The sequence below is a fragment of the Actinoplanes sp. NPDC051405 genome, from assembly GCF_055586185.1.
On the sequence record NZ_JBVJIR010000014.1, the window covers coordinates 1 to 56628 of the forward strand.

A 56628-nucleotide genomic window follows, 5' to 3' on the forward strand; every position below is an offset into this window, starting at 1 on the left:
CCCCCCCCCCCCCCCCCCCCCCCCCCCCCCCCCCCCCCCCCCCCCCCCCCCCCCCCCCCCCCCCCCCCCCCCCCCCCCCCCCCCCCCCCCCCCGCGCCGGCTCAGAGGCCGAGCTGGGCGAAGAAGCTCTGGTTGTCCCAGAAGAGGAACTCCTCGTCCATCACGCGCTTGCGGCGGTTCCAGATGCCGATGGTGGCCATCGAGATCGCATACGACCTGCCGGTGGGTGCGATGAAGCCGCCCCGCCCGTCCGGCATGGGCCGGGTGAAGGTGCCCCGCATGACCCCGGTGACCGCGGTGAACTCGTTCATGGCGATGCGGATCGGGTGCTCGAGGATGCGGGTGTCCGGTGCCCAGACGAACATCGCCTGCAGGTCGGCCGTGTGCCGGTCGAGGCCGTCGGTGTAGTGCCCGTCGGGCCAGTGCACGCGGATGTTCGGCGCGTGGCTCTCGCCGAGCCGGGCCCAGTCGGCGTGGCCGAAGACCTCGAAGTCGAGCTCGTCGAAGGTCTCCAGATGGTCCCGCTCCGCGCGGCTCAGGCCGGACGGCATCGGCGGGTTGGGCACCGGGGTGGTGGCCGGGTCGGGCAGCAGGCCGGTCCGGACGGCGTCGTGGGCGAGGGCGGGGGTGCCCGCGGCGACGGCGCCGAGGGCGGCGGCTCCCAGGGCGGCGGCGCTGGTGTTCCTCAGCAGGCTACGGCGGTCGATCATGGCGCTCTCCTGTCGTTGGTTGAGCTCTCAACGACTGTTGCGGTATCCTTTAGAAACCGCAACCCCCTGGAAAGCGATGTGCGTTGGATAACATGATGGGATGGCCGACCTGTACGACGTGTTCGCGCGTACCTGCCCGTCGCGGACGACCCTCGAGCACGTGACCGGCCGCTGGGGCAGCCTGGTGCTGGGCGCGCTCGCGTCCGGTCCGCTGCGCTTCAACGAGCTGCGCCGCCGCGTCGACGGCATCAGTCAGAAGATCCTGGCCCAGACACTGCAGGCCCTGGAACGCGACGGCTTCGTCGAGCGCGAGCTCATCAGCACGTTCCCGATGCACGTGGAGTATTCGCTGAGCCCGTCCGGGCAGGGCATCGCGCAGCAGCTGCTCGCGTTGTTCACCCACCTGCAGGCGCAGATGCCGGCCGTGCTCGCCGCGCAGCAGAAATTCGACGAGCGCGGCTCGTCCTAGCTCTGCGCCGGCCCGACCGGCAGGGCGAGAGCCGCTTCCAGGGCGGTCGCGTGCGGATGGGTGATGTCCGGCAGCACGCCGCTGCCCTCCCAGTTGCCGCCGGTCACCGCATCGCGGACCTCGGCCTCGGGCAGGAAGCCCAGCACCTGCGGAGTCAGCCGGACCGGCGTGACATGGTCGGCGGCGCCGCGGGTCGGCTCACCCACCACGGTCGCGCGGCCGCGTGCTTGCAGGTGATACGCCAGCGCCTCCGCCGAGGAATACGTCCGAGGGCTGGTCAGGACCAACAGTGGCTGGGTCAGCGCGCTGCCGGCCGGGGAATCGGTGGTCCACCACTGCCGGCGCCGGTCCCGGTAGAGCACGTCGGACAGGTGCTGGGCGTCGTCGCCGAGCAGTGGGCCCGCGACCGCCGCCAGGGTGGCCGGGTCGCCGCCCCCGTTGCCACGCAGGTCCAGCACCAGCCGGGTGGAGTCGTGGGCGAGGGTCAGGGCGGCGTCGAGGTACGGCCGGGCGATCGCGTACGGCTCGAGCGCGTCCAGGGTCAGCACGCAGGTGCCGTCGTCCAGTCGCCGGACGGAGGTGACGCCCGCGGCTTTGCGCCGTACGAGTGCGGGGTCCGGCGGCGGCCAGCCGTTGGCCTCGTCGTCGGCCTGCTCCGCACCCGCGGGGTCGAAGTGCAGCTCCAGGTGCCGGGAGTGGACGTTCGCGCATTTCTGCAGCGCCTGGCAGCCCGCCGCGTCGACCGGCTCGTGGCGGGCGGCGAAGGCGGCCGCGAGGTCGGTGGTGAGCCCGTCGAGCCGGGGCCCCGGTGGCATGAGCCGGCGCAGCCAGCCGGCCAGCACTTCGCTGAGCTCGGCGACGGTCCGGACCTGATCAGTGGACATGATCCGACCGTAGGGCAGAAATCGGCGCCCGGTGGGCTGTCGCGCTCTGCCTTCGGCAGAGAAGCCGGGGGCCGGACTTTGTGCATAAGCGCGGCAGGGCCGGGAAAGGCCTCCGCGCGTGCCGGGACGCCGTTGCGAGGGGTGTCGTCATCGCATTCGCGACGGCGTCACCGGCGGGTGCGGAATCAGCGCTTGCTGTGGAACGCCTCGACGATCGAGGTGGGGATGCGGCCGCGTTCGGAGACCTCGTAACCGTTCTTGTTGGCCCATTCCCGGATGGCCTGGTTCTGGTCGCGGTTGGCCCGGCTGGGGGCCGGCGCGGTGCTGCGCGCGGCGATCCGCGCGGTGCTGCTGCGGCCGATCCGGGAGGCGGCGGCCAGGTAAGGGTCGAGCGCCTTGCGCAGCTTGCCGGCGTTCTTCTCGGAAAGGTCGATGGTGTAGCTGACGCCGTCGATGCTGAATTCGACGGTGCGGTCCGCTTTGCTGCCGTCAATGTCGTCGGTCAGCAGGGTGACGATCTGCTTGGCCATGTGGTCGCTCCCGGAACAAGCCTTTGGTGCGGCACCTGGTGACCGCCTCTATTGGCGATACCATAGCCGATATCGCCATGCCGTCGTCCGGCGCAGTGCGATAAACGATTCCGCGTTCTTCCGTGTCGCGTATCCGTTACCGCGGCGTCGCACAAGGTGGCGCGGTCGCCGCCGCGCCGCCGGTCCCGCGCGGGCGGTTATATGTGCCCTCGGCGACCCGGTCCTTTGCTTTGTGGTCGGTCCATAACGGACAACGACAGCGGCGAATGAGAGGTGCTGTGTTTCGGCTTGGTGTCGGTTGCTTGACAGGCATGTTGTGACCGTTAACACTTTCGGCAATCTTCCGGCTCCCACCCCTGGATAGAGGCCTTCATGGTCGCCGAGCCCCGTCGTCGCGGCACCCGACACCTGTCCCGTATCGCTGCCTGTCTGCTGGCCGCCGGCGCCCTCGTGGCACCGGCCGCACCCGCCGCCGCAGCCGATGTCACCGGCGGCCTGGTGCTGCGGTACGACCTCACCCAGACCTCGGGCACCGCGGTGCCGGACAGCTCGGGCCACGGCCGGGACGGCGTCCTGCGAGGTGACGCGTCCTTCGCCCCCGACGGCGGCGGACTCGTCCTCGGCGGCACCGACGGGCACGTGCGGCTGCCGGACAATGTGCTGGCCGGGCTCGGTGCGGTCACCGTGGCGGCCGACGTCTACATCGACACCGCCCAGGCCACGCCGTACATGATCTGGGCGCTGGGCAACACCGACGCGGGCGGCGTCGGCAACGGCTATCTGATGGCCACCGGGGACCCCTACCGGACGGCGATCGCCAGCGGGAACTGGAGCACCGAGCAGACCGTCAAGGCCGGATCGGGCCTGCCCCGCGGGGTCTGGGCGAGCATCGGCTACACCCTCGGCGCCGACGGCGTGGCGACCGAATACCTCAACGGGCAGCCGGTGGCGACCACCTCCGGCGTCACCATCACCCCCGGCAGCATCGGCTCGGGCGTCACCAAGGCCAACTACCTGGGCCGGTCCGTCTACACCGCGGATGCCTACCTGCACGGCCGGATCCGCGACTTCCGGATCTACGACCGGGCGCTGAGCGCTGCCGAGGCGGCCGGGATCGCCATACCCGACGCCACCCGGGTCGCGGGGGACCAGGCGGCGCTGACCCTGGGGGACACCTCGGCGGTCACCGGTGACCTGAGCCTGCCGGCCGCCGGACCCGCGTACGGCAGCAAGGTCTCCTGGTCCTCCTCGGACCCGGCGGTGATCACGCCCGCCGGTGCGGTGACCAGGCCGCCCGCCGACGCCACCGTGACGCTGACCGCGACCGTCACCAGCGGCTCCAGCAGTGCCACCCGCGCCTTCCCGGTCACCGTCAAGGCCGCCCTCAGCGCCGCGCAGAAGGTCGAGCAGGCCCGCGACGCGCTGACCGTCACCAACCTCGACGACGCCCGCGGCAACCTGACCCTGCCGGTCACCGGCCTGCACGGCACCACCGTCGCGTGGTCCAGTGCGGACCCCGCGACCGTCAGCGCCACCGGTGTCGTGCACCGGCCCGCCGCCGGCAGCCCGGCCCGGCGGGTCGCCCTCACCGCCACCGTCAGCCTGGGCCCGGTCAGCGCCGAGAAGTCGCTGACCGCCACCGTGCCCGCGCTGCCCGTGGCCGCGCCGCTGAAGGGTTACGCCTTCGCCTACTTCACCGGCAACAGCATCGCCGGCGAGAAGATCTCCTTCGCCGCCAGCCAGGGCAACAACGCCCTGCGCTGGACCGAGCTCAACGGCGGCCGGCCGGTGCTCACCTCCACGCTGGGCACCAAGGGCCTGCGCGACCCGTTCCTGATCCGCTCGCCCGAGGGTGACAAGTTCTTCCTGATCGCCACCGACCTGTCCATCGGCAGCGGCACCTCCTGGGACGACTCGCAGCGCCGCGGCAGCCGCTACCTCGAGGTGTGGGAGTCCACCGACCTGGTGCACTGGGGGCAGCAGCGGCACGTGCTGGTCTCACCGCCGACGGCCGGCAACACCTGGGCCCCCGAGGCGTTCTGGGACGAGACCCTGGGCCAGTACGTCGTCTTCTGGGCGTCCAAGCTGTACGCCGAGACCGACCCCGGGCACACCGGCGACGCCTACAACCGGATGCTCTACGCCACCACCCGCGACTTCGTCACGTTCAGCACGCCGAAGATCTGGCAGGACCGCGGCTCGTCCCGGATCGACAGCACCGTGATCAAGGACGGCGGCAAGTACCACCGATTCACCAAGGACGAGGGCGCGGTCACCGGCTGCAGCGACATCATCCAGGAGCAGGCCGACTCGCTGACCGCGGTCGACGACGTGGCCGACCCCGCGTACGACCCGAAGAACCCGGCGTGGCGGATCGTGGCCTCCTGCATCGGCAAGGCCGCCGGCACCTCCGCCGTGGAGGGCCCGACCGCCTTCGAAGCCAACCCCGGTGACGATTCCGGCTCGGACTACTACCTCTTCGTCGACGAGTACGGCGGCCGCGGCTACATCCCGCTCGGCACCGACGACCTCGACGCCCCGGCCTGGAAGGTGCCGGCGAGTTACGCCCTGCCGAAGAGCCCGCGCCACGGCACGGTCCTGCCGATCACCCAGGCCGAACTCGACCGGCTCTCCGGCACGCCCGATCCGCTGCCCGCCACCGCCGACGGGCTGGTCGCCCACTACACCCTGGATCAGAGCACCGGCACCACGGTCATCGACTCCTCCGGCAACGGCAACAACGCCACGGTCGCCGGCGGCACGAGCTGGAGCGACGGCAGCCTGACCTTCGGCGGCACCGACGGCTACGTGAAACTGCCGGACAACGCCATGGCCGGGATGCGCGCCATGACCGTCTCCACCGACGTCTGGATCGACCCGGCCCAGCCCAAGCCGTACTTCCTGTGGGGGATGGGCAACACCGACAGCGGCGGCACCGGCAACGGGTACGTGTTCAGCACCGGCGACAACTACCGCGCGGCCATCGCCTCCGGCAACTGGACCACCGAACAGGGCACGGCGACCGGCAGTGCCCTGAGCCGCGGCTCGTGGCGGACGCTGACCTACACCGTCGGCGACGGCACCGCGACGCTCTACCTCGACGGCCGGCAGGTGGCCCGCAACACCGCGGTCACCGTGACCCCCGGCTCGATCGGCAACGGCGTCACCAAGGCCAACTACCTCGGCCGCTCGGTGTACGCCGCCGACAAGTACTTCAAGGGCCGGATGCGCGACGTCAGCATCTACAACCGGGCCCTCACCGCCGCCGAGGTCGCCCAGCTGGGCGGCAACGCCACCACGGTCTCCGCGGTGACACTGGACAGCCTCAAGGCCCCGGCCCTGATCGACAGCGAGGCCGGCACCGTCGTGCTGCCGGTCCGCCCCGGCACCGACCGCCGTAACCTCAACCCGGTCTTCACCGTGGCGAGCACCTCCACGGTCACCGGCGCGGGAGCCGGCGACTGGTCCACCGCGCGGCGCATCACCGTCACCAGCGCCACCGGCGCGACCCGCACCTACACGGTCACCACCCGGGTGCTGCGCTCGCCGGTGCTGCCCGGCCTCAACGCCGATCCGAACATCGTCCGCTTCGGCGACACCTACTACCTCTACGCGACCACCGACGGCATCGCGGGCTGGGGGAGCACCACCTTCAAGGCGTGGTCCTCGACCGACCTGGCCACCTGGACCGAGCACGGCACGATCCTCGACCTGGCCGACGTGTCCTGGGCGCACACCAACGCCTGGGCCCCGGCGATCGCCTCGGCCGACGGCAAGTACTACTTCTACTACTGCGCCGCGGGCAACATCGGGGTGGCCACCGCCGACTCGCCCCTCGGGCCGTTCACCGACTCCGGCGCGCCACTGATCGACCGCGACGACTACGCCGGAGCCCAGCAGATCGACCCGGCCGTGTTCACCGACACCACCGGGCAGAGCTACCTGTACTGGGGCAACGGCAAGGCCTACGTCGCGCCGCTGAACGCGGACATGACCTCGATCGACGTCGCCGAGCGGCAGACCATCGGCGGGCTCACCGACTTCCGCGAGGGCCTGTTCATGAACGAACGGAACGGGACCTACTACCTGAGCTACTCCGTCGACGACACCGGCAGCGAGAACTACCGGGTCGCCTACGCGACCGGCAGCTCGCCGTACGGGCCGTTCACCGCCCGCGGCGTGATCCTGGCCAAGGACCCGGCACAGGGCATCCTCGGCCCCGGGCACAGCTCGATCATCCAGGTGCCGGGGACCGACGACTGGTACATCGCGTACCACCGCTTCGCGCTCACCGGCGGCGACGGCTTCCATCGCGAGACCACCATCGACCGCCTCTACTTCGACACCACCGGAGCCATCACCCCGGTCATCCCGACCCTGGAGAGCATCGACCCGCTCACCTACACCGGCGTGCCCCCGCAGGCGGCGATCTCCCGGGCCGGGACCGACGGCTGGTACGGCGCCGGGGCGACCCTCACCCTCAGCGGCGGCGCGGGCAACAGCACGATCGAGTACGCGCTGAGCGACGGCGCCTGGTCCGCGTACACCGAACCGGTGCCGCTGCCGGCCGGCTCGTACACCGTGCGCCACCGGGCCCGGGGCGCGAACCTGATCCTCGGCCCGGTCGCCGAGCTGCCCGTCCGGGTCGACCCGGAACCGCCGATGTCCGCCGTCGCGGTGCGGACCGCGGGGAACGCCTCGACGGTCACGCTCAGCGCCCAGGACACCGCCTCGGGCGTGGTTTCGATCAGCTACCGCGTCGACGACGGCGCGTGGCAGCCGTACGCGAAGCCGTCCACCCTCACCGGCGTGCACCGCCTCGCGTTCCAGGCCACCGACCGGGCCGGCAACCAGGAGACCCCGCAGCAAGTCACCGTGCCGCTGCAGCCGGACGTGACCGCCCCCGCGGTCACCGGGCTGACCGACCCGCGGCAGCCGACCGGCCGGCACGGCTGGTTCACCGGCCCGGTGGCCCTGGTCGTCACCGCCACCGACCCGTCCGGCATCGCGTCCCGCGAATACCGGACCGCCGGCGGCAAGTGGCAGACCTACACCGGCCCGGTGCCGCTGCCGGCCGGCGTGACCACCGTGACCTACCGGGCGACCGACCACTTCGGCAACGTGTCGGCGCCGGGCACGCTCACCGTGCGGCGCGACCCCCAGCCGCCGGCGGTCAGCGCGTCGGTGCGGGTCGGCCGGTCACCGGTCACGGTCACGCTGAGCGCCAAGGACGGCGGCTCCGGGGTGGAGCGGATCTCGTACCGGGTGGACCGCGGGTCCTGGCAGACCTACAAGGCCCCGGTCAAGGTCCGGGGCGGCACGCATCGGGTGTCATACCGGGCCACCGACCGGGCCGGCAACACCAGCCCGGTGCGGGCCGTGCAGGTGCGGATCCGCTGACCTCACGGCGTCGCCGCGGCCACCAGCTCCTGGTACGCGGCGACGCCGTCCGGGTCGGCGTAACCACCGGCGGGCACGACCGACGTGCCCAGATACCAGTTGTCATGCTGCCAGTAACAGACGACCTGGAACCCGTGCGACGCCAGCCACGTGCGGGAGGCGCGGATCGCCGGTCCCCGCGACGCGCGGACGCCCTGGTCGTCGTCGATGCCCCACTCGGTGAGCGTCAGGGGACGGCCGAGGGTGCCGAATGCGCCGTACCAGCGCAGCATCCGCGGGTCGCTGCCGACGCTGACCGGGTCGTCCGGCTCGCTGCCGCGGGTGCTGGCCTGCCAGTACAGATCGATCCCGTACGCGTCGGCATAAGCGACCGGCACGACCCAGTCCCGCACCTCCCGGTCCCCGCCGGTGCCGTTGTTCGTCACGTACACCGAGCCCGACCGCCACTGATACGCCATGTGCACCGGCACCACGTTCACAGTGGCGTTGACCGCCTTGCTCTGCTGGTACACCCGGGTGAACGCGGCCACGAACTGCACGCCGGTCATGTCGTCCTCCGGCTCGTGGTAGTACGTCAGGTAGCTCCCCGCCGGCATCGCCGCGGCGATCGCCTGGATCTCCCCGTCACAGGTGCCGGCGGCGACGGCGACCGGCGTGCAGGTCGTCTTGAACGAGTACCAGAGCGTCGCGCCGTATGTCTGCTGACAGCTGAGCGCGTCCGCGGGCGGCAGGGCGGCGGCCGAGGTGAAGACCCGGCGGACGGTGAGCTGCGGCCCGAGATGCGCACGCTCGTCGAGGAAACCGGCGCAGGTGTTGCCACTGCCGACGGTGTCGGCACTGGAGGTGGTGGCGCCGACGGCCAGTGTCGGCAGGACGAGCGCGGCTGCCGGGGCCGGGGTCACCGGTCCGGCCAGCAGCAACGCAACAATCAGGGGAACGTGCATGGCGTCCTCCATGGTCACAGGATGGTATCGAGAGGCTACGATGCGTAGCCATTGATCACCATCGCCGTGCGCCCGGATCGCCGCCCGCCGCAACTCAGACCGTGAAGCCGCCGTCCACGTTGATGGTCGCGCCCGTGACATAGCGTCCGTCCGGGCCCGCCAGGAACGCCACGGCCGCGGCCACGTCAGCCGGTTCCGCGTAGTGGCCCAGCGCCGTCAGGGCGTTGATGGCGCCCGCGTTCGGGCCGTCGGCCGGGTTCAGGTCCGTGTCCGTCGGACCCGGGTTGACCAGGTTCACGGTGATCGCCCGCGGGCCCAGTTCCCGGGCCAGGGCCTTGGTCAGGCCGGTCAGCGCGGTCTTGCTCAGCGCGTACAGGGTGAAGCCGGGAAAGACGGCCCGCTCGGCCACGTTGCTGCCGATGGAGATGATCCGTCCGCCGCCGGTCAGGTGCCGCAGCGCCGCCTGCGCGGCGACGAACGGCGCCCGGACGTTGACCGCGATGGTCTGGTCGAACTCGGCCAGGCCGAGCTCCTCCACCGGCCCGAGCAGGAAGGCGCCGGCATTGTTGACCAGGATGTCGAGCCGGCCGAGCTCGGCGGCGGCCCGGTCGACGGCGGCCACCACGGCCGCGGGGTCGGCGCTGTCGCCCGGTACGGCGATCGCCCGCCGCCCCAGCATCGTGATCTCGTGCGCCACTTCCTCGGCCCGCTGTTTGTCCCGCAGATACGTCAGGGCGACATCGGCGCCGTCGCGAGCCAGCCGCACCGCCGTCGCGGCACCGATGCCCCGCCCGCCGCCGGTCACCAGCGCCACCTTGCCGTCAAGTCGGTTCGTCATGCCCTCAACCCTGCGCGGGCATCCCGCCCGGGTCTGGCGGCAATAGGACGTGGCGTTCGTACAATGCCGGCGATGCCTGCCGCCGCCGACCGCCCGATCATCTTCCTCGATGTCGACGGGCCGTTGATCCCGTTCGGTGGCTCGGGCCGCCGCTACCCGGCCGCGGATCCGGAGCCCGGCGCCCACCCGCTGTTGCGCCGCCTCGACCCGGCGGACGGGCCGAAGCTGCTCGCGTTGCCCGGTGAACTGGTCTGGGCCACGACGTGGGGCGAGCACGCCAACGAGGTGATCTCGCCGCGGCTCGGCCTGCCTGGCCTGCCCGTCGTCACCTGGCCCGACAGCGAGGACGATCCGGTGGGCGGCCGGCACTGGAAGACCGCCGGGCTGGTCCGGTGGGCGTCCGGGCGGCCGTTCGTCTGGGTCGACGACGAGGTCACCGACCGGGACCGCCGCTGGGTGGCGGCCTGCCATCCCGGGCGGGCGCTGCTGCACCGGGCCGATCCGCGCACCGGCCTGACGGATGCCGACTTCGCCGCGCTGGCCGGCTGGCTGAATGTGGCTGCCCGGCGGTCAGCGGGGCACGCGTAGCTCGGACAGCGGTGGGTCGCCGAGCGGTGAGGTCTCCCAGCGGGCCTCGAACGTCCCGGCCGCGGGGTCGAGCCGCAGGTGCAGGCGGTGCGGCGTCTCGACGAAGATCACGTCGACGTGCAGCTGCCCGTCGGCCCAGGCGGATGCGGTGGCCAGCGGGCCCGTCGTGGTCCATGCGCCCGGTGCGCCCAGGGCAGCGGCCAGTTCGGAGTCGCCTTCCAGCAGCCGGATCTCGTCGGGTCCGGTGACCAGCCGGACCGTGTGCAGGCCGGGAAGCTGATTGCCGGTTCCCGGTCGCAAGGTCAGCGGCGTGCGGTCAGGCTGCGGCCCGTCGGCCGCCGGACCGGGCAGGGGTACGGCCCCAGGCGTCCAGACGTGGCCGGGCGGCGCGTCCGCAGTCAGCGCGGGCAGCAGGTGCGTCCACACGGCCTCCAGTACGCCCGGGGCGTCCAGGCTCTGCGACGTGATCGCCACGACCGCGTCCGCCTCCGGCAGGACCAGCATGAACTGGCCGTACGCGCCGTCGCCGCGGTAGCCGTGCCGGCTGCGCCAGAACTGGAAGCCGTACCCCTGGTCCCAGTCCGTCTCGGGGATGCCGGTCGTGATGTGCGCGCGGGTCGCTTCCTCGACCCACTGCGGGCTCAGCAGTTGCCGGCCCGCCCAGGCGCCGTTGCGCAGGTACAGCTCGCCCAGCTTGGCGATGGCCTCGGTCGGCACGTGCAGACCCGAGAAGCCGATCTCGCGCCCTTGCGGGTCGCGGGTCCAGCCCATCCGCGTGATGCCCAGCGGCTTGAACAGCCGGGGCCGCAGGTACGCCGTCAGCGACTCCTTGCTCACCCGCTGGATGATCGCCGACAGCGCATGGGTGCACGGCTGGTTGTACGCGAACACCGTCCCCGGATCGTGCTCCGGCGGGGTGAGCAGGAAGCCGCGCAGCATGTCACCGGCGCCGGCTGTCCAGGCCCGCTCGATGGCGTCGCCGTCGTGCCCGCTGGCCATCGCCGCCACGTGCCGGACCCGGATCCCGCGGGACCGTTCGTCGGTCACCTCCGCGTCGAACTCCGGGAAGTACGACAGCACGGTCGCGTCCAGGTCCACCCGGCCCTCGTCGACCGCGAAGCCCAGCGCGGTCGAGGTGAAGCTCTTGCTCACCGAGTACGCCAGCCGCGGCGTGCCCGGCTCGTACGGCGGCCACCAGTGTTCCGCGACCACGTGCCCGTGCCGCAGCACCATCAGGCTGTGCAGTTCCGCGTCGCTCAGCGCGGCGACCGCGGTGACGAACCGCCCGATCCCGGACACGTCGACGCCCTGTGCCGCCGGTCCGCTGCGCGGCAGCGCCGCCTCCCCGAGGGTTCTCATCCTCCGAACCTAGCGTCGTCGGCGGGGAGCCCGCGCGGGTGATACGAGCGTCGCGGCCCACCTCCGCGGCGCGGGCCCCCGGGCGTGTGCGAAAGTCGACCGACGGGGTAAAGGACACTGGTCAACGTCAACGGGGTCGGCCGCGCCGGCCGGAGGTGGGGCTCGCGCATGACCGGTGATCGGTACTGATGTCGCCGGATGACCTGTTCGCCGACGGGGGCACCGCCGGACGGCTGATGGCCGGGCTGGACTGGGCCGCCACGGATCTCGGTCCGGTCGGCGGGTGGCCGCAGAGCCTGCGTGCCGCCGTACGCATCGTGTTGTCCTCGCGCTATCCCATGCTGCTGCTGTGGGGCCCGCGGTTCACCCAGCTCTACAACGACGCGTACTCCGCGCTGATCGGCGACCAGCACCCGGCCGCGCTCGGCGGCGACGTGCGGGTCACCCTGGCCGACAGCTGGGACGTGCTCGAGCCGCTCATCCTCGACGCGATGGCCACCGGCGTGGCCAGTTGGGTGCCGGCCCTGCAGCTGGTGCTGGACCGGGCCGGTTTCCGCGAGGAGGCGTACTTCAGCGTCTCGCACGCCCCGGCCCGCGACGACGACGGCACCACCATGGGGGTGCTCACCGTCTGCAGCGAGGTCACCGACCAGATCGTCGGGGAGCGGCGGCTGCGCCTGCTGCGGGACCTGTCGCTGCCGGCGGGCACGGATCCGGTGGATGTCGCCCAGACCTGCGCCCGGCTGTCGGCGGTGATCGGCGAGCAGCCGCTGGACGTGCCGTTCGCCGCGATCTACCTGCGGGACGGCGGGTCGCTGCGGCTGGCGGCGTGCGTCGGTGCCGACGCCGACAACAGTCCGGTGCAGGCGGCGCTGCCCGCGTCGGTGAGTCTGGGGGAGGCGGCGGCCGAATCCGCGTACCCGGAAGGCGACGATCCCTGGGGCCTGCGGGCCGCCGCCGCGGGCCGCACCGCCCGGACCGACGACGTGGTGAAGCGGCTGGCCGTGACCGGTGGTCCGTGGGGTGACCCGGTCCGGGCGGCCGTCGCGCAGCCGCTGCCGTCGGCCGACCGCGAGCAGCCCGTCGGGGTCATCCTCACCGGGATCAGCCCCAGCCGCGGCCTCGACGAGACGTACCGGTCCTTCCTGCAGCTGCTCGCCCAGCAGGTCGCTGTCGCGGTCCGCAACGCGCAGGCCTACCAGCAGGAACGGGAGCGCGCGGAGGCGCTGGCCGAGCTCGACCGGGTCAAGACCGGGTTCTTCACCAACGTCAGCCATGAGTTCCGCACCCCGCTGACACTGATGCTCGGCCCGCTCGCCGACGCCCTGGCCGACCGGGACGAGCCGCTCCCGGCCGGGCAGCGGGAACGGGTGGACACCGCCTGGCGGAACGCCAACCGGCTGCTGGGCCTGGTCAACGACCTGCTGACGTTCTCCAGCCTGGAGGCCGGCCGGGCCGGGCACGCGCCCCGCTCGCTCGACCTGGCCACCTGGACCGCGGAGCTCGCCGGGGTCTTCCGCTCCGCCGTGGAGCGCGCCGGGCTGCGCCTGGTCGTGGACTGCCCGCCGTTGCCCCGGCCGGTCGCCGTCGACCCGGGCAACTGGGAGAAGATCGTCACCAACCTGATCTCCAACGCCCTCAAGTTCACCTTCGTCGGCGAGATCCGGGTGACGCTGGCGGCGGACGACGAGCGGATCCGGCTGCGGGTCACGGACACCGGCATCGGCATCGACGCGGCGCAGCTGCCGCGGCTGTTCGACCGGTTCCACCGGGTCCAGGGTGTGCGCTCGCGCAGCCACGAGGGCACCGGCATCGGCCTGGCGATGGTCCGCGAGCTGAGCCGGCTGCAGGGCGGCGACGTGCAGGCCGAGAGCACGCCGGGGGAGGGCACCACCTTCACCGTGTCCCTGCCGTGGACGGCGGTCGAGCCGGTCGCGGAGCCCGCGGCCACGCCGGCGTTTTCCACCGCCGAGGCGGCGGTCCGCGAGGTGACCGGCTGGCTCGACGACGACGACGCCGGCGCCGAGGCGCCGCCCGCCGTGCCCGTCGGCCCGGCGGAGGAGCAGCCCGCGGCCCGGATCCTGGTGGCCGACGACAACAGCGACATGCGGGCCTATCTCGTACGGCTGCTCGGCGCGCAGGGCTGGCAGGTCGACACGGTCGCGGACGGGCAGGCCGCGCTGGAGACGATCGCCCGCAACCCGCCCGACCTGCTGCTGACCGACGTGATGATGCCGCGGCTGGACGGCTTCGGCCTGGTCCGGGCGCTGCGCCGGGAGCCGGCCACCGAGGCGTTGCCGGTCGTGATGCTGTCCGCCCGCGCCGGTCAGGAGGCCGGCGTCGAGGGCCTCCAGGTGGGCGCGGACGACTATGTGGTGAAGCCGTTCACCGCCGCGGAGCTGGTCGCCCGGGTCCGCACCACGCTGCGGCTCGCCCGGCTGCGCGGCACCCACACCCGGCAGCTGCGGGTCCTCGCCGACACCGCCGCGGTGATCGCCTCCGGCCGGGCGCTGGAGGAGGCGTTCCAGGCCGCCACCGAGCAGGCCCGGGCGTTGCTGGGCGGCGTACGGGCGGTGACCGAGCTGGACGGCGACGAGCACCACGCCCCGTTGCGCTTCACCGCGCCGCCGACGGGCACCGGGGAGGCCATCGGCGACACCCGCACCCTGACCGCGGTCCTGCGAGGAGCCGACGGGAGCCGGCTCGGCAGCATCGCCGTACGGGTCGGCGCGGCCGGCCCGCCGGCGGACGACGCCCGGGCCCTGCTCGACTCGATGGCCACCATGCTGGCCTCGCTGGCGCAGAGCACCTGGCAGCTCGAGCACGAACGGCAGCTCACCCTCACCCTGCAACAGAGCCTGCTGCCCGAGAGCCTGCCCGCACCGGAGGGCTGGGACCTGCAGGCCCAGTACCGCCCGGCCACCGGCGAGGCCGGCGGCGACTGGTACGACGTCGTCGCGCTGCCCGGCGGCGACCTGGTGCTCAGCATCGGTGACGTGGCCGGGCACGGGCTGGGCGCGGCGGTGACCAGCGGGCAGGTCCGCAACGCGGTCCGGGCGTACGCGGTCGAGGACCCGGCCCCCGCGCCCGTCCTGACCCGCGTCGCGACGCTGCTGTCCCGCCTGGGTGCGCCGTTCTCGGCCAGTCTGCTCGTGGCCCGGCTGAAGCCGGCCACCGGCGAGCTCTCGTGGTGCAGCGCGGGTCATCCCGCGCCGGTGCGCAGCGCCCCGGGCGAGGGAACCCGGCTGCTGGCCGGAACGGTCGGGCCGCCGCTCAGCGCCGCCGCGGCGACCTACGAGCAGAACGAGGACCTGCTGCCGCCCGGTGCGCAGCTGGTGCTGTTCACCGACGGGCTGGTCGCCACGGAAGGCCCGGAGCGGCTGCTGCAACGCGCCGGGGTCTCGTACGCGAACGGCGCCCCGGCGGCCACGGTCGTCGAAGCGGTCCTGGCCGGTGTCGCCGAGCCGTTGCGGGACGACGTCGCGGTCGTCGCCGTGCGCCGGCGGGGACCGGTGGTGTCGGCCGCCGTCGCCGAACTGCCGGAGGTCGACGCCACCTGGGTCTATCCGCTGGCGCCGACGGCCGCCGCGGCGATGCGGCGCGATCTGCGCGCGGCGCTGTCCGGCGACCGGATCGATCCGGACCTGCTCGACGACCTGCAGGTGGCGGCGACCGAGGCGGTCAACAACGCCGTCGAGCACGCCCAGCGGCCCAGCCGCCCCGAGGTCGAGGTGCGGCTGCAGGTCGCGGACGGGCTGGTCCGGGTGGTGGTGCGGGACTTCGGCGGCTGGCGGGAACGGCCACCGGCCCGTGACCGCGGCCGCGGGGCGCTGCTGATGAACGCGTACGGCGACGTGCGGGTCACCTCGACGGCGACCGGCACGACGGTGACCATCGAACGCCGCTGGGCCGACCCTCCGCGCTAGTACGGACGGCACCGGTCACCATGGTGCGGTGATGATGCTGATTCCCGCTGATGTGCTGCGCCCGCGCCGGCCCGACGAGCACTTCGCGCCGGAGGCCGCGGCCGCCCGTGAGGCCGGATGGACGGTCGCGCTGGTCGATCACGACGGGCTGGCCGCGGGCGCGGCGGACGCCGCGGTGGCCCGGGTGCCGGCCGGTGACGGTGCCGTCTACCGGGGCTGGATGCTGGGGGCCGACCGGTACGCGGCGATGGCCGAAGCCCTGTCCGGACGTGGTGTGACACTGCGGACCGGTCCCGAGCAGTACCGCCGCGCCCACGAGCTGCCGGGCTGGGCCGGACAGCTGGCCGGGTTCACACCGGACACGACGTGGACGACCGGTGCCGACCGCGCCGCCTTCGACGCGGCCCGGGCGGGGCTCGGCGCGGGGCCGGCGGTGCTGCGGGACTGGACCAAGTCGATGAAGCACTACTGGGACGAGGCGGTCTACGTCCCGGAGCTCGGTGACGCCGCGGCGGCCTGGCGGGTGGCGAGCCGGTTGCGGGAGTTGCGCGGTGACGAGTTCACCGGCGGGTTCGTGCTGCGCCGGTTCGAGGAGTTCACCGGGGCTGAGGTCCGTACCTGGTGGGTGCGAGGGGAGTGCCGGCTGGTCAGCGCCCATCCGGACAGCCCGGACGAGCTGCCGCCGGCCGGGCTCGACCTGGCCGCGGTCACCCCGGTGGTCGCGGGGCTGGGGCTGCCGTTCGTGACGGTGGACCTCGCCTTGCGCGCGGACGGGGTGTGGCGGGTCATCGAGGTGGGGGACGGTCAGGTGAGCGACCGTCCGGTGTCGACGACCGCGGAGGCCTTCGTCGCCGCGGTCGGCTCTTGACCCGATCGTTGTGACCGTTAACACTCATGCGTAACTCGGGTGAAACATTTCGACGAAGGGCGCCCCCGCATGACCGTCCCCGCGATTCCCGCCGCCCGGCCCGGCCGGTGGCGCCCAGCCCTGATCGCCGCCGCTGCGATCCTCAGTCTGATCGCGGCGACGTTCGCGGGCGCCATGCCCGCGGCCGCCTCACCCGCGGTGCAGTACACCAATCCGCTGGTCAACCAGCGGGCCGACGCCCACATCGTCAAGCACACCGACGGCTACTACTACTTCACCGCGACGGTGCCCGAGTACGACCGCATCGTGCTGCGCCGGGCCACCACCATCCAGGGCCTGTCCACCGCGCCGGAGACGGTGATCTGGCGCCGGCACACCAGCGGCATCATGGGCGCGCACATCTGGGCCCCGGAGATCCACTTCATCGACGGCAAGTGGTACGTCTACTTCGCCGCCGGCGCGAGCAACGACGTCTGGGCCATCCGGATGTACGTGCTGGAGGGCACCGGCGCCAACCCCCTCACTGCCTCCTGGGCCGAGAAGGGTCAGATCCGTACGTCCTGGGAGACCTTCGCGCTGGACGCCTCGACCTTCGTCACCAACGGCGTGCGGTATCTGGTCTGGGCGCAGGCGGAGCCCGGCATCGACACCAACTCCAACCTCTACATCGCCCGGATGAGCAACCCGTGGACCATCACCGGCACCCCGATGAGGATCGCGGTGCCGACGCTGGCCTGGGAACGCCGGGGCGGGGTCGAGGTGAACGAGGGACCCGCGGTGATCCAGCGCAACGGCCGGGTGTTCCTGACGTACTCGGCCAGCGCGACCGACGCCAACTACTGCCTGGGGCTGCTGACCGCCTCGGCCACCAGCAACCTGCTCAGCGCGTCCTCCTGGACCAAGACCCCCGACCCGGTCTTCGTCAGCAACGCCGGCACCGGCCAGTACGGCCCCGGCCACAACTCCTTCACCACCTCGGAGGACGGCCAGAGCGACATCCTGGTCTACCACGACCGCAACTACTCGACGATCAACGGTGACCCGCTCAAGGACCCGAACCGCCGTACCCGGGTGCAGAAGCTCTACTGGAACGCCGACGGCACCCCGGACCTCGGCATCCCGGTGCCCGACGGCGCCACCCCGGTCCGCCTGAAGTCGGCCAACTTCCCGGACCGCTTCGTGCGCCACTGGGAGTACCGGGCGCGCATCGAGGCCGGCGTCAAGCCGCTCGCCGACTCCCAGTTCCGCCTGGTCCCCGGTCTGGCCGGCGGATCCACGGTGTCGCTGGAATCCACCAACTTCCCGGGCTACTACCTGCGGCACAGCAACTACGAGGGCTGGGTACGGCGCGACGACGGCACGGCGGCCTTCCACGCCGACGCCAGCTTCACCCGCCGACCGGGCCTGACCGGCAGCGGGACGGTGTCATTCGAATCGGTCAACTTCCCCGGCCGGTACCTGCGCCACTACGAGAACCTGATCTTCGTGCAGCCCGTCGCTACGGCGACCGACCGCGCGGACGCCACCTTCATCCTCGAGTAGCGGGGCAGCGGTCACGCCGCGCCGGTCCGGCGGGCCTCGCCGAGGTCGCCGAGATCGACGCCGGCGCGGCCGAGGAGTTGTTCCACCGCGGCCAGGTCCAGGCCGTCGAGCACGTTGTCGGCGTGCAGCAGGCGGTACGAGCGCTGCCCGTCGCGCCGGATCACCTCGACCCGCCACCTGCCGTCCGGCGTGGCCAGCGCCCCTTCGACCTCGGCCGGGGCGGGGACGGTCGGTGCCGGCTGCCGGCGGGCCTCGGCCGGCGTACGGTCGGGCCGCAGCCCCCGCCACGAGGGGTGGCGCATGCGCATGTCGGGCGTCCAGTTACGGAAGGCGACCTCACCCACCAGCACCGGCTCGACCCAGTGGGCGTGCCGGGCGTGTTCGCGGGGGACGTCGGAGACCGGCGGCGTGGCGCGGGCGAGCGGCGCGAGCTGTTCCTGGAGCTGACGGAGCATGACCTCGGTGAAGCCGGTGCCGACGTGCCCCGCGAACCGCGGGACACCCGAGGAGTCCAGGACCCCGAGCAGCAGCGAGCCGATCATGCCGGCCCGGCGGCCCGCTCCCGGCTTCCAGCCGAGGATCAACACCTCCTGGGTACGGATGAGCGGCACCTTGGTCCACGACTCGGCTGAGCGGCGGCCGGGCCGGTAGGGACTGGTGCGCCGCTTGGCCACGACGCCCTCCAGGCCGCCCAGCTCGGCCGCGCGCAGGATCGCCGTACCGTCGACCCCGGCGAAGTACGGCGGCGTGCGCACCGCCGGGGACTCGAGGGTCAGCTCGGCGAGCACCTCGCGGCGCCGGTCGTACGGCTCGTCCAGCAGCGACTCGCAATCCAGCCACAACACGTCGAACACGTAGTACACGACCGGCACCGCCGCCAGCAGCGTCGGTCCGGGCGCGGCGACGTGCATGCGGTTGGCGAGCTTGGCGAAGGACGGCCGGTCGCCGGCGTCCAGCGCGACGATCTCACCGTCCAGGATCGCCGACCGGCCGTCGAGCAGGTCGGCGAGCGCGCCCAGCTCCGGGTAGGTGGCCGTGACGTCGTTGCTGTTGCGGGACAGCACCCGGACCCCGCCGTCGCTGACGTAGGCGATCGCGCGGACGCCGTCGTACTTGAACTCGTACGACCAGGCGTCGCCGGCCGGCAGCGGGCCGGCCTCGGCCAGCATCGGCGGGATCACCTCGGGCATGGTCACCCGTTCGGGCTACCCGTTGCTGATCAGGGCCACACGACCGCCCGCGAACTACTGCCGTGTAGTTCACCGGCGGCGATCGGCACGGAGGTCCTGCCGCAGGTCCGCAAGGAGCTCGCCCGGTCGTAGGCTCGGGGTTCGCCGCCGAACGGGAGGTAGGGATGCCGGACATCGTCGTGGTGCCGATCGGGCTGGTGCGGTCCCCGCTCACCGACCCGCGCGAGGCGCCGCGCCAGCCCGACGAGGGCGCGCCGCCGGCGCGGATCGAGCTGACTGCTGAGGCAGCCCCGGCCGCCGCGGACCTGCGCGCCGGCGACCGGATCGTCGTGCTGACCTGGTTGGACCGGGCGGACCGGGCGACGCTGCGGGTGCGGCCCCGCGACGATCCCGGGCGCGCGCAGACGGGCGTGTTCAGCACCCGGTCGCAGGACCGGCCGAATCCGATCGGCCTGCACGAGGTCACCGTGGCCGGTGTCACGGCCGGGGTGGTCACGGTCGCCGCCCTCGAAGCGCTCGACGGGACGCCGGTCCTCGACATCAAGCCCGTTCTGACCGACGTGCAGCAGCGGTAGACAGGACAGCATGACCATCGCCGACCGGTACGCCGAGTTCGCCGCTCGTGAGGCTCACGGGATCTCGCCCACGTACGAACGCCTGTCGCACGCGGTCGCCGCCGATGCCGGGCTGCTGGGGCTCATCGGCACGCTGCCGCCCGAGAAACAGCAGCCGAATCTGCTGTTCGCGGTGGTGCGCTCGCTCGGCGGGCCGGTGCGGGAGCCGGACGAGTTCCGGGCCTGGGCGCGGGCGAACTGGCCGGCGATCGAGCCGCGGATGCGTACCCGGGCCACCCAGACCAACGAGCCCGGCCGGTGCGCCGTCCTGCTGCCGGTCCTGGCGGCGCTGCCGCAGCCGCTGGCGTTGATCGAGGTCGGTGCTTCGGCCGGGCTTTGCCTCTATCCCGACCGGTACGCCTACCGCTACGGCGACCACACTCTCGGTACTGGAACGCCGCTCCTCGAATGCAGCGCGACCGGACTCGTCCCACCGGACACGCTCCCGCGGGTGGTGTGGCGTGCGGGCCTCGACCTGAACCCGCTGGACGTCACCGACCCGGCGGACATCGCCTGGCTCGACGCCCTGATCTGGCCCGAGCACCACCACCGCCGTACCCGGTTGCAGGAAGCCGCCGCTGTCGCCGCCGCCGACCCGCCGCTGCTGATCCGCGGCGACCTGGTCGACGACCTTTCGGCCCTGGCCGCCCGGGCCCCGGCCGGTGCGACGCTCGTGGTGCTGCACACCTCAGTGCTCTACCAGGTGCCGGAGCCGCGCCGGAGGGCGTTCGCCGAGGTGGTGACCGCCCTGCCCGGACACTGGGTGGCCAACGAGGCCGCGGACGTCCTGGCCCACGACGGGATGCCGGCCCCGCCGGACGACGCGCTCTACAACGTGCTCTCCCTCGACGGCAAGCCCCTGGCCTGGACCCGGTCCCACGGCCAGGCCCTGACCTGGTTCGGCTGACCCTTCCGTGCTGGCCGGTGCCTCGGCACTCGCACCGGACGTCCGGTGGCCGGCGGGACCGATGCCCTTTGAAGCCAGGGAGACTGCCCTTGTCGGTGCCCGGCTGTCGGCCGCCGGTACGGGGTCCGCGCCCTAGGGTCGCTTCGTGATCCGCGTTGCGAAGGAAGGCGTCCGGGCCGGATGAGACGAGCAACGACCTTGCCCTCGAACACCACGCCGGGCCTGCGGCCGCCGCCGGAGGTACGCCGGACTGCGCCCACCAGGCCGGCGCACTTGACGCGCGGGCCTCTGCCGGGCTCCGTCAGCCGCGCGCAGATCATGGCCGTCCAGCGTCTGGCGGGCAACTCGGCCGCAACGCTCCTGGTGCAACGCGATGGCTCAGCGGTCACCGACTCGTACGTCGCGCAGACAGTACGCGCCAGGGCGAGAAACGACACAGCGGTGGTGATCTGGCGTAACTCCGGTGGGGCGATCGTTGCGCTCGTGGAGTTCGAGAGCAACGCCGTACTCGACAGCTACGCATCCGGTACGGCACAGCTCGACGCCCTGGTGGCGGCGGGACGCGCCCAGTGGGCAGAGTTGAGTGTCGCCAAGGCGGCGCTGCTGCCGCCCTCGGCCCCGACGCCGGAAGCCGCGCCGAACTCGCCGGACACCAAGCCGGCCTCATCGGCGTGGACGATCGCCAGCAAGATCATGAAGACCGCGTACTCCCAGCTACGGACCGGCCGCATCGTGGCGTTCCTGGCCGCCAAGCAGGCGTACAACGACGCCCAGAAGGCCATCGCCGCCGCAGCTGGGCAGCTCAAGTCGCTCCGCAAGGTGAGCAGGGGTTTGGCCAACCGGATCAGCTCCGGCGGCGGCGGGCCCAAGGCCGCTCGGCAACTGGCCGTCGTCGAGGCCGAAATCGCGAAGCTGCAGCAGTTCGTCGATCAGCAGAAGGTCGCCCTTCGTCGAGCGCAGGCGGCGATGAAGGCCGAACAAGCGGTCGCCAAGGGACTGCTCGCCCGCATCCGTCAGCTGCTGGGACACGAGGCGGTGGCCAAGGAGAAGGCGGCCGGGCGCATCTGGAAGTTCGTCGGCAGGTATCTGGCGCCGAAGGTCAACCAGCTGCTGCGCGTGCTGGAGAACTCGGCCTCGGGCGCCAAGCTGCTCACTGTCCTGCGGAAGCTGACATCCCCGTGGGTGGGTCGCATCCTGGTCGGGGCGGCGGCCGTGTTCGACGGCGTCAACGCGTACCTGACGTCGAAGAACCGGACCACGACCGGAAAGATCGCTGACGCGACGATGAGCGGGGCTTCCAGCGCACTCGTCGTCGCCAACCCGGCCACGGCGATCATCGACTTCGCGCTGCCCGCGAACTACAAGCTGACCAGAATGTACCGAGGCGGGTCGGGCGCGGTCACCGCGCTCGGCGAAGGGCTGGTGACCGGTGACACGTCAGCGATGGAGAGCTTCCACGAGGCTTCCAAGGCTGGGGAGTACGGGAAGGTCATGCAGGTCTCGAGTGAGGCCGGCGACTACTGGGCCGAGCACGGTGTCGTCGGAGGGCTGAAGAACTTCGCCCGAGAGTTCCGGGACTGGCTCTAGCGACGGCGGGCGGGCGATGAAATCCAACGGCTTGCTGACTGTGATCCGCTCAGGCCTACTTCACCGCTATCGGGTTGACCGGGGCGCCCACCGCGCCGGTCACCGGCAGGGGTGCGGCGGTCAGCCAGCAGTCGTAGACGCCGTCCGTGGCGCAGTCCGCCGCCAGTTCGTCCAGGTCCCACATCTCGCCCAGGAACAGGCCGATGTGCGGGATCGCGACCTGGTGCAGGGGCTGGAACGCGTCGTCGAACTCGTTCGGGCGTACCTCGAAACCCCACGTGTCGGTCGCGACCGCCGCGATCTCCGTGCCGTGCAGCCAGTCCGCCGTCGTGAACGACAGGCCCGGTGACGGGCCGCCGGCGTAGTCGCCCCAGCCCTCGCGGCGGGCCCGGGCCAGCCGGCCGGTACGCACCAGCACGATGTCCCCGCGGCCGACCGTCGCCGACGGGCCCTGCCGGTCGATGGTCGTGGCCAGGTGTTCCCGCGTGATGGCGAAGCCGTCGGGCAGTTCGCCGTCGGTGCCGATCGCGCGGCCCACGTCCAGCAGCACCGCGCGCCCGGCGATGACGTCGGCGACCGTCTCGATGCCGGTGACGGCGTCGCCCAGGCTGGTCACCACCTCGCCCGCGGGCCGTCCGTTCCAGGCCACCCCGTGGTCGAAGATGTGCCCGAGGCCGTCCCACTGCGTCGAGCACTGCAGCGGCATGGCGATGACGTCGTCGGCGCCGCCCAGCCCGTGCGGGAAGCCCTGGATGCCGGCGGCCGCGTCGGTGCCGGTGTCCAGCATGGTGTGCACCGGGTTGGTCCGCCGTCGCCAGCCCTTCTGCGGGCCGTCCATCTCGAAGCGCTGGGACAGCGAGAACGAGCGGCCGCGCCGGATCAGCGCCGCCGCCGCGGCCCGCTTGGCGTCGGTCAGGAAGTTCATGGTGCCGCGGACATCGTCGGCCCCCCACCGGCCCCAGTTCGAGCAGCGTTTGGCCGCCGCGGCGATGGCCCCTTCCGGATCGGTCCGGTCGATCATGCGAACTCACCCGCGATCCAGTCGGCGATGAACACGCTGACGTGCGGCAGGTGGTCCAGGCCGATGTGCTCAGCCCCGCCCTCGGCGGGCGTGAAAATGCGCAACTCGCGGCGGGGACTGTTGATCGCCTGCTCGTACGACCGGTGGGCGTAGGCGAGGGGGATCTGCCGGTCGTTCTCCCCGTGGGCGATCAGGAACGGCACGGTGATCTGCTCGACCACCCCGTCGAGGTGTACGGCCTCAGCCTTCTTGATGAACGTCCGCACGTCGGTCTCGCCCCACACCCAGAGCACGTGGTCCCAGTAGTGCGGGACCGGGTTCTCACCCTCGCGGTCCAGCCGGCGCTTCTGCACCGCGCCCCAGTTGTGGTTGGCTCCCCAGGCCACGCAGAGCGCCAGGCGCTTCTCGAAGGCGGCGGCCCGCGGGGCGAAGTAGCCGCCCAGCGACCAGCCGACCAGCCCGATCCGGGCCGGGTCCACCTCGCCGCCGGCCAGGAGGTGGTCGACGCAGGCGGCGGCCCAGTCCTCGCTCTCGACCCGGGCGGTCAGGCCACCGAAGCGCAGGGCCTCGCCGCTGCCCGGGCAGTCGACCATCAGCGTGGAGATGCCGCGGGCGGCCAGCTCCCGGGGAAAGCCGGAAACGTACATGTGCTCCTTGGTGGAGTCCAGGCCGTTCCACATGATCACGCAGGGGGCGCCGGGGCCCGCCGAGGTGAAGTACGCGGGCAGGTGGGTGCCCTCGAACGGTACGGCGACCCGCGTGGTCGCCGGATCCAGCAGGTCGAAGGTCTTCTGCATGAGGTCGAGACAGCGCTGATAGACCGCCCGCCGCTGCGGTGAGCGCGCGCTCTGCATCCGCTCGGCCTGCACGAGGTAGTTCGTCGCCCGGTGGTACTTCTGCCCGGCCGCGCGCTTGTGCCCGGCCTTCTCGTCGTCGATCGCCTGCGCCTGCAGGTCGTCGACCACAGCGGTCCAGGCCGCCATGAAGTCCTCGGTGCCCACGTCCGAGCCCCTGGTGGCGGCGTCCCGGATCGGCCGGCAGGCGCGGTCCACCTCGTCGATGAGCCCGCCGCTGTTCAGCGTGGCGACCACGCCGAGGTTCCAGACGTAGTTGCCCGGGAAGTATTCGAACATCGCGGATCCTTCAGGAGTCGGGGGACAGGTAGGCGGGACGCAACGCGTCGGAGACGGGTTTGGCGCCGCCGTGCGAGCCGGCGCCCCCGTCGACGGGGATCTCCGCGCCGGTCACGTACGACGCCGCGTCGCTGAGCAGGAAGGTGATGACGGCGGCCACCTCGGCGGCCAGCCCGGGGCGCCCGAGTGGTGTGCCGGCCACCGCCGCGTCCCGGAACGCCGGGGCGGCCGACGCCGTCATGGGCGTCTCGATGAAGCCGGGGTGCACGATGTTCACCCGGATCCCGCGCGGCCCGAGCTCCAGGCACGCTGCGTGCGTCACGCCGCGCAACGACCATTTGCTGGCCGTGTACGCGACCGGATAGTGGCCCTGCACGGCGGCCAGCGAGCCGACGTTGACGATCGACGCGCCCGCCGGCATCAGTGGGGTCAGGCTCTGGATGGCGAGCAGGGGTCCGAGGACGTTGACCGCCTGCACCCGCTCGAACGCGGCCACGCTCACGTCGCCGAGCCGGGCCCGCCAGGTGGTGCCGGCGCAGTTCACCAGCCCGCGTACGGGGTGCCCGGCGGCGCGCAGCCCGGTGGCCAGGGCGGCCCAGGCCTGCTCGTCGCGGACGTCGAAGGCCCGTACGCCGTCCCCCGCCTGCTGGTCCAGCGCGACCACCTCGGCGCCGCCGTCACGCAACGACGCGGTCACGGCGGCCCCGATGCCGGAGGCGGCGCCGGTGACCACGACGGTCACCGGCCGGCCTCGGACAGGCGCGCGCGGGCCGGGTCGCGGCGGCGTACGGCGGGCAGCGCGGCGGCCTTCCGCCCGGTGGCGACCCGGTTGACCAGGCTGCCGATGCCCTCCACGGTCAGCGTGACCACGTCACCGTCACGCAGCGGCGGCGGTGTCCGCTCCCCGTGGCGGCCCCACAGCTCGGCCAGGCAGCCGCCGTTGCCCACGGTGCCGGAGCCGAGCACGTCGCCGGCGACCACCCGGCTGTCGCGGGAGGCGTAGGCGATCATCGTCTCGAACGTCCAGCCCATGTTGGCCAGCAGGTCGCGGCCCACCTGGACATCGTTGACCGTCGCGGTGCACCACAGTTCGAGGAAGCCCCCGCTGTCCCGGTACGGTTCCAGCTCGTCCGCGGTGACGATCCACGGGCCCAGGGTGCCGGCGAAGTCCTTGCCCTTGGCCGGTCCCAGGTTGACCCGCATCTCGCGGCTCTGCAGGTCGCGGGCCGACCAGTCGTTGAAGATGGTGTAGCCGAAGACGGTGTCCGCCGCCTGCTCGACGGTCAGGTCCGTGCCGCCGCTGCCCAGCACGACCGCCACTTCCAGCTCGAAGTCGCGGGCCGTCGAGGCGGCCGGGAACGGTACGTCGTCGTCGGGGCCGATGATCGTGTGCGGGTTGGTGAAGTAGAAGGTCGGGGCGTCGTACCAGGCCTCGGGGACGCCGCCGGTGCCGTCCACGCTGCGCCGTACGCCCTCGACGTGCTCCTCGAAGGCGACGAAGTCGCGCAGACTCGCCGGGGTCAGGGGCGCCAGCAGCCGTACCTGGTCGAGCGGGATGCCCGCCGAGGCACCGACCGCTTCGTGGCCGAGGGCGAGAGCCGCGTCCAGCCCCTGTCCGACGATGTCCCGCATGGACCGCGCGGGGGCGAACGGGTGGACCCGGTCGCCGGCCACGACGCCGGTGCGCTGCTCACCGGCGTACCGGAAGGTCGCGATCCGCATCAGACCGGGGGAGCGACGAAGACGCCGCGGTCGGGGTCGTTGAACGACTGCCGGGCGACGAACTCGCTCATCGGGTTGGCCGTGCCCCACTGGTCGGTGACCATCGGGTCGGAGAAGTCGTACAGGTGCGGGTGCCAGGTGTCCTCGTCGAGTTGTTCCAGCTCGGTGGTGTACTCGACGGTGTTGCCGTGCGGGTCGAGGAAGTAGCTGAAGGTGTTGTTGCCCGCCATGTGCCGGCCGGGCCCCCAGACCTTCTCCACCCCCGCGCGCAGCAGCCGGCCGGTGCCGCGCATGTACTCGTCGATGCCGCGCAGCTCGAACGACGCGTGGTGCAGCGACGTGTGCGGGCCGCGCGCCACGGCCAGGCTGTGGTGGTAGCGGTTGGTGCGCAGGAACCACATGACCTCGCCCATGTGCGGTGAGTGCAGGGTGTCGGAGAGCGCGAAGCCCAGATGCCGCTGGTAGAACGCGACGGTCGCCTCCGGGTTGGGCGAGTTGATCACCACGTGCGAGAGCTTGACCGGGATGGACTCGCCGGCCTCGACCCGGCGGTGCCGGCGGACCTCGACGTCGCAGGAGACCTCGACCGTACGGCCGTCCACGTCGAAGAAGCGGAAGCCGTAGCCGCCGCCGGGCGTGCGCAGCTTGTCCGGCTCCAGCACGAGTGTGACCCCGGCGCGGCCGAGCCGTTCGGCGAGGGCGTCGACGTCGGCGTTCGAGGCGGCGCCGAAGGCGATCAGGTCCAGGCGCTTCTCGGCCGCCCGGCGCAGCCGCACCGAGTACTGCTCGGGGGAGCCCTCGGCGGCCAGGAACGCGATGCCGTCGTCGGTGGTCTGCGGGCTCAGGCCCCAGGTGCCGGTGTAGAAGTCGAGCTGGCGGTCGTAGTCGGGCACGGCCAGGTCGACGTGCCGCAGGTGGGTGATGAGTCGTTCGTCCATGGCGGGCTCCTTCGGGTTCACGCCGGCGCGCTGACGAGGTGGGAGACGCGGGCCATCAGGCCGGGGACGTCGCCGCGCTCCCGGTCGAGCAGCCATCGGCACAGTTGCAGCGAGGCGTCGACGACAGCGGTGGCGCGCAGGACCCGCCGGTCGGTGAAGGCCTGCCACATCGCGTCGGTCGGCGCGTCGGCGGCCAGCAGCAGCTCGGCGAGGACCTCGGCGTCCTCGAGGGCCTGGGCGGCACCCTGGGCCAGGGTCGGCGGGCAGGCGTGGGCGGCGTCGCCGATGAGCACCACGCGGCCGCGGTGCCACGGCGCGCTCAGCACGTGGCTGGAGAACCACGTGTAGTTGACCGTGGCGGGGTCGGTGAGCTGCTCCCGGATCTCGTCCCACGGCCCGTGGTAGGCCTGCGACAGCTCCCGCATCACCGCCAGCGACTCCGGCGGGCTGAGCTCACTGCGATCGCGGGCGTCCTCGACCAGGTACGCGTACAGCGAGGTCGGACCGGTCGGGCAGTAGCCGGCGATGTAGCAGGGACCGCCGTAGTAGAGGTCGGTACGCGTCACGCTCGCCGGGCGCGGGGTGAACGCCCGCCAGATGCCCATGCCGGTGGGGGTGGTCGTCAGGTCGATGCCCAGCATCCGCCGCGTCTGCGAGCGGATCCCGTCGGCGCCCACGACCAGGTCGTAGCGGGCGGTGCCGCCGTCGGCGAAGGCCACGTCGACGCCGTCCGCGTCCTGGGTGAACGTGGTGCAGGTGGTCCCGAACCGGATCTTGGCGCCCATCGCCGCGGCCCGGTCGAGCAGGATCCGGGCCAGCTCCGGCCGGTACATGCCGGTGGTGGCGGGCAGGTCGGGGCCACCGGTACGGATGTCGTCCAGCTCGGCGATGAGCGAGCCGTGCGGGTCCGGGGCGCGCAGCCCGAGGGTGCCGAACGAGTAGCCGTGGGCTGACACGTCCGCCCAGACACCGAGCCGGCGCAGCACCCGCAAGGCGTTGCCCTGCAACGTGATGCCGGAGCCCGCGGTGTCGGCGGCCGGCTTGGCGTCGATGAGGTCGACCGAGACTCCGCCCTCGGCGAGCAGGATGGCGATCGCCGTACCGGCGGCACCGCCGCCTACGACGAGCACGTTGCGGACTGCGGCCATGGCGGTTTCTCCCGGGTTTCGCGGCTTGTGACTCACACCACTGTTGCGGGCGGCCGGGATATCAGGAAGACCGATTCGTTGATGCCCGCCATCCACCGCGTTTATGGTGACCCGATGGCCGTCGACCGTGTGCTGGTCAATCTGGACCTGAATCTGCTGGTCACGCTGGACGTGCTGCTGCGCGAGCGGAACGTGACCCGGGCGGCCGAGCATCTGGGCTCGAGCCAGCCCGCGGTCAGTGCCGCCCTGGCCCGCCTGCGCCGGCACTTCGATGACGACCTGCTGCACCGGGTCGGCAACCGGTACGAGCTCACCCCGCTGGCCACCCAGCTCGTCTCCCGTACCGCCCCGGCGCTGGCGGGCATCCGGCGGGTCTTCGACGTCAGCGCCGAGTTCGACCCCTCCGCCGTCGAGCGCGAGTTCACCATCGTCGCGTCCGACTACGCCGCGGCGGTGCTGGGACCGATCGTGACCCGGCTGCTGGCCGAGCGGGCGCCGGGCGTCCGCCTGCGGTTGCAGCAGACCTCGCCGTACGCGGTGGACCACGCGGTCGACACGCTGCGCGCGGTGGACGGCATCGTCCTGCCGCACGGCTTCCTGGCCGACACCCCGTTCACCGACCTGTACGAGGACCGCTGGGTCTGCATCGTGTCCCGGGACAACGACGCCGTCGGGACCGGGCTGACCCTGGCCCAGCTCGGCGAGCTGCCCTGGGTGGTGCTCTACAACCTGCCGACCGCGTTCGCGCCGGCGGCCCAGCAGCTGCGCATGATCGGCGTCGAGCCGCGGGTGGCGGTCGTCGTCGACGGCTTCCTGCCGATGCCGTTCCTGGTCGCCGGCACCGACCGGGTCGCGCTGCTGCAGGAGCACCTGGCCCGGCGCATCGCCGGGCTCGCTGCCGTCCGCATCCTGCCCTGCCCGTTCGAGGTGGTGCCGCTGGCCGAGGCGTTCTGGTGGCACCCGATGTACCGCGCCGACCCGGCCCACGCCTGGCTGCGCGAGGTGCTCGCCGAGGCGGGCCGGCTGCTCGCGGCCGGTGCCCCGGACCATCCACGGGGCTGATGGCCGCTATCCACGGTTCGCTCTTCCCCCGGTGACGGCTGCCCACCCATAGTCAGCGCACTGGATGTGACCCGCGGCACATCCGCTGTCGTCGTCGCAGGGAGAGGCACCCGCATGTCCGAGACCATCCTGCCCGCGCCGACGGGGGCGGGCACCCCGCAGACCGGCCCCCGCCGGGCCGGCCCGGCACAGCTCGCCCTGCTGCTCGCGGGCAGCTGCCTGTCGGTGCTGGGCGCCGTGCTCATCGCGCCCGTGCTGCCGCAGATGACCGACCACTTCGCCGGAGTCGCGGGCTCCGAGGTGCTGGTGCCGGTCGTGCTGACCGTACCGGCGCTGTTCATCGGTCTCGCCGCGCCGTTCGCCGGTTTCGTGGTCGACGCCGTCGACCGCAAGCGGCTGCTCATCGTCGCGATGGTCCTCTACTCGGTCTTCGGGACGGCCCCGCTGTACCTGGAGTCGCTCGGCGCCATCATCGGCAGCCGGGTCCTCGTCGGACTGTGCGAAGCGGCGATCATGACCTGCTGCACCACCCTGATCGCCGACTACTGGTCAGGCGCGCGCCGCAGCCGGTACCTCGGCCTGCAGACTCTGATGGCGTCGGTGTCCGCTGCCGTGTTCCTGGGCGTGGGCGGTGCGCTCGGTGCGGCGGGCTGGCGTACCCCGTTCTGGCTGTACCTGGTCGCCGTGCTGCTCGCGTACCCGATGGCCCGGATGCTGTGGCAGCCCGAGCGCGCATCGGCGGGCGCGGCCACCCGGGGCCGGCGGCTGCCCAGCGTGCCGTGGCGCGACCTGCTGGTGCCGTGCCTGGTCACCCTGGTCGGCGGGATCATCTTCTACGCCCTGATCGTGCAGCTGTCCTTCGTGCTCGACGATGCCGGCGTCGCGTCCACCGCCACCATCGGGGCGCTCAGCGCGCTGATGTCCGTCGCGACCGCGGCCGGATCGCTGGCCTTCGCCCGGCTGTCCGGGCAGAGCCCGCGGCGGCTGCTGCCGGTCGCATTCGCGGTCTCCGCCGCCGGGCTGCTGGTCGTCGCGGCCACCGGTTCGGTCCCGCTGATCACCCTCGGTGCGGTGCTGACCGGGGCCGGCACCGGCCTGCTGCTGCCCACGCTGCTCACCTGGGCGATCAACCGGCTGAGCTTCGAGCAGCGCGGCCGCGGCACCGGGCTGTGGACCGGCGCCCTGTTCATCGGCGAGTTCTTCTGCCCGTTGCTGATCGCGGGCATCGGCGCGGCCGCGGGCGGGCTGCGACCCGCGCTCGCGGTGCTGGCCGCCCTGGCCGCGGTCCTGGCCGTCGTGACGCTGATCGTCGTGCCGCGCGACGCCGAACCGCTCGACGTCACCCACGGCTGACTTATTGGAGCGGTTGCTCTGATATAACTGTCGGGTGCCCCGCCGCCGCGTCCACGACCTGGACCACCTGCTCGACACCGCCGAACGCCTCGCTGCCGAGCTGGGCGCCGGCGGTGTCACGGTGCGGGGCCTGGCCGCCGCGGCGGACATGCCGAACGGCACCATCTACCACGCGTTCGGCTCGCTCAACACGCTGCTCGCCCGGGCCTGGCTGCGAGCCGCGGATGCCTTCCTGCGGCTGCAGACCGAGCTCATCGACGAGGCCTGGCCGGGCGGGGCGCGCGAGGCGGTGGTCGCCGCCGCGACCGCGCCGGCGATCTTCGCCGAGCAGCGCCCGGCCGCGGCCCGCATGCTCTTCACCGTCCGGCGCGAGCAGCTGCTCGGCCCGGACCTGCCGGAGGCCGACGCCGACGCCCTGCACGGGCTCGACGCCCGGCTGGTGCAGATCCTGATCCGGCTGGCCGAGCTGCTCTGGGACCGCCGCGACCGGTACGCGGTGGAGGTCGTCACCACCTGCGTGGTCGACCTGCCCACCGCCCTGTTCCGCCGCGCCCTCACCGGCCCGTCCGCCGACGGCACCGTGCTCATCGACGCCGACCACCGCCGGCGCCTCGCCGCGGCCGTCCGTGCCGTGCTCGACCTCCCGCCGCCCGCACCACCGACCCGGAAGGGCTGACATGCCGACCCTGCACCAGGACCACCCCGTCCACGTCCTCGACCTCGGCGACGACGAGAACCGCTTCTCACCGTCCTGGATCACCGGCGTCAACGACCTGCTCGACGTCGTCGTGCGGGGCTCCGAGGCGGCGGCGCTGGTCACCACCGGCCGCGGCAAGTTCTTCTCCAACGGCCTGGACCTCGGCTGGCTCGGTGAGAACGGGGACCGGGCGCCGCAGTACCTGTCCGACGTGCAGCGGCTGCTGGCCCGGCTGCTCACCCTGCCGGTGCCGACCATCGCCGCGATCAACGGGCACGCCTTCGGCGCCGGGGCGATGCTGGCGATGGCCCACGACTTCCGGATCATGCGGGCCGACCGCGGCTACTTCTGCTTCCCGGAGGTCGACATCACCATCCCGTTCACGCCCGGGATGGCCGCGCTGATCCAGGCCAAGGTGACCCCGTCCGCCGCGATCGCCGCGATGACCACCGGCCGGCGCTTCGACGCGCCCACGGCGGTCGCGACCGGGCTGGTCGACCGGGCGGCCGACGAAGCCGGCCTGGTGGCCGCGGCCACGGAGGCGGTGCGCCCGCTCGCCGGTAAGGACCGGGGCACCCTCGGCAGCATCAAGTCGACGATGTTCGCCACCGCGGCCGCCGCACTGCTCGCCGCGTCGCCCGCTGTCCCCGCCAGTTGACCCGGCGTTCACCTCGCATTCACGTAAACCTTTGAGGTAGTGCGGAGGTAACACCCGGAATCGTTTGGTCTGCTCTGGTCTGTCAACGACGACCAGAGAACGGAACCGTCCATGCGCTTCTCGCTGCGCCGCCGTCCGGGCCCGGCAAGCACCGGCGATCCACCCCAGGACCCGGACGCCCCCGCGGGCCACCGCCTCGATCCCGGCGGCACCGACGAGGCCGGGCACGCCCTGCGGGCACCCAGCCGGCTGCACGCCTTCAACCGCTAGGAGATCAAGTATCTGGTGCCCAGCGGCGAGGTGCCCGCGCTGCGCGAGCGGCTCGCCCGGCGCCTGCACCGCGACACTCACGGCGGGGCCACCGGGTACGGCGTCTGGAGCGTCTACTACGACACCACCGTGTACGTCGAGATCAAGCAACGGGTCAACCGGGTCACCCAGAACGCCGGGTGTCCCTGCCGTACGGGCCGGCCCGGCAGCTGTGCGACGGCCGGGAGATGGTCGAGCACGATCCGGGCCGGCGGGCGTTCCTCGAGGAGGTCCTGGGTCTGGTCGCCGGGCTGGAGCTGCGCCCGACGGCGATCACCGGATATCAGCGGGAGGCCTTCGTCGGGCGCGACGCCGACGTGGGCCTGCGGGTCACCCTCGACCACCGCATCCGCGGCCGGGACCGCGACTTCCACCTGGGCGCGGACACCACGAACCGGCTGGTGGTCCCGGCCCGGCTGGCGGTGCTGGAGATCAAGGCGAACGAGCGGGTGCCGTACTGGCTCACCGACCTCGCCGCCCGCGCCAACCTCTCGGTCATCCGGATGTCCAAGTACTGCCAGAGCGTCGAGGCCTTCGGCCGGGCCCCGCGCTCCGTCTTCCACGTGCCCGGCGACGACCCCACCGTGGCGCTGACCCGTCGCTGTCCGTGCTCAGCGCCGGCATCGGCTGGGTGTACCGGTTCACCCACCGCAACGTGTCCTACAGCCAGTCCTACGTGCAGACGCTGGTCATCCTCGGCATGCTGAGCGCGCTGATCATGCTGGTCGTGGGCTCCAACATCGCCCGCGCCCTTCGCCCTGGTCGGCGCCCTGTCGGTGGTGCGCTCCCGGAACGCCATCAAGGAGACCCGCGACGTCGGCTTCATCTTCCTGGTGATGGGCGTGGGCATGGCCGTCGGCACCCGCTTCTACCCCCTGAGGATCGTCGCCGCCATCGCGATCAGCCTGATCATCGTGGTGATGTACCGCTTCAACTGGTTCGCCCTGGACGTGCAGCGCCAGGTGGTCAAGGTCCAGGTCCCGGCGGACGAGGACCACACGGCCGGCCCGCAGGACGTGCTGATCCGTTTCACCAGCGAGTTCGAGCTGGTCAGCATGGAGTCCATCCGGGGTGGGGCGCTCACCGAGATCATGTACACGGTGCGGCTGAAGAAGGGCGAGGAGCCGGGGCCGCTGATCGCCGCGCTCAGCGAGCGCACCGCGGGCCAGAAGGTCACCGTCCTGACCGGCTATGACCAGACGGATCTGTGATGCCGGCCCGGGGGCTGCGGCACCGCATTCCGGTACGGGTGAGGCACTACTGGAAGCTGCTGGCCGGCTGCCTCGCGCTGGTGCTGGTGCTGACGGTCGTGGTGAGCACCGTGCGGGTGCAGCCGTACGTCACCAGCCGCGACGACCGGGCTGGCGACGAGATCACCCAGGACATCGCGGGCACCGCCGAGCTGTTCGACGCCGGCACCGTGCACACCGTCAAGATCACCTTCCGGCACGAGAACCACCAGCGGATGCGGACACGTACTACGCCGAGGGGGAGAAGGAGTACGTCGAGGCGGAGCTGATCGTCGACGGCACCACGATCCCCAGCGTGGGCATCCGGCTCAAGGGCAACTCGACCCTGGGTGGTCTCACCCGCAACGGTCAGGCCCGGCAGAGCGGTCGCGGCGGCCGCGGGGGCTTCGCCCGGGCCGGGCTCAAGGCCGAGGAGCCGGAGACGCTGCCGTGGCTGATCCGCTTCGACGAGTTCGTCGAGGGCCGCCGCTGCTGGTGGAGCATCCGGACGGCAACTTCGCCGAGGACATGGGCGGTTCCGGGGTGCTCTACAAGTCGTTGGCCACCGGCCGCTTCGCCGACCAGGGCGACGACCCGACCGAGTACGCCGACGACTTCAAGCAGATCACCAGGAAGGGCAGCCAGGACCTGCAACAGAACCTGCTGCTCAACTTCGACGACATGGCCGGGCCGGGCCGCAACTACTACCTCTGGTACGACCTGGACACCGGCAAGTTCTCGGTGATCGGCTGGCACTACAACCTCACCTTCAGCGGCGACGCCGGGCAGGGTCCGCACGACGCGGACGGCCTGGGTGGCTTCCCCGGCGGCATGCGGCCGCCGGCCGGGATGGAGCTGCCGGACGCCATGCAGCCGCCTGACGGGATGCAGCTCCCCGACGGCATGGAGCTCCCCGACGGCATGGAGCTCCCCGACGGCATGCCCGCGCCGGGCGGGGGAGAGCCGCCGGGCGGGCGGGCCGATGCCGAGGACGGCGCCGGGGCGCGGGGCGGTGGCTTCGGCGGCGGCAACAAGCTGAAGGAGCGCTTCCTGGCCGCGCCCGCCTTCCGGGACGTCTACGAGGACGCCTACCGGCAGCTCTACCAGGCGGTCTACGGCAGCGGCACGGCGCTGAAGGCGCTGGGGTCCGTCACCACCGTGCTCGGCAGGGTCGAGGGGCGCGACGAGCAGGCGGTCGCCCAGGATGCCGACCGGCTGCGGACGACGATCGCGCAGCGGACCACGGCCCTGGCGGCGGACGAGGTGATCACCAAGGGGTGAGCGGACGACCGGCCGGACCGGCCCCTCAAGGCGCTGGTCCGGCCCCCGCAAACCGTTGTCCCAGGACAACGATGCTTTCGCCGGTCTCGGCGCCCGGCGCGGCAGGGCTATGGTTCCTGGATGGCCACCCCGGAGTCCCCGCTCACCCAGCACAGCGGGGCGGGTGCGGGCGCGGGGCCGGTGGCCTCGGCGACCGAGGTGTTCACGCGCGACTTCACCACCGACGACATCACGGACCTCCGGCACGACCTGCGGCGTCACGCCGCGGCCGCCGGGCTGCACGACGACGCTCTGGACGACTTCGTGGCGGCGGTCAACGAGCTGGTCACCAACGCCGTGCGGCACGGCGGCGGGCACGGCTCGCTGCGGCTGACCCTGGACGCCGACACCCTGATCGCCGACGTCAGCGACCGGGGCGAGGGCTTCGCGGGGGTGCTGCCGGTGACCGCGGGGCCGCCCGCGGCCGACGTCCCCGGCGGCCGCGGCATCCTGCTGGCCCGCCGGCTGACCGACACCCTGCTGATCAGCGACGGCCCGGACGGCGTCACGGTGACGGTGACCCGATGCCTGAGCGCGCCGATGACCACCCCACCCAGCGCCTGACCGAGCCGGAGCAAGCCAGGCCACTCGACAGCGCGGCACCCGGGCGGCGGTTGATCAGCGCAGGAAGGGCGTGCGGGACGCCGGGCGCCGGTTGGTCAGCGCAGGAAGGGCGTGCGGGAAGCCGGGCGCCGGTTGGTCAGCGCAGGAAGGGCGTGCGGGAAGCCGGGCGCCGGTTGGTCAGCGCAGGGACGGCGTGCGGGACGCCGGGCGCCGGTTGCGCTGAGCCACCGGCCTGTGCCGCGGACGTCGCCGCGCCGGCCGGAGCGCCTTGCGGCAGGCCGGTCTCGGCGTGGCCCGGCCGGGCGTCGCCAGCAGCACCACGCCGACGGCCGCCACGACGGCGGCCAAGGCAGCTGCGAGCAACGCCGGCAGCGTCAACCCGGCGCCCAGCCCGAGCAGCACAACCCCGATCCCCGCGGCGGCCACCGGGTTGACGATGGTCAGAGTCGCGAGCGGCCCGCCCAGCCCGTACCGGTAGGCCGCCTGCGACAGCAGCAGTCCCGCCGCGGAGAGCGTGACCAGCGTCAGGACCGTGCCGGCCACCGCCGGCTGTTCCAACGCGGCGAGCCCGTCGGCGCCGATCCGCAGCAGGGCGGTCTGGGTCAGCGCCGACGCCGCGGCGAAGGCGATCCCGCCGGCCGCGGCCAGCCGCAGCCCGGGGAGCCGGGCCGGACCCGGAACCGCCCGGTACGCCCGCCCGGCGAGCCCCACGATCAGCGCCACCGCCAGCAGCACCAGTGCCAGCACCTGCCCGTCGGTGAGGGCCTGCGTCGGAGCGGCCGTGCCGACCGCGAGCAGCAGCGCCACCAGGCCGGCGATCGTCGCCAGCGCGCCGCGCCACTCGCGGCCGCGCACCCGCCGTCCGGCGACCGCCGCCCCCACCGGCAACGCCACCACGAGGGTCAGCGCACCCAGCGGTTGCACCACCGCGAGCGAACCGTACGCCAGCGCGCCGACGTGCAGCAGCGCCCCACCGCCGTTCAGGCTGATGATCATCCACCAGCGCGGTGCCGCGGCGAGACGCTCCTGCACCACCGCCGCGAGGGCGTACGCCACGGCCGACAGCAGTGACAGCAGCACGGTGGCGATCAGGGCCGCGCTCATGCCGGCTGCTCCACGGCGACGGCGACCGGTTGCTGGACCACGCGGCCGAAGACGGCATGCGGTTGGCGGCCCGGCCACGGGCACACCACCAGTACGGCGACGAGCAGCGCCGCGGCGACGATCCCGTCCATCCAGTAGTGGTTGCCGGTCACCACCACGACCAGCAGCGTGAGCGCGGGATGGGCCAGCCAGGCCCAGCGCCACGGCCCGCGGGTCACCGCGATCAGGGTCACCGCGACCGCCAGGGCCCAGCCGACGTGCAGCGACGGCATTGCGGCGTACTGGTTGGTGAGCGTGTCGGTCGCCGGGTCGCCGTAGACCATCGGCCCGAACAGCCGGCCGGTGTCGAGCATCCCGGTGGCGGTGAGCATCCGGGGCGGCGCCAGCGGCAGCAGCACGTGCACGACCATCGCGGCGGCCGTCAGACCGGCGAGACTGCGCCGGGCCCAGCGGTAGTACTCCGGCCGGCGCAGGAACATCCAGAGCAGGAACGCGGCAGTCGCCGGGAAGTGCACGTACGCGTAGAAGGTGTTCGCCGCCTCCAGCAAGGCCGGCTGCCCGGCCACCGCGTGCTGCACGGCCACCTCGCCGGGCAGATGCAGGAAGCGTTCCAGGTCCCAGATCCGCCAGGCGTTGCCGACGGCGACGTCGTCGCGGCCCTGGATCAGCAGCCGGGCCAGCTTGTACGCGAGGAAGAGTCCCACCACCAGGGCCAGCTCCGGCAGGGCCCGGGGCCGCGCGGCCGGGTCGGCGACCGGCGTTCTCCTGACCAGGCTCATGCCGGTCCCTCCGATGGTTCACGCCGGTGATCGGCAGGTACTTACCGTCGGCGCGGTCGTCGGCGGGGCGTGCGGTGCCGTCCGCCGGCCGGGGCGGCCGGAGGGCGGGGGTGCGGAACGGGGAAGGCTCAGCCGGGCGGCGGACCGGTATCCGCCGAGTGCGCCGGGGCGGGGATCGGCAGGCCCCGGCTGAGGAGGTCGAGGGCCTCACCGAAGATGTCGGCGAGACTGCGCCCGGTGGTGCCGGTGGCCCACAGGCCGAGGCTGGTCTTGAGGGCGATGCCCGAGGCGTCGGCGAGCAGCCGGGGGTAGACGTCGCGCTGCACGTCCGTGCCGGTGCGCTCGGCGATGACCTCGGCCATCCGCCGGCTGAGGTCCTCGAAGCCGGCGAGGTGCTCGGCGAGCAGGGCGTGGTGGCAGCGGATGAGGCCGAGCAGGTTCATCAGGTCGTGCCCGGGCATCCCGGTCTCGACCGACGGCAGCAGGACGGCCCGCAGCGAATCCCAGATGGACTCGTCGGCGGGCCGCCGGCGCAGGTTGTCGGCGACCTCGTGGGCCCGGTCCCGCAGCCCGGCGACGATCGCCTCCTCCTTGCTGGAGAAGTAGTTGCGGAACGTCCGCGGGGAGACGTGCACTTCCTCGGCGATCCGCTCCGGGGTGAGGGTCGCGACCCCCTCGTCGAGGGCGAGCTTGAGCGCGGCGTCGCAGAGAGCCCGGCGGGTCGCCAGCTTCTTGCGCTCTCGCAGCCCGAGCTCGTCCGTCATGACCTTGACGGTACGTCTTTTTTCCAAACCAGCAAGTTTTCCAAACCGGAAACTTTAGTGCTGTGGATCACTGCCTGCGCCGGCCGGGGTCAGCGGCGGGACGCGTCGTGCACGACCCGGTCGCGGCCCGCGTGCTTCGCGGCGTACAGGTTGCGGTCGGCCAGCGAGAGCAGGGTCGACGCGCTGGTCGTGCCGCCGGTGTAGGTCGTCACCCCGATGCTCGCGGTCACCGGCAGGCTGCCGGTCAGCTCCGCCCACGGGTGCTCGCGCAGCGTCTCACGCAGATGCTCGCAGAAGGCCGCCGCGGTGGCCGGATCCGTGCCCGGCAGCACCAGCACGAACTCCTCGCCGCCCAGACGCGCCGCCAGCGCCGGCTCGGCGACGGCCGTGCCGAGCAGTGCGGCCACCTGCCGCAGCACCTGGTCACCGACCCCGTGCGAGAACGTGTCGTTGACCCGCTTGAAGAAGTCCAGGTCGAGCAGCGCCACGGACAGCGCGGTCCCGTCGCGCATCGCCGTCTCCACCAGCCGTTCGAGCTGCTCGTCGACCTGCCGGCGGTTGTACAGGCCGGTCAGCGGGTCGCGCAGGGCCAGCTGGCGGAACTGCTCGGTGGCCCGGCGGGCCTCGGCGGTCTCGAAGACGGCCTGCGCCGCGTGCGCCCGCATCTCCCGCTGGGCGCTGTGCAGCTGCTCGGTCGCGGCATGGAACCGCCGGTACTCCGCGTACGCGGCCGGGAAGTCGCCGGTCGTCGCGAACAGCTCGGCCCGGGCCTCGTGGACCCGGGCCGCGACGCCGGCCAGCGCACGTTCGCCGGCCAGCCGGGCGACCTCGTCCAGCGCGGCCCGGGCCTGCTCAGGCTGCCCGCCGGACCGGTACGCCTCGGCCGCGGTGAGCAGGCACTCCGGCAGCGCGTCGCCCTCGGTCACCAGCGGGCCGGCCGGGTCGTCGAGCACCGGCCGCAGCACATCCAGCGCCTCGGCGGGCCGGCCGTGCCTCAGGCTGATCCGGGCCATGGTGTCCAGGTACAGCCCGTCGAGCACCAGGGCGTGCCGGGCCGCGATGCCCCGGATCCGGGCCACCAGCGCGTCGGCCTCGGCCAGGTCGTCGTTCTCGTACGCGGTGAACGCCAGGTTGTTCAGGATGGTGATCTCCATGGGGGCCGCGTCGTGCGCGGTGGCGATCTCCAGCGCGGCGGCGAACTGCTCGTGGGCCTGCGCGTACGAGCCGTTCACGTCCAGCACGAGGGCCAGCGTGATCAGGTGGCTCGCGCGGATCAGCGGTGGCGCGGCGTCGGCGTACTCGGCGCCCGGGGCCGCGTGGGTCAGCGCTTCCGCGGCGTCGCCCAGGCACCGGTGGAAGATGGCCAGCAGGCGGTGGCTGCGGGCCAGCAGGTACCGGTCGGCGTGCTCCTCGGCCCACATGTTGACCGACTTGGCGATCCGGCCCTGCTCGGCCACCCGGCCCAGCCGGCCGAGCACGTCACCGGTGACCAGTTCGGCGCGTTTCTCCAGGTCGGTCCAGCCGTGCCGGCGGGCGGCCCGCTCAGCGCGACGGGCCGGCCCGGCCACCGACCGGAAGTCGTCGGCCGTGCGCAGTTCCAGGTCGAGCAGCAGCGCGGCCAGGGACTCCCGGCTCACCCCGGCCGGGCCCCGCGACGGCGCGCCGGTGTCCGGCCCGTGCACCGCGGAAAGCATCGCGCTCATGGCTGGCACCTTCGGCCGCTGACGGGCGTACCTGAGTGAACCGGCCGACTGCCGCTAGAGCCGGCGCTTGCGCAGGTGCGGGACGGTCCACTCGGTCGGCGGCCAGCCCGGCACGGGCAGCTTGTGGCTCAGGGCGGCGATCAGCCAGCCGCGGTCGGGGCTCAGCCGGGTGATGAACGCCTGGCTCGTGGCCGACGGGCCGCGGTCGGGCGCGCCGGAGTGGGCCAGCGTGGGCACCACGGTGAGCTCCATGTCGGCGCCGACGGGCTGCGAGCGGCTGGCCGTGGGCACGCCGGCGGCGAGGAACGCGTAGAACCGCCGCCAGTGGCGGGCGCACACCTGGAGCATGTCGGCGAACCAGGGGTCGGCGGAGTCCCGGGCCGCCAGGGCCGCGGCCCGGTCGTCGTCGGGCGGCTGGTTCATGCCGAGCAGGAAACTCTGGGCGATGGTCGTGCGCAGGTCGGTGTCGAGCGGCACCCACAGCTCCCGGATGTCCCGGGCGCCGTGGACCTTCTCCGCCCACATCGCGATGGCCTGCAGACTGCTCGACGGTTCGCCGTCGGTGGGTGGGGGCATTGCCTCATTCCTCTCCCGTTCGCCGTGCCGTGCGAACGGGTGATCAGAGCGGGGGGCGGACGACGAACCGCGTCGCCGTGCCGGTCGTCGCGGGCGTCAGGCCGAGCAGCGAACGGTCCTCGGTGAGGAACCTGTCCGGGTAGTTGTGCGAACGCAGTGCGACGACGCCGGCGCGGCTGCTGGTCTCGGGGCAGAATGTGGCGTCCCGGGCGAACAGCCGCGTCCGGTCCGCATGGTCCAGCCGGATCCGGAAGTCGCGGTGCCGCAGGAACGAGCCGGGATAGTTGCTCGACTCGAACGACACGCAGGAACCGTCGGCCAGACCGGGCCGGACGACGAACCGGGCGTCGGCCCGTTCCAGGGCGGAGCTGCCCGGCCCGATGCGGTCGGTCCGGCCCTGGAAGTCGCGGTGGCGGACCCGGTGGCCGGGGGCGTCGGCGAGCTCGAGGCTGACCGCGGACCCGGCCCGCAGCGCCGCGACCGGTGCCGTCGTGGGCTGCGTTCCCGTGGGCTGCGGCACCGGGCGGCGGGTGTCGGCCGTGGTGACCGCCGCCGCGACCGGTGGGCGTTGCTGCCGCGCGGCCGTGGTCGTGGTGCTCGTTGCGGGTGACCGCGAGGCCGACCGGGCCGGCGCGGGGTCGCTGGACTGGCTGCCGGCGGCGGGCCCGGGCAGGCCCGCCGGTGGCGGGAAGGCCGGCGCGGCGGGCAACGGCAATCCCCGGTGCGCGGGCGCCGCGGGTTTTCCGCCGAACTGGGTGAGCGCGACACCGATCAGCAGCAGGCCCGCCACGGCGGCGCAGAACATCGCCAGGGAACGGCGTCGCTCACCCTTTGTCGGTGCATCTAATTCATAAGATGTAGCGACATTCGCGCGAGGCTGTGAACGGTAAACAACCGGTGGAGTAAGCGGGCCGGGGTCGGGCGGAAATGCCTGGTACGGGGGTAGCCACCCGCCGACCCGCAACCGGGTCCGGGCGTCGTCCTCAGAGGTCATGCGTTTCCGTTCGCCGAGAATCAGGCCGGACCACGGGAAACCGCGACGGCCGACGCGGATATGCTCCGGCCTCTGCGCCAACTTCGCAACCCTTACCTCGCCGGACATCCGGGAATGGTGCCCGCGCACACCGTCCGCACCGCCTCCGACCGGCGGTCGGAGCCGTTGTCCATCTGTCGCCGATATCGACGACCACCCATTCCGGTGAATGTGACGACGATTCCGGGGAAGCGGGATCGGTCACCGGCCTGGTGCGGGCACCGTTCCGACGGCCAGCAACGCCGAGGTGGGCAGACACAGCAGACCCGCGCTGTCGAGATGCGCGCCGGCCAGCCGGTCGTAGGCGGCCTTCATCCGTGCGACGGTGGCCGCGTCCTGCCGGGCGATCACGTGCCCGATGCTCGCCAGCCCGGCGGCCGCCCCCGACCACCACAGCTCCGGATCGACCCGGTGCTCCCAGGCGACGGTCCGCGAGTCCACATCGGTCAGACCGGCCCGCCGCAGCAGGCCGGCGAGACCGTCGCGGGTCCGGGGGAAGTCGTCCGTTGTGGCCGGTGCCGGCGTGGCCGGACGGCTCACCCTGGCCGCCGCGATGACCTCGTCCCACAAGCGCTGCAGCGGCGGCGCGGGCTGCGGCCACACCGTGACGCCGACCCGGCACCCCGGGCGGGCCACCCGGCGCAGCTCGGCGACGGCCGCCGCGGGCCGGGCGACATGGTTGACCACGAAGTTCGCCACCACGGCGTCGAAGTCCGCCGTCCGCAGGGGCAGCTCCGGAAGCGCGCCGATCACCGGACGGACTCCCGGAAGGCGGGCCGCGGTCGCCCGGACCATGCCGGGCTCGGCGTCGACCGCCGTCACCGCCGCCCCGCGGGTGACCGCGGCCTCGCTCACCGAACCCGTGCCGCAGCCCACGTCGGCGACGCGATCCCCGGCAGCAGCCCGGACCGCATCGAGCAGCAGCGGAACGGGGTGGGCGCACAGGCTCGCGAAGCTGCGCCGGTAGGCCTCCGCCTTGTCGCGCCACAGGTCCCGCCGGTGCCGGTCGTACGACTCGCTCATGGTTCCCCTTCCGGGCGGGCGCCCTGCCGGCAGACATCGGATCATCCTGGCTTGTGGACATCGGGTTTCGTCGATAGCGTCGGCGGGACGCCCCAGACATCTGACGTTCACCGGGATGACATGACCGACCCATGCCGATGCCGGCACCGCCCGGGCTACCGCTGAGCGTCGTGGACAGCGTCCGTGCGGTCCGGCAGCAGCGAGCGCAGCCACGACTCGGAGGTGTCGACGTGCACCAGCGCGGTCGCCTGGGCCAGCACCGCGTCGCCGGCCCGCAGGGCCTGGTAGATGCGCTCGTGCTCGGCGATCGTCCGCGCCGAGACGTGGCTGTCGGTCATGCCGCGCCACAGCCGGGCCCGCAGCGTCCGGCCGTTGAGCCCGTCGAGCAACGACATCAGCGACTCGTTGCCGGTGGCCGCCGCGATGGCGTGGTGGAACGCGGCGTCGTAGCCGATGAGCAGCTCGGCGTCGGCACTCGCGGCGCGCATCCGGGTCAGCAGCCCGGCCAGCTCCTCCAGTTGCGCCGGGGTGATCCGGCTCGCCGCCAGCCCGGTCGCGGCCGGCTCCAGCAGCCGGCGGACCTCCATGATCTGCGGCAGGCTGTCGTCGCGCAGCAGGTCGACGGCCAGGCCGAAGCCCTCGAGCAGCAGCCGGGGCGCGAGACTGGTCACGTAGGTGCCGTCGCCGCGGCGTACGTCCACGACGCGGGCCAGCTCCAGCGCCTTGATGGCCTCGCGCAGCCCGCTGCGGGACAACCCGAGCTGCGCGCTGAGCTGCGGCTCCGGCGGCAGGCGGTCGCCCGGGGCGAGCTGCTCGGACTGGATGAGGTCCCTGATCTTGGCGATCGCCTCGTCGGTGAGCGCCACGTGCGACCCCCTTCTGCCCGGACCGGCCGGTCGGCCGCTACCGGGAGGATAAGGCCCGGGCCGGCGGCGGCGGTCGGCTGCCCGCAGCGCGGGGAAGGGAGGTCGGCGCCATGGAGGACCGGCTGATCGCGGGTACGGACCTGCGTGTCTCGGCGCTCGGCTACGGCGCGGCGCCGCTCGGTGACGTCTACGGCCAGGTGGATCCGCGTACCGGTGTCCGGTCGGTGCGGGCCGCCCTGGAGCTGGGGATCACGGTCTTCGACGTCTCGCCGTACTACGGCCGGACCCGGGCCGAGACCGTCCTGGGACAGGCGCTCGCCGGGGTCGACCGGGACACGTACACCTTGGCCACCAAGGTGGGCCGCTACGGCATCGACGAGTTCGACTTCAGCGCCGCGCGGGTGCGCCGCGGCGTCGACGAGAGCCTCGCCCGGCTCGGCACCGGCCACCTCGACCTGGTCCAGGTCCACGACATCGAGTTCGGCGACCTGGGCCAGGTCGTCGAGGAGACCCTGCCCGCGCTCACCGAGCTGCGCGACGCCGGCAAGGTGCGCCACGTCGGGATCACCGGCTACCCGCTGCCCGCGCTCGCCTCGGTGGCCGGGCGGGCGTGCGTCGACACTGTGCTGTCGTACTGCCACTACACCCTGCTGGACCGGTCCCTGGACGAGTGGGTGCCGTTCTTCGCCGAGCGCGGCATCGCGGTGCTCAACGCCTCGCCTCTGGCCATGGGCGCTCTCACCGCCCGGGGTGCCCCGCCGTGGCATCCGGCGCCGGCCGAGGTGCTGCGCCGCTGTGCCGCCGCGGCCGAGCTCTGTGCCGCGCGGGGCGTCGCGCTGGAACAATTGGCTGTGCGGTTCGCCGTGGCCTACCCCCGGGTGGCGACGACGTTCGTCGGCATGCCCGACGAGGAGCAGGTGCGCCGCAACATCGGCTGGGCCTTCGGACCCCTGGACGAAGAACTGCTCGCCGACGTCGACCGCGTCCTCGCGCCGGTACGCAACCACACGTGGCCCAGCGGCCGCCCGGAGAACAGCGAGCCCCGATGACCGCTCTCATCGACTCCCACCTGCACCTGTGGGATCCACACCGCTTCAGCTATCCCTGGCTGGCGGACGAGCCGGCTCTGAACCGCCCGTTCGGGCCGGCGGCGCTCGACACCGGCGGCCACCGGCTCACCGGGGCGGTCTTCGTCGAGGCGGGCCGGGCCGCGGGGCAGGCCCGCGCCGAACTCCGCTGGGTCGAGGAGGTCGCCGCCGGCTGGCCCGTGCTGCTCGGCGCGGTCGCACACGCCGATCTCGAACGCGGCCCGGAGATCGAGGCGGATCTGCGGCAGCTGGCCGCGATGCCACTGGTACGCGGCGTGCGGCGCAACTTGCAGGACGAGCCGCCCGGCTTCGCCACGAGTGCCGATCACGTCGCCGGCGTCCGCGCGCTGGCCGGGTACGGCTTCACCGCGGACCTGTGCGTCCGGCACTCCCAGCTGCCCGAGGTCACCGAACTGGTCGCGCTGGTGCCGCAGGTGACCTTCGTCCTGGACCACCTGGGCAAACCGCCGGTCCGCTCCGGTGAGCGCGATCCGTGGCGGGAACAGCTGCGCCGGCTCGCCGGGCTCCCCAACGTGGTCTGCAAGCTGTCCGGCCTGACCACCGAGGCCGACGTGACCCGCTGGCGTCCGGAGGACGTGCTGCCGTACCTGCGGGACGCGCTGGCCGAGTTCGGCCCGGAGCGCTGCCTGTTCGGCGGTGACTGGCCCGTCGCCACCCTGGCCACTCCGTACGCCCGCTGGGTGGACGTGGTCCTCGAGGCGCTGGCCGGGCACCCGCCGGCGCAGCGCGCGCAGGTGCTGGCGGGTACGGCCACCCGGGTCTACCGGCTGCCCGCCGCCTGACCCGCCGGGCCCAGCACAGTGGACCTGCGCGCGGCCGGGTCCCTCGTCAGGCGTCCCGCGTTCGGTGGGTTCCGTGGCCTGCGCCGACCGTTAGGCTGCTGGGCATGGCGACTGACGGCGGCCGGCCCGGCCCAGGGACGAGGTCACCGGGTCCGCCGGCCGACCTGGTCGCCGTGGTGCGGGACGTCCTGGCGGTGATCCCGGCCGGCTGCACCTGGGTGCTGCCGGTGGCCGACGGCGCCGGGCGGGTCACCGACTTCCGGATCGTGGCCGTCAGCGGCAACGACGGCGACGTCCACGGCCGCGGCGCCACCCGCATCGGTGAGCTGCTCAGCGAGCTGTATCCGAGCATGGTCGGCGGCCCGCTGTGGCAGCTGTATCTGGGGGCGCTGGCCACCGGTGAGCTCGCGGAGCTGCCCGGCTTCCGCTATCAGGAGCAGCAGGCCGGCGTGGTCACCGAGGCGCTGTTCGACATCGGCGTGCACCCGATGCACGGTGGGTTGCTCGTCTGCTGGCAGCGGCTCGACGAGGACCAGCGCCGCCTGGAGCGCACCGAGCTGCTCGGCAACCTCGGCTGGGCCGAGTACGACCTGCGTACCGGGCGCAGCAAGTGGTCCCCGGGCATGTACCGGCTCTTCGACCGGGACCCCGCCCTGGGCCCGCTGTCGCGGACGGAACAGGCGGCGATCCTGGTGCCGGCGGACGCCGGGCAGGCCGAGGCGGCCTGGCAGACGCTGGACAGCGGCGCCACCTCGGACGTGACAGTCCGCTTCCAGCCGGGCGGGACGGAGAAGTATCTGCGGATCCTCTCCGACGTCGCCCGGGACGCGGACGGGACACCGCTGAAGATCTACGCCGTGGTGCAGGACGTCACGGCCCGGGTCGACTCACGGACCGAGATCGAGCGGCTCGGCGACCAGCTGCGTACCCGGGAGATCACCGCGATCGCCGAGCACCGCCTGGCCGGGCAGCTGCAGAACCTGATCCAGCCGGTGCCGCGCGACCCCGTACCGTTGCCCGGCCTGGAGGCCGCGGTCAGCTACCTGCCGGCGGAGAAGGCCGTGCGGGTCGGCGGCGACTGGTACCACGCGCAGGCCCTGCCGGACGGGCACACGCTGCTGGCCATCGGTGACGTCGCCGGGCACGGGCTGGAGGCGGCCAGCGGCATGGCCCACCTGCGGTTCGCCCTGGTGGCCTGGCTGTCCATCGGCATCTGCGACCCGGGCGTGCTGCTGCGCCATCTCAACGGTCTGAGCCGGCAGCTCGGCATCACCGGCACCGCCGCGATCGGCGCCTACGACCCGGCGACCCGCGTGCTGTCCTGGGCCCGGGCCGGGCACATGGCCCCGCTGCTGGCGCGGGCCGCGGACACCGAGGAGCTGCCCCTGCCGCGCGGTGTGCTGCTAGGTGCGGCCGACAACGCCCGGTATCCGGTGGTCACGGTCCAGCTCCGGCCGGACGACCTGGTGCTGTTCTACACCGACGGGCTGGTCGAGCGGCGCAACCCCGACGGCGGGGACCTGCTCGACCGGGTGATGCGCACGCTGGCCGAGGTGTCGGCCGAGCCGGGCGAGCTGACCCTCAAACGCCTGCGGGACCTGCTGCCGGCGGCCGGCCCGGACGACGACACCTGCACGCTGGCCGTCCGCGTCCTGCCCTGATCGGTCGCCGGACGGCCGCCCATCGACTGCGGCAGATCGGCAGGGATGTTTCCACAAGATCCCCGGGGGCAATCAGGCAGCCCATGAGTCTGTTGCGGACGTCGCCGCCGCCCGCGCAGGCCGTGGAGCTGGAGCAGTGGTCACTCTCGCACGGCGACGAACTGCGGCCCCTGCGCCTCGGTCTGCGCGATGCCCTGTCCGCGCACCGGCTGGTCGATCCGGCCGCCACCGACGAAGTCGCCGACCGGGTCGTGTTGGTGGCCACCGAGCTGGCCAGCAACGCCCTGCGCCACGGGCGGCCGCCGGCCGTCGTGCGCCTGCTGCGCTGCGACGGGCGGTTCCTCGTCGACGTCGCGGATCAGGACGTGGCCGGGGTGCCCCAGCTGGCCGGCATCCACCTGGCCGGGGTGGGCGGGCGGGGGCTGCACATCGTGCGGACCCTGGCGCTGGATCTCTGCTGGTACGCCACCGCGACGACCAAGCACATCTGGGCGTCCTTCCCCGTGACGGACGCGGAGCTCTGAGTCAGCCGGCTGGGCGGTCGTCGACGCACAGCACCTCGGCCAGGCCGGTGATCTGCAGGACCTGGCGCACCATGCCCTCGGCGTTGGTCACGCCGAACCGCCGCCCGGCCCGCCGCGCCGCCTCGTAGCCGGCCAGCAGCCCGGCGATCCCGTGCGAGTCCAGGAACTCGGTGCGCCGCAGGTCGACCATGATCTCCCGGACGCCCGGGGCCCGGGCCGCGCGCACCAGGGCATCGGACAGCTCGGCGGCCACGCTCATGTCGAAGTCGCCGGCCAGGTACACGTGCAGGACGCCGCCGGGCGTGGTCCGGGAGCTGATCTCGTGGATCGGAGTAGTCACAACCAGCATGTCTAGCACGCGGGTATGACATCCCGGCCGCCGTACACAGCACGATCCGGTCACGCCCGGGTGCGCTCTTTGCCGGGTGGAAGTGGCCCAGGAAACCGGGCGCTGATCGGCCCCCGTGGGAGGGCCGGTTCCTCTTGGCGTGGTCGGCCTGCGATACCGACCTCTACCACGTGCACGGCTGGGACCCGGCGCTCGACCTGGCCGGCCGGCACGGGCGCGAGCCGTTCGTGGCGATCCAGGCGCTGGACAACGTGCTCGACCGGGAGGCCGAACGGGAACTGCTGCCGCTCGCGGGCGAACATCCTGGCCATCAGCGGGCGATCGGCGGGCGCCTGAGGCATAGGTGCCGGTGGATGTGGGTAGCCTCCGGCCCGGACAGGGCGAGGAGGCCCCAGGTCGAGGAGGCACGCCGTGACGCAGCCACCGGAGGGACCGGCCACCGCCGGGCTGGAGAAGTTCGGGTACCGCCAGGAGCTCAGCCGGTCGCTGACCTTCACCGACCTGCTGATCTACGGGCTCATCTTCATGGTGCCGATCGCGCCCTTCGGCATCTTCGGCAGCGTGTACAGCGGCTCCGGCGGCATGGTCGCGCTGGCCTACGTGGTCGGCATGGTGGCGATGATGTTCACCGCCCTGTCGTACGCCCAGATGGTGCGGGCCTTCCCGATGGCCGGTTCCGTCTACAGCTACGCCGGCCGGGGCATCGCCGCCCCGGTCGGCTTCCTGGCCGGCTGGGTGATCCTGCTCGACTACGTGCTGGTGCCCGGGCTGCTCTACCTGATCGCCGGCGTCGCGATGAACTCGCTGGTCCCGGCCGTGCCGGTGTGGCTCTGGCTGATCGCGTTCGTGGTCGTCAACACGGTGGTCAACTACCTGGGCATCCAGATGACCGCCAAGGTCAACCGGGTGATGCTCGTCGCCGAGCTGATCGTCCTGGTGATCTTCCTGGTGGTGGGCGTGGTCGCGTTGCTGCAAGGCAAGGGGGCGGGCTTCTCGTTCAGCCCGTTCTTCAACGCCGACACGTTCTCCTGGTCCGTCGTCTTCGGTGCGGTGTCGATAGCGGTGCTGTCGTTCCTGGGCTTCGACGGCATCTCCATGCTGGCCGAGGAGAGCCGGGTCGAGGCGCGCCGGATCGGCCGGGCCATGGTGGGCGCGCTGGTGCTGGCGGGCGCCCTGTTCATCGTGCAGACCTGGGTGGCGGCTCTGCTCGTACCGGATGCGCCCGGTCTGCTGGCCGACGGTGACCCGGAGGGCACCGCTTTCTACGACGCGGCCCGGGCCGCCGGCGGCGGCTGGCTGGCCGGCCTCACCGCGCTGGCCACCGCGATCGCCTGGGGCTTCGCCAACTCGCTGGTCGCGCAGGCGGCGACCAGCCGCCTGCTGTACGCGATGGCCCGCGACCGGCAGATGCCGTCCTTCCTGGCCCGGATCAACGAGCGCCACAAGGTGCCGGCCAACGCCACTCTGCTGGTCGCCGTGGTGTCGCTAGCCCTGGGCCTGGCCATGGCCGCCCGCGACGACGGCATCTCGCTGCTGTCCACGCTGGTCAACTTCGGCGCGATGACCGCTTTCCTGGCGCTGCACGTGGCCGTGGTGATCCACTATGTGGTGCGCCGCGGCAGCCGCGACTGGCTGCGCCACCTCGTGGTGCCGGTGATCGGCTTCCTGATCCTGCTGTACGTGGTGATCAACGCCAAGGTGGCGGCCCAGGTGCTCGGCTTCGTCTGGCTCGGCCTCGGCCTGGTGGTGCTGGCCGTCTTCTACGCCACCGGCCGCCGCCCGGTGCTGGCCGGACTGGCCGAGCCGAGCGAGAAGGAGAATCCATGACCGAGGTGCTCAGCTACCGTCCCCGCGCCGAGGAGCTCGCCTACACCTTCGGCGGACGCGAGCCCGTGCGCCGGGTCCGGCCCGGCACGGTGCTCGAGCTCTACACCGAGGACTGCTTCGGCGGCCGGGTGCGCGAGGTCGGTGACCTGCCGTCGCAGGTGTGCGAGTTCCCCTTCCTCAACCCGGTCACCGGGCCGTTCTTCGTCGAGGGCGCGGAACCAGGCGACACCCTGGCGGTGCACTTCGCAGAGATCGTGCCGGCCCGCGACTGGGCCGTGTCGACGACGTTCCCGCACTTCGGCGCGCTGACCGCCACGCACACCACGGCCATGCTGCACCCGCCGCTGGAGGAGCTGGTCTGGCGCTACGACGTCGATGTCGCCGCGGGCACGGTGCGCTACCGGGCCCGGCGCGGCGACTACAGCGTCGAGCTCCCGCTCGACCCCATGCACGGTACGGCCGGAGTCGCCCCCGCCGCTTTCGAGAGCCGGATGACGATCGTGCCCGACGTGCACGGCGGCAACATGGACAGTCCGGAGCTGCGCGCGGGCGTGACGGCGTACTTCGGGGTGAACGTGAGCGGCGCGCTGTTCGCCCTCGGCGACGGGCACTGCCGGCAGGGCCACGGTGAGGTCTGCGGCACCGGGGTGGAGTCGGCGATGAACACCACGGTGATCGTCGACGTGATCAAAGGCGCGGAGACGCCGACACCGCGGCTGGAGAGCGACACCGCGCTGATGTCGACCGGCTCGGCGCGGCCGCTGGAGGACGCGTACCGGATCAGCCAGCACGACCTGGTGACCTGGACGGCCGGGCTGGTCGGGCTGGACCCGATGGACGCGTACCAGTTGCTCAGCCAGGCGGGCGAGGCCCCGGTGGGCAACGTCTGCGACCCGAACTACACGATGCTCGCCAAGGTCGACAAGCGGTACCTGGGCCCGGCGACGGCCTACGACGGTGTGCACGCCCGCCTGCGTACGGCGGCCGAGGGGTATCTGGCCACCCGGTAAATCGGTGGGTGCCGGGGCCGGCGGTCGGCTAGCGTCCCGCCATGATCTATCAGCACCCGCTGGCGTACCTGCTCGGCCTCGAGGGCGTCGCCCTGCTGCGCGCCTTCGGCGGCGACCACGACCGGGCGTTCGCCGAGGCCCGCATCGCCGAGATCCGCCGGCTGCTGGACAGCGCCGAGCTGCACGGCGAGGGCGTCACGGCGAGCCGGGTGGACACAGTGGCGGGATACCGGGTCTGGTCGCGGACCTACGACGAGCCGGGCAACGGCCTGTTCCCCGCCGAGGAGGCCCTCGTGCACGAGATCCTCGACGGACTCCCGGCGGGCGTCGCCCTGGACGCGGCCTGCGGCACCGGCCGGCACGCCGAGCACCTGGCCGGGCGCGGCCACCGGGTCATCGGCGTGGACAGCTCACCGGACATGCTCCAGCAGGCCCGCGCCCGGGTGCCGGCGGCCGAGTTCCGGCAGGGCGACCTGCACAGCCTGCCGCTGCCGGACGACCACGCCGACGTCATCGTGTGCGCGCTGGCGCTGGTCCACCTGGAGGAACTGGGGCCGGCTCTCCGCGAGTTCGCCCGGGTGCTGCGCCCAGGCGGTCACCTGGTGATCACGGACGTGCACCAGGAGCTGGTCGCGCTGGGCTCGGTGCCACGGGTGCGGTCGGCCGGCGGTGAACCGGGGTTCCTGCCGGCGTACCGGCACCGGGCCGCGGACTATCTCGCGGCTGCCCTGCCGCTGGGTCTGCAGGTGCGCCGGTGCGAGGAACCCGGCCGCGGGACCGGCGAGGCGACCGGGACCGTACCGGAGACGATCGACCCCGGCCCGTGGGACGACTGGCCGTGGTCGCTGCTCGGCATCGTCCCGGCGGCCGCGGCGGCAGCCTGGCGGGACACGCCCGCCCTGATGGTCTGGCACTTCCAGCTGGCCGGATAGCCGGCGTTCTACTGGGCCTGATCCTCCATCATGGCGGCGCGGACGGCGCCGGGGGAGATGCCGTACTCGCGGGCCAGGTCGGCCACGGACCAGCCGGTCAGGCGGATCGCTTCGGCGCGTTCCCGGCGCAGCGTCGAGCGGGCCGAGCGGGCCAGGTCCGGGGCCAGCCGGCCGCGTTCCACGGCGTCGAGCCGGGTGAAGGCGACCAGGGCGAGCAGCAGCCGGGTCATGCCCGGGGCGTCCGCCAGGCGGTCGGTGTCCGCCGGTGGTGCCGTGCCGGCGCCTAGGCTGGCGTGGACGAGCTGCTCACTCGCGGAGAGCAGCATCTGAGCGGCGTGGTGCAGCCGCAGGGCCTCCTCCGGTGGCAGCGCACCGGTGTACGCCAGGTCCCAGACCGCCGTCTGCAGGTACGCGGTGATGTCCGGCGCGGTCTCTCGCTGCTGCTGGTGCTCGGTTTCCGGGGTAGCCGACACGTGTGACCTCGTCTCCTCGTCGGATTGCCGTACGCAGGAACTTCGGCGGCCGGCGCCCGGATGGATGCACCCGCCGGCCGATGCATCAACGCGAACCCACCTCGGCCGGGCCCGCCGTCGTCAAGGATGAGGTGATGCACCAGCTGGTGGACGCGGCACAGGAGATCTGATGGCGGCTCTCGCGGTCACGGCCGTGTTCGTGCTGATCTTCGTACGCGCGGCAGTGGGCTACGCGCGCCGGCGGGATCCGCTGCTGCGCGACGTCATGCTGATCTTCGCGTCGGTGGGCATGCTGTTCGTCCTGGGCGTGCTCCGGCTGACCATGGGAGAGCCGCCGCGTGCGGCGGTCGCGCTGACCACGGCGGTGCTGCTGGGGCAGCCGCTCTGCACGTTGCGGCTGGTGAGCCGGATGCGACCGGTGCCGCTGGGGGTCCAGTGGGCGGCGCTCGCCGCGTGGATCGCGTCCGCGGTGCCGGTCCTGCTGGTGCAGCCGCCGTTGCCCGCGTGGGTGGTGTGGCCCGCGGTACTGCTGTTCTTCGTGGTGGAGGCGATTGCCGGGGCGCTGCTGGCGGCGGACGCCCGGCGCCGGGGCGGCGCGGCCCGGATCCGGCTGTGGTGCGCCGCGGTGGGCACGCTGCTGTTCGGGATGGTGCTCCTGTTCGCCGGGGCGGAGGTCACGGTGCTGGCCCGCACGGTCGCGGTGGTGTCGGCGCTGATGTACCTGCTGGCCTTCATGCCGCCGCACTGGCTGCGGCGGATCTGGTCGTGGGGTGCGGCCTACGGCCTCATGCGCAGCCTGCTGGCGGCCCCGCCGGCCGAGCCCGCGCACCGGATCTGGCAGCGCTACTGCCGCAGTGCCCGGCACGTGCTGGGCGCCGACGCCCTCGTGATCCTGCTGCCCGGGCCGGCGGACACGGTGCAGCTGATCAGCGATCCGCAGCTCGACCTGGACGCCCGGCGCTACCGGCCGGCGGACGTGAGCGGCCTGTCCACCGGCCCGGTCACCATCGACGCCCTGGCCGGCTGGACCGATCCGCCGCCGGCCGCCGGCGATCTGGCCCGGATCAGCGGCACCCGGTTCGTCAACGCCACACCCCTGCCCGGCACCGGCGGCGCGCTGGTGCTGCTGCACCGCTACCGGACGTTGTTCGCCGACGACGACGTCGAGCTGTTCGCGGAGCTGGCGAGCCAGGCGGCGGCGCTGGCCGAGCGGGCCGCAGAGCTCGACGAACGTCATCGGCTCGCGGTCATCGTGGAGTCCTCCGCTGACGCCATCATGAGCAAGGACCTCGACGGCGCCATCACCAGCTGGAACGCCGGTGCCGAGCGGCTGTACGGCTACACCGTGGCCGAGGTGATCGGCCGGGACGCCGCTCTGCTGTTCCCGCCGGGTGAGCGGCACCAGGAGGTGGAACTGCTGGCCCGTGCCGTCCGCGGCGAGCGCGTCGACCAGGTGGAGCTGCACCACCTGACCAAGGACGGCGTACCGGTGACAGTGTCGCTGACCTCCTCACTGATCACCGACGCCGGCGGGCAACCGGCCGGCGTCGCCTGCATCGCGCGCGACACCAGCGAGCGCCGCCGGGCCGAGGCGATGTTCCGCGGGCTGCTGGAGGCCGCTCCGGATGCGATCGTCGGGGTCACCGCCGACGGGCGGATCGCCCTGCTCAATGCGCAGACCGAGCGGCTGTTCGGCTACCGGCGCGACGAGCTGCTCGGCCAGCCCGTGGAGATCCTCGTCCCGGAGCGGATCCGGAAAGAGCATCCGGGCCACCGCCTCGGCTACTTCGCCGACCCACAGCACCGGCCGATGGGCGCCGGGACGGCGCTGGCCGCGGTGCGCAAGGACGGCACCGAGTTCCCGGCGGAGATCAGCTTGTCCGCCCTGGAGACCGACCAGGGCGTCATCGTCTCGGCCGCGATCCGCGACGTCACCGAGCGGCTGGCCGCCCAGGCCGAGCGGGAACGGCTGGCCGCCCAGGCCGAGCGGGACGCCGCCGAGCGCCGGCTGCAGCACACCCGCCGGCTGGAGAGCCTCGGTCAGCTCGCCGGCGGGGTGGCGCACGACTTCAACAACATCCTCGCGGTCATCGCCAGCTACACCGAGCTGCTCACCGAGACCCTGGCCGACCCCGCACCGGAGCCGGCGGACCTCACCGCCGCCCGCGCCGACCTGGGCCAGATCAGCCGGGCCACCGAACGCGCCACCCGGCTGACCAAGCAGCTGCTCGCGTTCGGCCGGCGGGAGATCACCCAGACCCAGGTGCTCAGCCTCAACCACGTGGTCGGCGACGTCGAGCAGATGCTGCGCCGTACCCTCGGCGAGCACATCCACCTGATCACCCACCTGGACCGCGACCTGTGGCCGGTATCCGTCGACCCCAGCCAGTTCGAGCAGATCCTGCTCAACCTCGCCGTGAACGCCCGGGACGCGATGCCCGGCGGCGGCACGCTGTCCATCGACACCGGCAACACCGAGCTGGACGCGGACGACGTCGCGGACTGCACCGACCTCACCCCGGGCCGGTACGTGCGGTTCCGGGTCAGCGACACCGGCAACGGGATGCCGGCCGAGGTGGCCGAACGGGCCTTCGAGCCGTTCTTCACCACCAAGCCGCCGGGCGCCGGCACCGGGTTGGGCCTGGCCACGGTGTACGGCATCGCCACCGCGGCCGGCGGTCACGTCCGGCTCTACTCCGAGCCCGGCATCGGTACGACCGTCACCATCGTCCTGCCGGCGTCCGACGACGCGATGACCCTCCGCGAGGCATCGGAGCGGGACGGCGCACCGGCCGTCCGGTCTGCGCCCGAGGCGACGATCCTGCTGGTCGAGGACGAGGAGGCGCTGCGCGTCGCGACGAGCCGCATCCTGACCCGGGCCGGCTACGAGGTCCTGGTCGCCGACGGCGGTGCCGCCGCCCTGCGGATCGCGCACCAGCACCCGGCGCCGATCCACCTGCTGCTCACCGACGTGATCATGCCGAAGATGATGGGCAACGAGGTGGCCGCCCGGGTGCAGGCGCTCCGGCCCGGCGTGCCGGTGCTGTACATGTCCGGCTACGCCCAGCCGGTCCTGACCGAGAACGGCACCCTGCCGCCGGGTGTACTCATCATCGAGAAGCCTTTCACCCGGCGTGACCTGCTCGACTGCGTGCATTCCCGGCTCCGGCAAGCCGCGGCCGAAAGTTCCGGCCCCTCGCCGGCGTTGAACCCCTGACCGGTCTCCCGGCGGCAGATCGGGCACGTCCGCCCGGCCCAGCGGGCCGCCCCGGGCCCAGCCCTCGACCACGGTGGCCCGCATGCAGTACAACGGGGTTGATCCGGGCCGCCACCGACGCCGGCCCGCCGGGGAGGCCGCCGTGGAGAAGTCACTGCTGGATCGGATCCGCACCGGGCTGATCGGCGCGGGCGAGGTGCTCGACGGGCCGTACGGCCCCCGGCGGCTCACCTACGCCGACTACACCGCGTCCGGCCAGGCGCTGGACTTCGTCGAGGACTTCATCCGGCGGCAGGTGCTGACCCGCTACGCCAACACCCACACCGAGGCCTCCGCGACCGGGCTGCAGACCGGCGCCCTGCGCGAGGAGGCCCGCGGGATCATCCATCGCAGCGTCGGTGCCGGCCCGGAGCACGTGGTGCTCTTCTGCGGTTCGGGGGCCACGGCGGCGGTCAACAAGCTGGTCGCGATCCTCGGCCTGCGCATGCCGGAAACCCTCACCGACCGGTACGGCCTGACGGCGGTGATCCCGGGCCACGAGCGGCCGGTGGTGTTCGTGGGGCCGTACGAGCACCACTCCAACGAGCTGCCGTGGCGCGAGACGATCGCGGACGTGGTCACGATCGGTGCCACCCCCGACGGCCACGTCGACCTCGACGACCTGCGCGGGCACCTGGTCGCGTACGCGGACCGCCCGGTACGGATCGGCAGCTTCTCCGCCGCCTCGAACGTCACCGGCCTGCTGACCGACACGACCGCGGTGACCCGGCTGCTGCACGAGCACGACGCGCTGTCGGTGTGGGACTACGCGGCGGCCGGCCCGTACGTGCCGATCCGGATGCGCGAGTCCGCACCCGGCAGCGGCGACCACCTGGACGCGGTGTTCCTCTCCCCGCACAAGTTCGTCGGCGGCCCGCAGACCCCCGGCGTCCTCGTCCTGCGCCACCAGCTGCTGACCAACCGCGTGCCGACCGTGCCGGGCGGCGGGACGGTGGCCTTCGTCGACCCGGTCACCCACCGCTACCTGGACGACCCGGTCGCCCGGGAGGAAGGCGGCACCCCGGCGATCGTGGAGTCGGTCCGCGCGGGCCTGGTCTTCGCGGTCAAGGAAGCGGTCGGCACCGACACCATCGGCTCCCGCGAACACGCCCTGTGGCGGCGGACCCTGGACCGCTGGGCGGGGGAGAGCGGTATCGAGGTGCTCGGCGACCTGGCGGCCGAACGGCTGTCGATCGTCTCGTTCCAGATCCGGGCCGGCCAGCGCCACCTGCACCACAACTTCGTGGTGGCGCTGCTCAACGACCTGTTCGGCATCCAGGCCCGGGGCGGCTGCTCGTGTGCGGGCCCGTACGGCCACCGGCTGCTCGGCATCGACGAGGCGCACTC

The 56628-nt window shown here is 72.9% G+C and carries 51 protein-coding genes (1 of these 51 only partly in view); 28 read left to right on the forward strand and 23 right to left on the reverse strand.

The genetic code is table 11. The annotated features are described in order from the left end of the window. Positions 1 to 101 precede the first annotated feature (101 nt). The gene (locus ACZ6S4_RS27750; RefSeq protein WP_465477698.1) at positions 102 to 710 is read right to left on the reverse strand and encodes a nuclear transport factor 2 family protein; all 609 of its coding nucleotides are present in this window, start codon (positions 708 to 710) and stop codon (positions 102 to 104) included. 100 nt (positions 711 to 810) lie between these two features. Between ACZ6S4_RS27750 and ACZ6S4_RS27755 the strand changes: the two genes are divergently transcribed. Beyond that, on the forward strand, positions 811 to 1179 hold the full coding sequence (locus ACZ6S4_RS27755) for a winged helix-turn-helix transcriptional regulator (protein WP_465477699.1): 369 nt from the start codon (positions 811 to 813) through the stop codon (positions 1177 to 1179). On the opposite strand, the gene ACZ6S4_RS27760 is transcribed toward ACZ6S4_RS27755, so the two are convergent. Both ACZ6S4_RS27760 and ACZ6S4_RS27765 read right to left on the reverse strand, forming a co-directional pair. Beyond that, positions 1176 to 2063, reverse strand: a complete 888-nt coding sequence (locus tag ACZ6S4_RS27760) for a S41 family peptidase (RefSeq protein WP_465477700.1) — start codon at positions 2061 to 2063, stop codon at positions 1176 to 1178. The two genes, ACZ6S4_RS27755 and ACZ6S4_RS27760, sit on opposite strands and share 4 nt — an antisense overlap. Positions 2064 to 2248: 185 nt before the next feature. Continuing rightward, positions 2249 to 2593 (reverse strand): histone-like nucleoid-structuring protein Lsr2, encoded by a 345-nt coding sequence (locus tag ACZ6S4_RS27765; RefSeq protein WP_360834125.1) that lies wholly within the window; start codon positions 2591 to 2593, stop codon positions 2249 to 2251. A 372-nt stretch (positions 2594 to 2965) separates the two neighbouring features. Between ACZ6S4_RS27765 and ACZ6S4_RS27770 the strand changes: the two genes are divergently transcribed. Beyond that, positions 2966 to 7993 carry a family 43 glycosylhydrolase gene (locus tag ACZ6S4_RS27770; RefSeq protein WP_465477701.1) on the forward strand — a complete coding sequence of 1676 codons (5028 nt, stop codon included), beginning with the start codon at positions 2966 to 2968 and terminating at the stop codon, positions 7991 to 7993. A 2-nt stretch (positions 7994 to 7995) separates the two neighbouring features. Here ACZ6S4_RS27770 and ACZ6S4_RS27775 read toward each other — a convergent pair whose 3' ends face one another. Both ACZ6S4_RS27775 and ACZ6S4_RS27780 read right to left on the reverse strand, forming a co-directional pair. Next, complete coding sequence (locus tag ACZ6S4_RS27775) at positions 7996 to 8937, reverse strand: hypothetical protein (protein ID WP_465477702.1); 942 nt, start codon at positions 8935 to 8937, stop codon at positions 7996 to 7998. Positions 8938 to 9031: 94 nt separating this feature from the next. Then, positions 9032 to 9775 (reverse strand): SDR family NAD(P)-dependent oxidoreductase, encoded by a 744-nt coding sequence (locus tag ACZ6S4_RS27780; RefSeq protein WP_465477703.1) that lies wholly within the window; start codon positions 9773 to 9775, stop codon positions 9032 to 9034. 72 nt (positions 9776 to 9847) lie between these two features. Here ACZ6S4_RS27780 and ACZ6S4_RS27785 point away from each other — a divergent pair, with 72 nt between their 5' ends. After that, the gene (locus ACZ6S4_RS27785) at positions 9848 to 10363 is read left to right on the forward strand and encodes an HAD domain-containing protein (RefSeq protein WP_465477704.1); all 516 of its coding nucleotides are present in this window, start codon (positions 9848 to 9850) and stop codon (positions 10361 to 10363) included. On the opposite strand, the gene ACZ6S4_RS27790 is transcribed toward ACZ6S4_RS27785, so the two are convergent. Further along, positions 10346 to 11722 carry a serine hydrolase domain-containing protein gene (locus tag ACZ6S4_RS27790; protein ID WP_465477705.1) on the reverse strand — a complete coding sequence of 459 codons (1377 nt, stop codon included), beginning with the start codon at positions 11720 to 11722 and terminating at the stop codon, positions 10346 to 10348. The genes ACZ6S4_RS27785 and ACZ6S4_RS27790 overlap by 18 nt on opposite strands. 188 nt (positions 11723 to 11910) lie before the next feature. On the opposite strand from ACZ6S4_RS27790, the gene ACZ6S4_RS27795 reads away from it, so the two are divergent. The 3 genes from ACZ6S4_RS27795 (at position 11911) to ACZ6S4_RS27805 (ending at position 18058) form a co-directional block, all read left to right on the forward strand. Beyond that, entirely contained in the window at positions 11911 to 15648 is a 3738-nt protein-coding gene (locus tag ACZ6S4_RS27795) for a SpoIIE family protein phosphatase (RefSeq protein WP_465477706.1), read from the forward strand. Positions 15649 to 15679: 31 nt separating this feature from the next. Continuing rightward, positions 15680 to 16516: an ATP-grasp domain-containing protein gene (locus ACZ6S4_RS27800; RefSeq protein WP_465477707.1), complete on the forward strand. Its 837-nt coding sequence runs from the start codon at positions 15680 to 15682 to the stop codon at positions 16514 to 16516. 69 nt (positions 16517 to 16585) lie between these two features. Next, entirely contained in the window at positions 16586 to 18058 is a 1473-nt protein-coding gene (locus tag ACZ6S4_RS27805; RefSeq protein WP_465477708.1) for a family 43 glycosylhydrolase, read from the forward strand. Positions 18059 to 18069: 11 nt separating this feature from the next. Here the strand turns inward: ACZ6S4_RS27805 and ligD are convergent, their stop codons facing one another. Next, on the reverse strand, positions 18070 to 19248 hold the full coding sequence (gene ligD / locus ACZ6S4_RS27810) for a non-homologous end-joining DNA ligase (protein WP_465477959.1): 1179 nt from the start codon (positions 19246 to 19248) through the stop codon (positions 18070 to 18072). A gap of 164 nt (positions 19249 to 19412) precedes the next feature. On the opposite strand from ligD, the gene tsaA reads away from it, so the two are divergent. From tsaA to ACZ6S4_RS27825, 3 genes are all read left to right on the forward strand, one after another. Beyond that, on the forward strand, positions 19413 to 19823 hold the full coding sequence (gene tsaA / locus ACZ6S4_RS27815) for a tRNA (N6-threonylcarbamoyladenosine(37)-N6)-methyltransferase TrmO (protein WP_465477709.1): 411 nt from the start codon (positions 19413 to 19415) through the stop codon (positions 19821 to 19823). A gap of 10 nt (positions 19824 to 19833) precedes the next feature. Beyond that, positions 19834 to 20769, forward strand: coding sequence for a DUF2332 domain-containing protein (locus tag ACZ6S4_RS27820; protein WP_465477710.1), 936 nt, complete (start codon positions 19834 to 19836; stop codon positions 20767 to 20769). 441 nt (positions 20770 to 21210) lie between these two features. Then, a complete protein-coding gene (locus ACZ6S4_RS27825) occupies positions 21211 to 22356 on the forward strand; it encodes a hypothetical protein (protein WP_465477711.1) in 1146 nt (381 codons plus the stop codon). Between the two features lie 55 nt (positions 22357 to 22411). Here ACZ6S4_RS27825 and ACZ6S4_RS27830 read toward each other — a convergent pair whose 3' ends face one another. From ACZ6S4_RS27830 to ACZ6S4_RS27855, 6 genes are read right to left on the reverse strand one after another with little or no spacing between them, the layout of a single operon-like run. After that, positions 22412 to 23377, reverse strand: coding sequence for a cyclase family protein (locus tag ACZ6S4_RS27830; protein ID WP_465477712.1), 966 nt, complete (start codon positions 23375 to 23377; stop codon positions 22412 to 22414). Continuing rightward, positions 23374 to 24510, reverse strand: a complete 1137-nt coding sequence (locus ACZ6S4_RS27835) for an alpha/beta hydrolase family protein (RefSeq protein ID WP_465477713.1) — start codon at positions 24508 to 24510, stop codon at positions 23374 to 23376. Before ACZ6S4_RS27835 ends, ACZ6S4_RS27830 begins: the two co-directional genes overlap by 4 nt. A 10-nt stretch (positions 24511 to 24520) precedes the next feature. Beyond that, entirely contained in the window at positions 24521 to 25252 is a 732-nt protein-coding gene (locus ACZ6S4_RS27840) for an SDR family NAD(P)-dependent oxidoreductase (protein WP_465477714.1), read from the reverse strand. Beyond that, positions 25249 to 26232, reverse strand: coding sequence for a fumarylacetoacetate hydrolase family protein (locus ACZ6S4_RS27845; protein ID WP_465477715.1), 984 nt, complete (start codon positions 26230 to 26232; stop codon positions 25249 to 25251). The genes ACZ6S4_RS27840 and ACZ6S4_RS27845 overlap by 4 nt, the downstream gene beginning before the upstream one ends. Further along, positions 26232 to 27170, reverse strand: coding sequence for a VOC family protein (locus ACZ6S4_RS27850; protein ID WP_465477716.1), 939 nt, complete (start codon positions 27168 to 27170; stop codon positions 26232 to 26234). The genes ACZ6S4_RS27845 and ACZ6S4_RS27850 overlap by 1 nt, the downstream gene beginning before the upstream one ends. 17 nt (positions 27171 to 27187) lie before the next feature. Further along, positions 27188 to 28318, reverse strand: a complete 1131-nt coding sequence (locus ACZ6S4_RS27855) for an FAD-dependent monooxygenase (protein WP_465477717.1) — start codon at positions 28316 to 28318, stop codon at positions 27188 to 27190. A 114-nt stretch (positions 28319 to 28432) separates the two neighbouring features. Here ACZ6S4_RS27855 and ACZ6S4_RS27860 point away from each other — a divergent pair, with 114 nt between their 5' ends. From ACZ6S4_RS27860 to ACZ6S4_RS27905, 10 genes are all read left to right on the forward strand, one after another. Then, complete coding sequence (locus ACZ6S4_RS27860; RefSeq protein ID WP_465477718.1) at positions 28433 to 29380, forward strand: LysR family transcriptional regulator; 948 nt, start codon at positions 28433 to 28435, stop codon at positions 29378 to 29380. 114 nt (positions 29381 to 29494) lie between these two features. After that, positions 29495 to 30733 (forward strand): MFS transporter, encoded by a 1239-nt coding sequence (locus ACZ6S4_RS27865; protein ID WP_465477719.1) that lies wholly within the window; start codon positions 29495 to 29497, stop codon positions 30731 to 30733. Positions 30734 to 30767: 34 nt separating this feature from the next. Further along, the gene (locus tag ACZ6S4_RS27870; protein WP_465477720.1) at positions 30768 to 31409 is read left to right on the forward strand and encodes a TetR/AcrR family transcriptional regulator; all 642 of its coding nucleotides are present in this window, start codon (positions 30768 to 30770) and stop codon (positions 31407 to 31409) included. A gap of 1 nt (position 31410) precedes the next feature. Next, positions 31411 to 32088: an enoyl-CoA hydratase-related protein gene (locus ACZ6S4_RS27875; protein ID WP_465477721.1), complete on the forward strand. Its 678-nt coding sequence runs from the start codon at positions 31411 to 31413 to the stop codon at positions 32086 to 32088. Positions 32089 to 32199: 111 nt separating this feature from the next. Continuing rightward, a complete protein-coding gene (locus ACZ6S4_RS27880; RefSeq protein ID WP_465477722.1) occupies positions 32200 to 32358 on the forward strand; it encodes a hypothetical protein in 159 nt (52 codons plus the stop codon). Positions 32359 to 32537: 179 nt separating this feature from the next. Further along, on the forward strand, positions 32538 to 33104 hold the full coding sequence (locus ACZ6S4_RS27885; RefSeq protein WP_465477723.1) for a VTC domain-containing protein: 567 nt from the start codon (positions 32538 to 32540) through the stop codon (positions 33102 to 33104). Between the two features lie 72 nt (positions 33105 to 33176). Beyond that, on the forward strand, positions 33177 to 33608 hold the full coding sequence (locus ACZ6S4_RS27890) for a DUF4956 domain-containing protein (RefSeq protein ID WP_465477724.1): 432 nt from the start codon (positions 33177 to 33179) through the stop codon (positions 33606 to 33608). Next, a complete protein-coding gene (locus ACZ6S4_RS27895; protein WP_465477725.1) occupies positions 33608 to 33916 on the forward strand; it encodes a hypothetical protein in 309 nt (102 codons plus the stop codon). Before ACZ6S4_RS27890 ends, ACZ6S4_RS27895 begins: the two co-directional genes overlap by 1 nt. A 160-nt stretch (positions 33917 to 34076) precedes the next feature. Further along, a complete protein-coding gene (locus tag ACZ6S4_RS27900) occupies positions 34077 to 34907 on the forward strand; it encodes a CotH family protein (protein ID WP_465477726.1) in 831 nt (276 codons plus the stop codon). A gap of 120 nt (positions 34908 to 35027) precedes the next feature. Then, positions 35028 to 35510: an ATP-binding protein gene (locus tag ACZ6S4_RS27905; protein ID WP_465477727.1), complete on the forward strand. Its 483-nt coding sequence runs from the start codon at positions 35028 to 35030 to the stop codon at positions 35508 to 35510. 177 nt (positions 35511 to 35687) lie between these two features. Here the strand turns inward: ACZ6S4_RS27905 and ACZ6S4_RS27910 are convergent, their stop codons facing one another. From ACZ6S4_RS27910 to ACZ6S4_RS27945, 8 genes are all read right to left on the reverse strand, one after another. Then, on the reverse strand, positions 35688 to 36614 hold the full coding sequence (locus ACZ6S4_RS27910) for a DMT family protein (protein ID WP_465477728.1): 927 nt from the start codon (positions 36612 to 36614) through the stop codon (positions 35688 to 35690). Further along, a complete protein-coding gene (locus ACZ6S4_RS27915) occupies positions 36611 to 37393 on the reverse strand; it encodes a phosphatase PAP2 family protein (protein ID WP_465477729.1) in 783 nt (260 codons plus the stop codon). The genes ACZ6S4_RS27910 and ACZ6S4_RS27915 overlap by 4 nt, the downstream gene beginning before the upstream one ends. A gap of 128 nt (positions 37394 to 37521) precedes the next feature. After that, a complete protein-coding gene (locus ACZ6S4_RS27920) occupies positions 37522 to 38157 on the reverse strand; it encodes a TetR/AcrR family transcriptional regulator (protein ID WP_465477730.1) in 636 nt (211 codons plus the stop codon). An 89-nt stretch (positions 38158 to 38246) separates the two neighbouring features. Next, positions 38247 to 39860 carry a GGDEF domain-containing protein gene (locus ACZ6S4_RS27925; protein ID WP_465477731.1) on the reverse strand — a complete coding sequence of 538 codons (1614 nt, stop codon included), beginning with the start codon at positions 39858 to 39860 and terminating at the stop codon, positions 38247 to 38249. A gap of 54 nt (positions 39861 to 39914) precedes the next feature. Continuing rightward, complete coding sequence (locus tag ACZ6S4_RS27930) at positions 39915 to 40436, reverse strand: hypothetical protein (protein ID WP_433730633.1); 522 nt, start codon at positions 40434 to 40436, stop codon at positions 39915 to 39917. Positions 40437 to 40479: 43 nt separating this feature from the next. Next, positions 40480 to 41226 carry an AbfB domain-containing protein gene (locus ACZ6S4_RS27935; RefSeq protein WP_465477732.1) on the reverse strand — a complete coding sequence of 249 codons (747 nt, stop codon included), beginning with the start codon at positions 41224 to 41226 and terminating at the stop codon, positions 40480 to 40482. Positions 41227 to 41670: 444 nt separating this feature from the next. Further along, a complete protein-coding gene (locus tag ACZ6S4_RS27940; protein WP_465477733.1) occupies positions 41671 to 42492 on the reverse strand; it encodes a class I SAM-dependent methyltransferase in 822 nt (273 codons plus the stop codon). 155 nt (positions 42493 to 42647) lie between these two features. Further along, positions 42648 to 43358, reverse strand: a complete 711-nt coding sequence (locus ACZ6S4_RS27945) for a FadR/GntR family transcriptional regulator (protein ID WP_465477734.1) — start codon at positions 43356 to 43358, stop codon at positions 42648 to 42650. A 110-nt stretch (positions 43359 to 43468) separates the two neighbouring features. On the opposite strand from ACZ6S4_RS27945, the gene ACZ6S4_RS27950 reads away from it, so the two are divergent. The 4 genes from ACZ6S4_RS27950 to ACZ6S4_RS27965 all read left to right on the forward strand — a co-directional run bounded on the left by ACZ6S4_RS27950 (position 43469) and on the right by ACZ6S4_RS27965 (position 47434). Beyond that, a complete protein-coding gene (locus tag ACZ6S4_RS27950; protein ID WP_465477735.1) occupies positions 43469 to 44407 on the forward strand; it encodes an aldo/keto reductase in 939 nt (312 codons plus the stop codon). Further along, entirely contained in the window at positions 44404 to 45249 is an 846-nt protein-coding gene (locus ACZ6S4_RS27955) for an amidohydrolase family protein (RefSeq protein WP_465477736.1), read from the forward strand. The genes ACZ6S4_RS27950 and ACZ6S4_RS27955 overlap by 4 nt, the downstream gene beginning before the upstream one ends. A 104-nt stretch (positions 45250 to 45353) precedes the next feature. Continuing rightward, positions 45354 to 46910 (forward strand): PP2C family protein-serine/threonine phosphatase, encoded by a 1557-nt coding sequence (locus ACZ6S4_RS27960; RefSeq protein ID WP_465477737.1) that lies wholly within the window; start codon positions 45354 to 45356, stop codon positions 46908 to 46910. Between the two features lie 83 nt (positions 46911 to 46993). After that, complete coding sequence (locus ACZ6S4_RS27965; RefSeq protein WP_465477738.1) at positions 46994 to 47434, forward strand: ATP-binding protein; 441 nt, start codon at positions 46994 to 46996, stop codon at positions 47432 to 47434. Position 47435: 1 nt separating this feature from the next. On the opposite strand, the gene ACZ6S4_RS27970 is transcribed toward ACZ6S4_RS27965, so the two are convergent. Then, positions 47436 to 47774, reverse strand: coding sequence for an STAS domain-containing protein (locus tag ACZ6S4_RS27970; protein WP_465477739.1), 339 nt, complete (start codon positions 47772 to 47774; stop codon positions 47436 to 47438). Between the two features lie 420 nt (positions 47775 to 48194). Here ACZ6S4_RS27970 and ACZ6S4_RS27975 point away from each other — a divergent pair, with 420 nt between their 5' ends. Genes ACZ6S4_RS27975 through ACZ6S4_RS27985 form a run of 3 tightly spaced genes read left to right on the forward strand, consistent with a single transcriptional unit; the run spans position 48195 to position 51552 of the window. Continuing rightward, the gene (locus ACZ6S4_RS27975) at positions 48195 to 49610 is read left to right on the forward strand and encodes an APC family permease (RefSeq protein WP_465477740.1); all 1416 of its coding nucleotides are present in this window, start codon (positions 48195 to 48197) and stop codon (positions 49608 to 49610) included. Further along, the gene (locus ACZ6S4_RS27980; RefSeq protein WP_465477741.1) at positions 49607 to 50620 is read left to right on the forward strand and encodes an acetamidase/formamidase family protein; all 1014 of its coding nucleotides are present in this window, start codon (positions 49607 to 49609) and stop codon (positions 50618 to 50620) included. Before ACZ6S4_RS27975 ends, ACZ6S4_RS27980 begins: the two co-directional genes overlap by 4 nt. A gap of 41 nt (positions 50621 to 50661) precedes the next feature. Next, entirely contained in the window at positions 50662 to 51552 is an 891-nt protein-coding gene (locus tag ACZ6S4_RS27985) for a class I SAM-dependent methyltransferase (protein ID WP_465477742.1), read from the forward strand. A gap of 8 nt (positions 51553 to 51560) precedes the next feature. Here ACZ6S4_RS27985 and ACZ6S4_RS27990 read toward each other — a convergent pair whose 3' ends face one another. Beyond that, entirely contained in the window at positions 51561 to 52025 is a 465-nt protein-coding gene (locus ACZ6S4_RS27990) for a hypothetical protein (protein ID WP_465477743.1), read from the reverse strand. 169 nt (positions 52026 to 52194) lie between these two features. Between ACZ6S4_RS27990 and ACZ6S4_RS27995 the strand changes: the two genes are divergently transcribed. Together ACZ6S4_RS27995 and ACZ6S4_RS28000 are read left to right on the forward strand one after the other, a co-directional pair. Beyond that, positions 52195 to 55242 (forward strand): PAS domain S-box protein, encoded by a 3048-nt coding sequence (locus ACZ6S4_RS27995; RefSeq protein WP_465477744.1) that lies wholly within the window; start codon positions 52195 to 52197, stop codon positions 55240 to 55242. Between the two features lie 82 nt (positions 55243 to 55324). Continuing rightward, positions 55325 to 56628, forward strand: the 5' portion of a protein-coding gene (locus ACZ6S4_RS28000; RefSeq protein WP_465477745.1) for an aminotransferase class V-fold PLP-dependent enzyme. 475 nt of this gene lie beyond the right edge of the window; only the first 1304 of its 1779 coding nucleotides appear in the window; its start codon is at positions 55325 to 55327; the stop codon falls past the right edge of the window.

Coding starts and splice junctions, on each gene's coding strand:
- ACZ6S4_RS27895 (WP_465477725.1), top strand. CDS start 33,608: ATGCCGGCCCGGGGGCTGCGGCACCGCATTCCGGTACGGGTGAGGCAC.
- ACZ6S4_RS27780 (WP_465477703.1), bottom strand. CDS start 9,775: ATGACGAACCGACTTGACGGCAAGGTGGCGCTGGTGACCGGCGGCGGG.
- ACZ6S4_RS27775 (WP_465477702.1), bottom strand. CDS start 8,937: ATGCACGTTCCCCTGATTGTTGCGTTGCTGCTGGCCGGACCGGTGACC.
- ACZ6S4_RS27760 (WP_465477700.1), bottom strand. CDS start 2,063: ATGTCCACTGATCAGGTCCGGACCGTCGCCGAGCTCAGCGAAGTGCTG.
- ACZ6S4_RS27750 (WP_465477698.1), bottom strand. CDS start 710: ATGATCGACCGCCGTAGCCTGCTGAGGAACACCAGCGCCGCCGCCCTG.
- ACZ6S4_RS27905 (WP_465477727.1), top strand. CDS start 35,028: ATGGCCACCCCGGAGTCCCCGCTCACCCAGCACAGCGGGGCGGGTGCG.
- ACZ6S4_RS27790 (WP_465477705.1), bottom strand. CDS start 11,722: ATGAGAACCCTCGGGGAGGCGGCGCTGCCGCGCAGCGGACCGGCGGCA.
- ACZ6S4_RS27845 (WP_465477715.1), bottom strand. CDS start 26,232: ATGCGGATCGCGACCTTCCGGTACGCCGGTGAGCAGCGCACCGGCGTC.
- ACZ6S4_RS27960 (WP_465477737.1), top strand. CDS start 45,354: ATGGCGACTGACGGCGGCCGGCCCGGCCCAGGGACGAGGTCACCGGGT.
- ACZ6S4_RS27955 (WP_465477736.1), top strand. CDS start 44,404: ATGACCGCTCTCATCGACTCCCACCTGCACCTGTGGGATCCACACCGC.
- ACZ6S4_RS27950 (WP_465477735.1), top strand. CDS start 43,469: ATGGAGGACCGGCTGATCGCGGGTACGGACCTGCGTGTCTCGGCGCTC.
- ACZ6S4_RS27965 (WP_465477738.1), top strand. CDS start 46,994: ATGAGTCTGTTGCGGACGTCGCCGCCGCCCGCGCAGGCCGTGGAGCTG.
- ACZ6S4_RS27860 (WP_465477718.1), top strand. CDS start 28,433: ATGGCCGTCGACCGTGTGCTGGTCAATCTGGACCTGAATCTGCTGGTC.
- ACZ6S4_RS27940 (WP_465477733.1), bottom strand. CDS start 42,492: ATGAGCGAGTCGTACGACCGGCACCGGCGGGACCTGTGGCGCGACAAG.
- ACZ6S4_RS27850 (WP_465477716.1), bottom strand. CDS start 27,170: ATGGACGAACGACTCATCACCCACCTGCGGCACGTCGACCTGGCCGTG.
- ACZ6S4_RS27930 (WP_433730633.1), bottom strand. CDS start 40,436: ATGCCCCCACCCACCGACGGCGAACCGTCGAGCAGTCTGCAGGCCATC.
- ACZ6S4_RS27915 (WP_465477729.1), bottom strand. CDS start 37,393: ATGAGCCTGGTCAGGAGAACGCCGGTCGCCGACCCGGCCGCGCGGCCC.
- ACZ6S4_RS27820 (WP_465477710.1), top strand. CDS start 19,834: ATGACCATCGCCGACCGGTACGCCGAGTTCGCCGCTCGTGAGGCTCAC.
- ACZ6S4_RS27785 (WP_465477704.1), top strand. CDS start 9,848: ATGCCTGCCGCCGCCGACCGCCCGATCATCTTCCTCGATGTCGACGGG.
- ACZ6S4_RS27865 (WP_465477719.1), top strand. CDS start 29,495: ATGTCCGAGACCATCCTGCCCGCGCCGACGGGGGCGGGCACCCCGCAG.
- ACZ6S4_RS27925 (WP_465477731.1), bottom strand. CDS start 39,860: ATGAGCGCGATGCTTTCCGCGGTGCACGGGCCGGACACCGGCGCGCCG.
- ACZ6S4_RS27920 (WP_465477730.1), bottom strand. CDS start 38,157: ATGACGGACGAGCTCGGGCTGCGAGAGCGCAAGAAGCTGGCGACCCGC.
- ACZ6S4_RS27800 (WP_465477707.1), top strand. CDS start 15,680: ATGATGCTGATTCCCGCTGATGTGCTGCGCCCGCGCCGGCCCGACGAG.
- ACZ6S4_RS27880 (WP_465477722.1), top strand. CDS start 32,200: ATGCGCTTCTCGCTGCGCCGCCGTCCGGGCCCGGCAAGCACCGGCGAT.
- ACZ6S4_RS27995 (WP_465477744.1), top strand. CDS start 52,195: ATGGCGGCTCTCGCGGTCACGGCCGTGTTCGTGCTGATCTTCGTACGC.
- ACZ6S4_RS27805 (WP_465477708.1), top strand. CDS start 16,586: ATGACCGTCCCCGCGATTCCCGCCGCCCGGCCCGGCCGGTGGCGCCCA.
- ACZ6S4_RS27755 (WP_465477699.1), top strand. CDS start 811: ATGGCCGACCTGTACGACGTGTTCGCGCGTACCTGCCCGTCGCGGACG.
- ACZ6S4_RS27835 (WP_465477713.1), bottom strand. CDS start 24,510: ATGTTCGAATACTTCCCGGGCAACTACGTCTGGAACCTCGGCGTGGTC.
- ACZ6S4_RS27770 (WP_465477701.1), top strand. CDS start 2,966: ATGGTCGCCGAGCCCCGTCGTCGCGGCACCCGACACCTGTCCCGTATC.
- ACZ6S4_RS27910 (WP_465477728.1), bottom strand. CDS start 36,614: ATGAGCGCGGCCCTGATCGCCACCGTGCTGCTGTCACTGCTGTCGGCC.
- ACZ6S4_RS27875 (WP_465477721.1), top strand. CDS start 31,411: ATGCCGACCCTGCACCAGGACCACCCCGTCCACGTCCTCGACCTCGGC.
- ACZ6S4_RS27980 (WP_465477741.1), top strand. CDS start 49,607: ATGACCGAGGTGCTCAGCTACCGTCCCCGCGCCGAGGAGCTCGCCTAC.
- ligD (WP_465477959.1), bottom strand. CDS start 19,248: ATGCCCGAGGTGATCCCGCCGATGCTGGCCGAGGCCGGCCCGCTGCCG.
- ACZ6S4_RS27855 (WP_465477717.1), bottom strand. CDS start 28,318: ATGGCCGCAGTCCGCAACGTGCTCGTCGTAGGCGGCGGTGCCGCCGGT.
- ACZ6S4_RS27830 (WP_465477712.1), bottom strand. CDS start 23,377: ATGATCGACCGGACCGATCCGGAAGGGGCCATCGCCGCGGCGGCCAAA.
- ACZ6S4_RS27795 (WP_465477706.1), top strand. CDS start 11,911: ATGTCGCCGGATGACCTGTTCGCCGACGGGGGCACCGCCGGACGGCTG.
- ACZ6S4_RS27765 (WP_360834125.1), bottom strand. CDS start 2,593: ATGGCCAAGCAGATCGTCACCCTGCTGACCGACGACATTGACGGCAGC.
- tsaA (WP_465477709.1), top strand. CDS start 19,413: ATGCCGGACATCGTCGTGGTGCCGATCGGGCTGGTGCGGTCCCCGCTC.
- ACZ6S4_RS27985 (WP_465477742.1), top strand. CDS start 50,662: ATGATCTATCAGCACCCGCTGGCGTACCTGCTCGGCCTCGAGGGCGTC.